The sequence below is a fragment of the Thioalkalivibrio sp. ALE12 genome (assembly GCF_000381105.1).
Classification (GTDB): domain Bacteria; phylum Pseudomonadota; class Gammaproteobacteria; order Ectothiorhodospirales; family Ectothiorhodospiraceae; genus Thioalkalivibrio.
In genome coordinates, this window is record NZ_KB905906.1 from 468,704 (window position 1) to 524,705 (window position 56,002).

Consider the following 56,002-nt stretch of genomic DNA (forward strand, 5'->3'; position numbering starts at 1 on the left):
GGCGCCGGTGGTGGGGGCCGGACGAGCGGGGGTGCATCGGCGACATCAGGCGTCGATCCTCGCGGGTTGAGCGGATGGGGCTCAGCGGCCGTCTTGTTCGCGCTTGAAGCGCGTGAAGTTCTGGTCCTTGTAATGCCCCTCGGCTACGAACTCGCCCAGCTGGAGGAACTCGCGGACGTCGCGCGTGGCCCCGGTGAACCGGGCGATGGGTTCGCCCTCGAGGTTGAAGAACTGGAACACGGGCGTGGCGCGCACCCGGTAGTCACGGGTGGCCCAGTCCATTTGGGTCTTGGTCTCGCCCTCGAAGGTGACGATCTCGATGGCGCCCTCGACGTCGACGCTGAATACGAGAAAGTGCTCGCTGAAGTATTCCTGAACCTCGGGCTGGTTCAGCACCTGGTTCTTCATGCGGTGGCAGAACGGGCAGTCGGCCATCTCGAAGAAGATCAGGATGCCCTTCTTGCCGGCCGCGCGCGCCTCCTCCAGCTCCTCGGGGAACTCGCCGAAGGTCGGGTCGAAGAAGTGGTGTTCCGGATCGCGCGGGTCTTCCACGGCGGCGGTCGTCAGGGCCGGGACGAGGAAGGCCAGCAGGGCCAGCATCAGGATCGGTGTGCGCAGCATGGTTCGTTTGCTCTCCGGAATATCTCGTCAGGCGTATGCACCAAAGACGTGCGGAAGACTGGCTTAATTCCCTTCCCCGTGCAAGGACAAAACGGGTCGCGGCCAGCGCGTCCCGGTGTCAATGGTTTTTGGAGTATCCGCGTCGCACCGGGGTTCCAATCGACAGCACCCGGGGGGCATGTTCCAATAATCGGGCCTGATCTGCGGAACCCCCTCGATGCGCAACCCCCTCTTTCCCCTGTTCGTCTTTCTCGGTCTGGTACTGCTCGAGATCTTCGGCTTTGCCTGGGTGGGCGACGCCGTGGGCGCCCTGATGACGGTGGCGCTGGTGATTATCACGGCCGCGGCCGGGCTGCTGCTGTTCCGGTTGCAGGGTTTCTACCACTGGCGCCGTCTGCAGCAGAGCCTGGCGCGCGGGGAGGTGCCGGCGCGGGGTCTGGTCGAAGGCTGGCTGCTGATGAGCGCCGCCGTGTTGCTGTTGCTGCCGGGTTTTTTCACCGATGCCGCCGGCTTCGTGCTGTTGATCCCGCCGCTGCGGCGCTGGGCGGCGGACGGCATCCTGCGTCGCGGCATGGTCCGCGCACGTGGGGCTGGCCCTGGCGGCGCACAGGGCAGCGACACCATCGAGGGCGAGTTCCGCCGTCACGAGGACGGTGGCGAGCCGCCTGACGACCGGCTCGATCACGACGACCGTCGCTGATCTCCCCGCGGTCTCCGGATTTGTAACGCGCGCCCTTGACTCGCCTTTGTGTGCCCCTATTATTAGCACTCGTCAGGGGCGGGTGCTAACAGGGTGCCCGTCCGACACCCCAACTTTCCTGTTGCAGACACTTTATAAGGAGTTCGAACCATGAACCTGCGGCCTTTGCACGATCGAGTCATCGTGAAGCGTATGGAAGAAGAGCGCACCACCCCCGGCGGCATCGTGATCCCGGATTCCGCGGCCGAAAAGCCGATCCGCGGCGAGGTCCTGGCGGTGGGCAACGGCAAGATCCTGGATAACGGCGAGTCCCGTCCGCTGGACGTGAAGGCCGGTGACAAGGTCCTGTTCGGCAAGTACTCCGGCACCGAGGTCAAGGTCGAGGGCGAAGACGTCCTGGTGATGCGCGAAGACGACATCATGGCCGTCATCGAGGGCTGAGGCCCCGTCCCGCGTCCGTCTAACACGAATTTTCAGGAGTAGAACGAATCATGAGCGCTAAAGAAGTACGCTTTGGTACCGACGCCCGTACCCGCATGGCCAAGGGCGTGAACACCCTGGCCAACGCCGTGAAGGTCACCCTCGGTCCCAAGGGCCGCAACGTGGTCCTGGACAAGGCCTTCGGCGCCCCGACCGTGACCAAGGACGGTGTGTCCGTGGCCAAGGAGATCGAACTGGAAGACAAGTTCGAGAACATGGGCGCGCAGCTGGTCAAGGAAGTCTCCTCGCAGACCTCCGACGCCGCCGGTGACGGCACCACCACCGCGACCGTGCTGGCCCAGTCCATCGTCCGCGAAGGCATGAAGGCGGTCACCGCCGGCATGAACCCGATGGACCTCAAGCGCGGTATCGACAAGGCCGTGAAGTCCGCGACCGAAGAGCTGAAGAAGCTGTCCAAGCCGTGCACCGAGCACAAGGCGATCGCGCAGGTCGGTTCGATCTCCGCGAACTCCGATACCGCCATCGGCGAGATCATTGCCGATGCGATGGACAAGGTCGGCAAGGAAGGCGTGATCACCGTCGAGGAAGGTTCCTCGCTGGAAAACGAGCTGGATGTCGTGGAAGGCATGCAGTTCGATCGCGGCTACCTGTCGCCCTACTTCATCAACAACCAGCAGAACATGAGCGCCGAGCTGGAGGATGCCTACATCCTGCTGTTCGACAAGAAGATCTCGAACATCCGTGATCTGCTGCCGATCCTGGAAGGCGTCGCCAAGGCCAACAAGCCGCTGCTGATTATCGCCGAGGACATCGAGGGCGAGGCCCTGGCCACGCTGGTGGTGAACTCCATGCGCGGCATCGTGAAGGTCGCCGCCGTGAAGGCCCCGGGCTTCGGCGATCGCCGCAAGGCCATGCTGCAGGACATCGCCGTGCTGACGGGCGGCCAGGTGATCTCGGAAGAGGTCGGCCTGTCGCTGGAGAAGACCACGGTGGAAGACCTGGGTCGCGCCAAGAAGGTGCAGGTGACCAAGGAAAACACCACCATCATCGACGGCATGGGCACCAACAAGGACATCAAGGGCCGTGTTGACCAGATCCGTGCGCAGATCGAGGAAGCGACCTCCGACTACGACAAGGAGAAGCTGCAGGAACGCGTGGCCAAGCTGGCCGGCGGTGTTGCGGTGATCAAGGTCGGTGCCGCCACCGAGGTCGAGATGAAAGAGAAGAAGGCCCGCGTCGAGGACGCCCTGCACGCCACGCGTGCGGCGGTGGAAGAAGGCGTGGTCCCCGGCGGTGGCGTGGCCCTGCTGCGTGCCTGCGCCGCGATCACCAAGCTCAAGGGCGACAACGAAGAGCAGACCGCGGGTATCAATATCTGCCGCCGTGCGATGGAAGAGCCGCTGCGCCAGATCGTCTACAACTCCGGTGACGAGCCGTCCGTGGTCCTGAACCAGGTCCTGGAAGGCAAGGGCAACTACGGCTACAACGCCGCCACTGGCGAGTTCGGCGACATGATCGACATGGGCATCCTGGATCCGACCAAGGTGACCCGTTCCGCACTGCAGAACGCCGCGTCCGTGGCAGCCCTGCTGATCACCACCGAGGCCATGATCGCCGACATCCCGAAGAAGGATGACGGTGGCGGCGCCGGTGGCGACGACATGGGCGGTATGGGTGGCATGGGCGGTATGGGAGGCATGGGCGGCATGATGTAAGCCGCGCCTTCTCCGTACATCGCCGATGTACCCGGGACCCCGCTTCGGCGGGGTCTTTTTGTCTGGCGAGACGATCGGCCCCAGTGTGGTCTCGTGGGTCGGCGCCGCGTCAGGGAACCCTTAATGCGACTGTGTGTCCCTTGAGATACGCGGGATCCCCGCAGGGGCTGTTGCAATGACGTGACAGTCCCGCCGAAAGTGGCTGGATCCCGGCCAGTTTGCGGAATGTGACGGCGTTGTGATGCCGATACAAAAATTGCGTCTCGTTGCGTGCAAAACCCGAACTTGTGTGCCAGTATCAGGGTACTGTAGAGGGCTTGGCGCAAGGAGCTCGCTGCTTTGGATTGCGGATGCGCGTGCGACTACTGATTTCCGTACGACCGCAAACGGGGTCCGACGTCGATTGTTTTTACAAGGAGGCTATGCAATGAATCATAAGCTCGTTAAGAATCTTCTGGCCGCGTCCGTGGCTTCGCTGGTGCTGGGCACCGCCGGGCAGGTCGTTGCGCAGGAACCGCCGGCCGCGAACGTCACCGACCGCAGCGGCAAGGTCGTGGTCGATCGCTCTGGCGAGTGCGTGCGCACGCGTTCCTGGGCCCCGGAAAACGTGAAGTTCGAACAGTGCGCGGGCTACATCCAGGAAACCGCCGAAGCCCCCGAGCCCGAGCCCGCTGCTGCCCCGCAGCCGGAGCCGGAGCCGGAATTCACCACTACCACGCTGAGCGCCCAGGCGCTGTTCGACTTCGACAGCGCCGAGCTGCGCTCCGAAGGCCGTTCCGCCCTGCGTGACCTGGCCCGCAGCCTGACCGCCGACGACGCCGAGTACAGCTCGGTGCTGGTCGAAGGTCACACCTGCACCATCGGCCCGGCCGACTACAACCAGGGTCTGTCCGAGCGTCGTGCCCAGGCCGTCGCCGACTTCCTGGCCAGCGAAGGCGTGCGTGAAAGCGACATCCGCACCGTCGGCTACGGCGAAGACCGCCCGACCGCCGACAACTCCACCCAGGCCGGCCGCGAGGCCAACCGCCGCGTGGAAGTGACCTCCGACGTGCGCCAGCGCGCAAACTAAGGTCGCTCGCAATACCCCGGCCGCCGGTTCGCCGGCGAGCCGGTGCAAGGCCCCGCTTCGGCGGGGCTTTTTTGTGCGTGTTCCCCCGCCAGGTCGCCGATGAATCCCTCTCCGCTCCCGGGTTGACCGGGTTGGCGCGAAACGCCCTTCAGTCTGCGTTAATCTTGTGCCCCTAGACTGGGTCCAGATATCTGGAGAGGCCGATCATCATGACGATCCATCGAATCCCGAGACGCAATCCGTTCGCGGCCCTGCTGGGGGCCGTTACCCTGATGGCGGGCTTGGTGCTGACGCCCCCCGCGGCGGCCGGTGGCGTGGAGCGTGCGACCGATCTGCGGGCCCTGGCCGGTAACGGTGATGGACGACCGACCGTGATCATGTTCGCCTCCAGTAGCTGCCCCTACTGTGACCGGGCGGAACAACAGCACCTGGGCCCGATGGCCGAGGATCCGGCCTTCGCTGGGGTACATATCCGCAAGGTGATGCTGGACCGGGACGAGGTCCGCGACTTTGATGGCGAGACACTGCCCGGGAATCGCCTCGGCCGGAACTACGGGGTGCGCGTCGTGCCGACCATCATGGCCTTCGATGCCGAGGGTCGCCCGGCCGGCACGCCGCTGGTGGGCATCCCCAACGAGCAGCTCTACCGTAGCCAGATCCGCACCCGCATCGAGGCGGCGCGCAACGGGGCCCGCGACGCCTCGAGCTAACAGAGAACTCTGGACGCCCACCGTGTCGGTTCGGCGTGGTGACGTGGGCGCGTTGGAGTGGATGCCTCACCGATCGCCACGTCGCTTCGCTCCTCGCGATGACCGGTCGGGCAGCGCCGGCCTCGAGAAGATTCTCGGGGAGTAGTCGTGATTCGAGTGTCGGTCAGCCGTTGCGAGAAAGCGCGGTGTTTCGGTGAGCTTGGTGTGCTAATGCCTGCATCCGAACCGCTTTTTCTTCGTACCTTCGTGCGCTTCGTGGTGAAAAAACGGGTTTACAGGCCGCAGCGTCTCCCTAGCGTTCGATGCGGTAGATCAGGTCGACGGACTGTTCCGTGGTGCCGGAGGCGGTTTCCACGCTCAGGTTGCGGGTCAGTTCATAGCGCAGCAGGACCTTCGAGGTGTTGTCGAACAACCCGATGGAGTAGCGCAGCAGGAGCCTTGGCGAGAGGTACAGACCCAGCGTCAGCGCGCTCTCGTCCAGCCCGCCCTCGGTATCCAGTTCCACCTCGTCCAGGCCCAGTTCGCGGCCGATGCGCTCGGTGATGACCGCACCCTGTTCCAGGCCGTAGGCCGCCGCGGCGGCGGCGATCATGTTGCCGTCCGATTGTGATGCGCCCGACAGGGGGCGACCGGTCAGCAGGAACGCCATCGCCTCGGTCTCGTCCATCGGCGGGTCGGAGATCACCCGCGAGCGCAGGTTGTCCGGCGTGCCGCGGATCTCCAGGCCGACTGTCACGTTGTATTCCCGCACGGTGCGCACCGCGCGCAGGTCCAGTTCCGGGGTTTCCGCCGGCCCCTGGAAGACGAGGCTGCCGCGTTCCACCCGCAGATCCTGGCCATAGTCGCTGTACTGCCCCTCGGGGATGGTGATCTCGCCGAAGAGCTGGGTGGGCTGCCCGGTGATCTCCTCGACATCCACCTCGCCGGCGAAGCGCGCGGTCAGGCCGAAGCCGTCGAAGCGCACGTCGTCGCCCAGCCGGATCCGGATCCGGATGTCGGTCTTCAGCCCCTGGGCCTCCTGGATCTCCTCGCCGAGGATGACCTCGTCGCCGGAGACCCGGATCGCGCCCGGCGGCAGGTCCGGCGGGCGGATGCGCGCCCAGGGCAGGAATACCTCGCCGCGCACGCGAATGCCGTCGGCGGGGGTGAAGACCAGCTGCAGGTCCGGTGTGATGCGGGCCTCCGCGTCCACCCGATTGACCACCAGGAAGTCCGTGCCGGCCAGATTCAGTTCGGCGCGCGGGCCGTCGCCCCCGAGATCGACCCGGCCGTCGAGGTCGATGCCGCCATCGCCGGACTCCAGCCGCCCGGCGAGCGTCAGCTCCTCGGCCGACACCACGCGGGCCGTGATCTCGGGGATCACCACGTCGATACCCGCCTCCGGGATCAGCACGCCCCCGTCGCGGAAGGCCACCTCACCCTCCACCAGCGGTGCGTCGAGGCGGCCACCAAAGTCCAGGCGGGCGTCCAGCGACCCTCTCAGGTGCTGGATCTCGGGGCTCAGGGCGGCCAGCCACGCCAGGTCCTCGAGGCGCGCGACAAAGTCACCGTCCAGGCGCAGGTCCTCGCCGTCCGGGCGCAGGCGGATGTCGCTGCGGGCGGTTCCGCCCTCCAGGAAGTCGAGGCGCAGGGCGGCGTCCACGTCGCGATCGCGTACCCGGGCGGTCAGGCGCACATCGCGATAGGGGACCTCTTCCAGATCCCCGTCCTCGTCCCGCACGATCAGGTGGCCGTCGGTCGGCGTCACAGCCAGGTCGGCCGCCAGGGTGCCATCGGGGTCGAGGCGGCCGCTGGCCTCGGCGTTCAGCTCGCCGGCGATGGCCAGTTCCGGCGGCAGGGAGGGGTCCAGCCAGGCCAGGTCCAGGGCCCGGATGTCGGCACCGAACTCCGCCCCTGCGGTGGCGCTCCAGCGGACCTCGGTACACAGGCGCGCGTCGTCCCGAGCCAGGCACAGGCGCCCCAGCCGTGCCTGTTCGGGCCCGCCCTCCAGCGCGACCGGCTCGGCCAGGCTCCAGGCCCCGGCGGCGGGCTGGTCCAGGTCCAGTCGTGCGAGCTGTCCGCGCCAGTGCAGGGTCTCGGGGTCCAGGCCGCCGCGCAGCGCCAGTTCCAGCGAACCCAGGTCTGTCGCATCTGCGGCGAGGATGACGCGGTGTTCATCCACGCGGCCGGAGGCGTCCAGCCGCAAAGACTCCACCCGCGTCCCGTCGCCCGGTTCGAGCCCGGCCAGGCGCAGCTCGATCTCGGCGGGTGCGGCTACTTCGAGGCCCGCATCGGCCTGCAATTCCAGCCGTTCCAGGGTGATGTCCGCCAGTCGCAGGCCGGCGCCGCTGCCGCGCGCCGCGACGCGCGGACGCTCGGGGTCCCCCGTGATACGCGCATCCAGTTCCAGCCGGCCGCCAAGGTCGGGCCAGGCCCGGTCCAGCTCCGGTGCATCCAGTTGCAGTTCGAAGTCGAGGGCGTCGGTCCACTCGCCGCGGGCGCTCAGCGTGTTCCGACCCAGCGCCAGGTCCAGGCGGTCCACGCGCAGGTGTTCGCCCTCCAGCGCGAGTTCCGCCTGACCGGAAACGGGCTGTTCGCGCAGGCGGCCCTCCAGGCGCTGTAGTCGGGCCTGGAGGCGCGGGCGGCCGTCGGCGTCCAGGTGTCCCTCGCTGGTCAGGGCCAGCGTGAGCTGGCCGGGGAGCTCGGCGGCCACCAGTGACGGGTCCAGCCTCTCGCCGTCCAGCGCGAGATCCCACGCCAGGCCTTCGGTCCAGTCGAGGTCGCCGCTCAGGGCCAGCCGCGCACCCGTGTCGGCAGCGAGATGCAGCCGTTCGATCTGGCCACCGGTCTCGCTCAGCGCGACCCGGGCGTCACCCGTGATGTCGATCCCGCGCAGGCGGGCCTGCAGCGGGGCCAGCTCGAGCTGCGCGGCGAGGCCACCGCTGGCGGGTGCGTAGTCGCCGTCCAGTGCCACGCGCAGTTGTTCGATGCGGCCGTCCAGCTCCGGGTGCAGGCGTGCCAGTTCCGGGGCCGCGAGGTCCAGCCCGAGGTCGAAGGCGATGCGGTGATCGGGATCGGTCAGGTCGCCGGCCAGGCCCGTGGCCGCACCCGCCAGATCCAGCCGCGCGAGGTCGCGGATGGCCAGGCGGGTGTCCTCGATGCCGGCCTCGCCGTCGGCCACCCACGCGTTCAGGCGCCCGCTGATCGGGTGATCCTCGAAATGTCCTTCCAGTTCGGTGACGCTCGCGCGTGCCTCGAGGGCGGCCAGGGGCGGGGCGTTGGTCCCCAGCGGCAGGTGACCCTGCAGCTGCGCCTTGAGATGCTCGATCCCGGCATCCACTTCCAGGCCCAGCGGCGCCGGCGTCAGTTGACGGGCCTCCAGGGCCAGATCCCAGTCCAGGGCGTCGTCGAAGCGGACCGGGCCGGACAGGGCGATCCGACCGGCTTCGGAAGCGATCTCGAGACCTTCAAGCTGCAGCGATTCGAGGTCTCCCCGTGCACGGGTGCTCACGGCGATGCGCGGCCAGGGTGCGAGGGTGGCGGCCGTGTCGATCTCCAGGGCCCAGGCCTCCGGTGTGCCGTGCACCTCAAGGCGCCCGGCCTCCATGTCGACGTGCTGTTCCGGATCGATGTGGTAGGCGAAGGGCTGCCACTGCGCGGTCAGTTCCAGCTCTGGCGTGGCGAACAGTTCGCGGGCGCTGGCATGCAGGCTCAGCTCGATGCCGGCGCGCAGGTCATGGTCCACCTGTACGCGTTCCCGCAGGGCCCCGGTGACCCGCAGCTCGCCGTGTGCCTCGTCGGTTCCCAGGCCCTCGGCGGCCGTCTCGGGCAGGGGGGCCTGCCACTGGCCGCGCAGCTCGAGCGGATAGTCCCCGTCGGTCTCGATCTCCCCGGTCAGTCGGGCGCGGATCTCCGGCATATCCAGTGCCAGCGCCTGCAGCTCGACCCGCGAACCGCGCGCCCGGGCGCCGGCCGTCAGGCGGGTGATGGTAGCCAGTGGCTCGCCGGTCTGAAGGATCTCCAGATCCTCGACGAGTAGCTGGCCCAGGCGCACTGCCAGCGGTAGCTGGATGGATTCGGGCAGTGCGAAGGGTTCATCGTCGGAGGCCGCCTCCGGGTCGGGCGACGGTAGATCGACGCGCATGCCCGTGGCGGCCAGCAGCCGGATGTTCAGTTCCCCGCGCAGCAGGCTGCGGGCACTGACGCCGATGCGGCCCGCGGGCAGATCGATCTCCGGCCCGTCGGGGAGCGCCAGGTACAGGCCGTGCAGCCGCAGTTCGGTAAACAGCGTTCCCTCGACCCGGTCGATGCGCAACTCGACCGGGGCCAGGCGCTCGCCCTGGACGGCCAGCCAGCGGGTACCGGACTCGGTGGCGAGCAGGGCGCCGAGGGTCCCCAGCAGGACGATCACCAGGGTCAGGAGCGTGGACAGCCCCCACAGGCTGGCGCGCAAAACGGACTTCACAGGTCCGGCCCCATGGAGAAGTGGATGCGGAAGTCGTCTTCCGAATCCGGGCCGTGGGCCAGGTCCACGCGGATGGGACCGACCGGGGAGCGCCAGCGCACGCCGATCCCGACCCCGTAGACCGGGTCGAATTCGTCCCACTCGTTGACCACGTTGCCGGCGTCCACGAAGGCCGCGGCGCTCCAGTTGCCGACGACCGGGTAGTCGTACTCCAGGCTTCCAACCACCTTGTGGCGCCCGCCGATCACATCGCCGTCCTCGTTGCGCGGGCCGACCCGCTGATAGCCGTAGCCGCGGATACTGGCGTCACCGCCGGCGTAGAAGCGCAGGGAGCTGGGGAGCTCCTGCACCGCGTCGACCTCGGTGAAACCGGCGTCCGCGCGCGCCAGTACCCGTCCGGGGCCGAGGCCGCGCACGATCTTGCCGCTGGCCAGTACCTGCGCAAACGAGGTACTGGACAGGATCTCCTCGCGCGCGCCCTGCACGGTGGCCTCGAAGCGGTAGCCGCGCCGCGGGGTCATCGGATCGTCCGCATCCATGCGGCTGATGCGGTAGGACGGGATCAGCAGCTGGCTGCGGCCGCTGTCGTCCTCGCCGGCGGTGTAGTCCTCGTATTCGTAGCGCAGCCCCTCGGTGGTCTGCCAGCCACTGCGGCGCTGCAGGATACGGTTGGCCCCGATCTGGAAGCGGTCGGATTCCTGGGTGTCCGTCTTTTCCGTGCGGTAGGTGGTGAACAGGTTCAGGCGTTCACGCAGCGGGTCGCGCAGCGGGATCTCGTAGTTGTAGCCGATGCCGGATCGCACCGGGGACGCCTCGATCTCGGCCTGGTAGCGGTGGCCCCGGGTGTTGGCGTAGCGATGTTCGTAGCGCAGGCGGATGCGCGGTCCGATATCGGTGGAGTAGCCGATGCCGGCCTCGTAGCTGTGGCGTTTGCGTGGTTCCAGCTCCGCGAGGATCGGGACTTCCAGCCCGTCCGCCGCATCGCGCTGCGGGCGCACGCGGACGCCGCCGAAGTAGCCGCTGTCGTTCAGGTTGCGTTGCAGTGCGATGATCTGCGCCGAGCTGTACGGGTCGCCGGCCTCGAAGGGCACCATGCGCTGGACGAAGTCGTCGGCGAGGATGTCCTGGTCGATACGGACCTGGCCCATGCGGTAGCGATCCCCGGTCTCCATGTGCAGGCGGATGGTGGCGGCGCGCGCGTCGCGGTCTACCTCGAGGCGCCGGGTGTGGAGATCGGCGTCGAAGTAGCCGCGATCGGCGGCGATCCGCGTCATGCGGTTACGCAGGGCCTCGTAGCGGTCGTGGCGCAGGGTGTCACCCACGCGGATCTCGGTCTGGCTGCGCACGGCCTCGAAGCCCAGGTCGTCGGCCCCCTCGCCAGTGATCTGGATATCGATCCGCTCGACCGTGGTGGGTGGCCCGGGGTCCAGGGTGATACGGACGTCCCAGCAGTCCTCGCCGCGCTCGAAGTCCAGCTCCAGCTCGGCGTCGTAGAAGCCGATGGCGCGCAGGGCGTTGCGGGCGCGTTCCTCGGTGTCGCGCAGGACCCGGCGTTCGCGAAACCCCGGCAGGTCGCAGGGGTGCCGCGCCAGGTTGATGCTGTTGCGGATGTTCTCGCGCTGGGCGTCGGTTCCGCCCTCGATCTGCAGACCCGGGGTGGCGCCGTTCTCGGCGCCGGCCGGGCTTGTCAGACCCGCAAGCGCCAGCATTACCAGTGCGACCCCGCCGACGCGCGACAGGGCTAACCGGCGAATGAACAGGGCGCGGAGACGGGTCATGGAACGATGATAGCGGTTGCGAAGCGGGGCGCGTGTGGGGTCGGAACGCGCCAACTCACGCGAGTTCCCGCCCGACCGGCGGTTGCGTTACGGAGGCGGCGGATCAGGTCGCCGGGCAGTCGACCCCGCTGCCCCGCGAGAACACCACCAGGTGGGTGAAATCGAGGCGCAGGCGCACGTGTTCGCCGATCACGAAGTTGTCGTGGGACGGGGCCATGCACAGCACGCTGAGTCCGTCCGGCAGACGCAGGGTGTAGAGGAAGTCCGCCCCGCGGAAGGCCTTGTCGAGGATCTCGGTGCGGATGGTGCCGGCCTCGTTGTCGATGGCGATATCGTCCGGACGGACCAGGACGTCCACGGCCGTGCCGGGCGGCAGTTGCTCCGACAGGGTGCCCTCGATCTGGCCGAAGGCGGTATCCACCACATGCTCGGCGCAGACCATGCCGGGGATCAGCGTGCCCTCTCCGACGAAGTCGGCGACGAAGCGATCCGCCGGGCGGTGGTAGAGGTTGTAGGCGGTATCCCACTGGGCCACGCGGCCCTGGTGGATGACCGCGATGCGGTCGGCGAAGGCGAAGGCCTCGTGCTGGTCATGGGTGACCAGGATGGCGGTGGTGTTCTCCGCGCGCAGGATACGCCGCACTTCGCGCGCGAGCTCGCTGCGCAGCTCCACGTCCATGCTGGAGAAGGGCTCGTCCAGCAACAGCAGTTTGGGCCGCGGGGCCAGGGCCCGGGCCAGCGCGATGCGCTGCTGCTGGCCGCCGGACAGGGCATGCGGGAAGGACTCGCCATAGCCCGACAGGCCCACCAGCTTGAGCAGCGAGCGGATGCGCTCGTCGCGATCCTCGCGGCCCCAGTGGCGAATGCCGAAGGCGATGTTGTCGGCCACGCTCAAGTGCGGGAACAGGGCGAAGTCCTGGAACACCATGCCGACCCCGCGCTTCTCCGGCGGCACCGTGCCCCGGGCGTCGCTGACGCTGCGCCCGTCCAGCTGGATGCTGCCGGCCATCAGCGGCTCGAACCCGGCGATGGCGCGCAGCAGCGTGGTCTTGCCGCAGCCGGAGGGGCCCAGCAGGCAGCCGATCTGGCCCTTGGACAGGGCCAGCGATACCTGGTGGACCACGGCGGTGCCGTCGTAGCCGATGTCGACCTGATCGAGGGCGATCAGCGGCGTGTGAGGCACCTGCAGGCTGGTGTCGATGGGCTGGGTCATGGCGGGCTGGGTCATGGGGAATTCGTCGTGCCTGCGGGCATGGCGAGGGGTTTCTGCGGCGGCTGTTCGTCCGCCGCGCGGGTCGGGCCCTGCTGGCCGGGGCGCGAGCGGCCGATGGTCACGGACAGCAGGATAACGGGAACCAGGCCCACCAGCACGATCGCCAGTGCGGCGGAGGAGGATTCGGCCAGGCGTTCGTCGCCGGCCAGCTCGAAGGCGCGCACCGCGAGGGTGTTGAAGTCGAACGGGCGCAGGATCAGCGTGGCGGGCAGCTCCTTGAGTACGTCGACGAACACCAGCAGCAGCGCGGTCAGCAGGGTGCCGCGCATGATCGGCAGGTGCACCCGCGTCAGGGTCTGCAGGGGGCGCATCCCGAGCGAGCGGGCGGCGTCATCCATGCTCGGCTGGATCTTGCCCAGCCCCGCCTCGACCGTCTGCAGCGAGACCGCCAGAAAGCGCACGGTATAGGCGAACAGCAGGGCGAAGACGGTACCCGACAGCAGCAACCCGGTGGACAGCCCGAAGGTGTCGCGCATGAAGCCGTCCAGGGCATTGTCGAACGCGGCGAACGGGATCATCACCCCGATCGCGATCACGATGCCGGGCACCGCATAGCCCATCCCGGCGACGCGCACGGCGGCGTTCGTGAAACGCCCGCCTTCCATGCGCCGGGCATAGGCAAGGAGCAGGGCCAGGGCGACGGCGATCACGGCAGCCGCGATCGCCAGCCAGAAGCTGTTGAAGACCAGGCGCCCGAAGGCCGGGTTCATCCAGTGGTCGGTGGTCTGCATGGTCCACAGGCCGAGCTGGAGGGCCGGCAGCAGGAAGCCCAGCAGCACTGGCAGCAGGCAGCCGACGAAGGCCGCGGCCCCCTTCCAGCCGCGCAGTTGATAGCGCGGAAGGGTGGAGTAGCGGCGGCTGGTGTGATGGAAGCGTGCCCGGGCCCGGGACCAGCGTTCCAGTACGATCAGGACGAAGACGAAGGTCAGCAGCACGGCCGACAGCTGGGCGGCGGCGGCCGGGTCGCCCAGGCCGTACCAGGTGCGGAAGATCCCGGTGGTGAAGGTGCTGACGCCGAAGTAGGCGACCGTGCCGTAGTCGGCCAGGACCTCCATCAGGGCAAGGGTCAGTCCGGCGATGATGGCCGGGCGCGCGAGCGGCAGGGCGACTCGGCGAAAACCGCCGAACGGGCCGGCGCCCAAGGTGCGGGAGACCTCCAGAACGCACACCGACTGTTCCAGGAAGGCGGCCCGGCTGAGCAGGTAGACATAGGGGTACAGCACCAGTGTGAGCATGGCCATGGCGCCGCCGAGCGAGCGGATCTCGGGGAACCAGTATTCGCCGTAGCCCAGGCCGGTCAGGTCGCGGATCAGCACCTGTACCGGGCCGCTGAAATCCAGCATGCCGGTATAGGTATAGGCAATGATGTAGGCCGGCATGGCCAGCGGCAGCATCAGCGCCCACTGGAAGATGCCGCGCCCGGGGAAGTCGCAGACGCTGACCAGCCAGGCCACCGGCACCCCGATCAGCAGGACCCCGATACCGACCCCGATCAGCAGCGCCAGGGAATTGAACACGTAATCCGCGAGGACAGTCTCGCGCAGATGGGTCCAGACCTCCCCGGCGGGGATGAATACGTGCCCGAAGATGACCAGGATCGGCAGGGCGAGGGTCAGCGCCACGACGAGGGCGATCGCCGTCCACGGACTCGACGGCAGGTGCCGGCGGGTCGCGTGGGGTGCCGCTGGGGCGGCCGTACTGGTCGTCTGTGCGCTCATGGAGTGCGAATAGTAAAGGTTCTTGTTTCGAATACCACTATGGCCGCTTCAGGACTGGCGGATTAACGCCGGCGCGATGGCGGGCTCTTTGCATCCGAGTCTCCGATGTCTTCCGGAGTGCAAACAAAACGCCCCCGGAGGGCCGGGGGCGAGTGGGGGTGCGTAGTGTGATGGTTCAGGCTCAGCGCCAGCGGGCCCGATCCATCACGCGCATGGCCTCGGCGTTGTGGTTGCCCAGCCGGTAGAGCTCGATGTCGTCGGCCTTGAAGTCGCCGAATCCCTGAAGGATCTCGCTCGCCGGGACGTCGTCGCGGATCGGGTACTCCTGGTTGACCTCGGCGTACCACTCCTGGGCCTCGGTGGCGGAGAGGAACTCCAGCAGGCGGATCGCGTTGTCCCGGTTCGGGGCGTGCGCGGTGACACCGGCGCCGCTGATGTTGACGTGCGTACCGCGGTCGTCCTGGTTGGGCCAGAAGACGCCGATCTGTTCGGCGACTTCGCGGTCACGCCCTTCGCCGTCCAGCATCAGGCCCAGGTAGTAGGTGTTGGCGATCGCGATGTCGCAGACCCCGTCGGCCACCGCGCGGATCTGGTCGCGATCCCCGCCCTGCGGCTGGCGCGCCATGTTGGCGACGATTCCGTTGGCCCACTCCTGGGCGGCGTCGGTGCCCTCGGTCGCGATCATCGCGGCCACCAGCGACTGGTTGTAGACGTTGCTGGAGGAACGGATGCAGATGCGGCCTTCCCATTGGCTATCGGTCAGGGCCTCGTAGGTCGACAGCTCGGACGGGTCGACGCGATCCTTGTGATAAAGGATCGGGCGGGCCCGCGAGGACAGGCCGAACCACAGCCCGTCGGGGTCGCGATAACGTTCGGGGATGTTCTCGTGCAGCACCTCGGACTCGATTCCCTGCAGCACGCCGGCCTCGCGGGCCTGATGCAGGCGCGCCGCATCTACGGTGATGAAGAGATCGGCCGGGGAGTTGCGGCCCTCGTGGCGCAGGCGCTGCAGCAGGCTGTCCGCACCGCCGGTCACCAGGTTGACCTGAATGCCGGTCTGATCGGCGAAGTCGTCGAGCAGCGGCTTGATCAGGTTTTCCTGGCGCGCCGAATAGAGGTTGACCTCGTCCTGATCGGCGGGGCTGCAGCCGACCAGCGGCATGCTGACGGCGATGGCCGCGGCGGTGCCGATCAGCCAGGCAAGTGGACGAAGCATCATGGTGCGGTTCCTCATTGAAGAATGGTCAGGTGTTGGTACTCGATAGACGAGAACGATTGTTATTTGTGTTCTCATCCCATGTCAATACCCATTGGGTCGGCGGCGCGCTGGGCCGGGCACCCAATCGGGTGCAACGCTGATAGGCTTGGCACATGGACAAGCCTCTGCCCGAATCCCCCGCGTCCCTGCCCGCGTCGTTGCAGCAGGAGGTTCGCGACCTGCTGGCCGAGCTGGACGAGAAATGCGCCTGGCCGGATACCTTCCTCGCGGCGACGCCCGTGGCGCTGGCCTTCAGCCATTACCTGGCGCAGACGGTGCGCCAGCATCCGGAATACCTGCTCGAGGCCCTGGACCCGGCGGGCCGGGTGGCGGCCTGTGACGATGCCGCTTTCGAACGCACCCTCCAGGCGCGACTGGAAGGTGCCACCGACGAGGCCGCGCTGCGGCATGTGCTGCGCGAGACCCGGCATCGCGAGATGATCCGCGTGGCCTGGCGCGATCTGTCGGGCCAGGCAGACCTCGACGAGGTGATGCACGACCTGAGCCGGCTGGCCCGATCCCTGATCGAGGGCGGGCTGCAGTGGCTGGACCGGCACTTGCAGGAGCGTTACGGCCAGCCCCGCGGGCCGGAGGGCGAGGCCCAGTCCATGGTAGTCCTGGGGCTGGGCAAGCTGGGCGGCGGCGAGCTCAATTTCTCCTCCGACATCGATCTGATCTTCGCCTTCGAGGAGGCGGGGGAGACCGATGGTGAACGGGTGATCGAGAACCAGGCGTTTTTCCAGCGCCTGGGGCGGCAGTTGATCGCGGTGCTGTCGGATGTGACCGCGGATGGCTTCTGCTATCGCGTGGACATGCGCCTGCGTCCCTTCGGCGATTCCGGCCCGCTGGTGATGCACTTCGACGCCATGGAGGACTACTACCAGGCACACGGGCGCGAGTGGGAGCGCTATGCCCTGATCAAGGCCAGCCCGCTGGCGGGCGACCCCGAGGCCGGCGCGCGGCTGATGCGGCGGCTGCGCCCCTTCATCTATCGGCGCTACCTGGACTACGGCACCCTCGCCAACCTGCGCGAGCTGAAGCAGATGATCAACGACGAGTCGGCGCGGCGCGGCCGGTTCGAGGACGTGAAGCACGGCGAGGGCGGGATCCGTGAGATCGAGTTCATCGCGCAGTCGTTCCAGCTGATCCGGGGCGGACGCGACCAGGCGCTGCAGCGTCGCGACCTGCTGGGCGTGATGGGGGTGCTGCGCGAGCGCGAGCTCCTGCCGGCCTACGCGGTCGAGCAGCTGGAGCGTTCCTATCGCTTCCTGCGCCGCGTGGAGAATCGCCTGCAGATGCTGAATGATCAGCAGACGCACCGCCTGCCCTCCAACGGGGATGATCGCCACCGCCTGGCGCTGTCGCTGGGTTTCGACGACGAGGCCGCGTTCGAGATGGCGCTGCTGCGCGAGCAGCGGCGGGTGCATGCCCACTTCGAGCAGGTCTTCAGCGCCCCGCAGCGCGCGGACGGGGCGGCCATGGAGGCCTCGCCGGAGGCGGATCGCGAGCAGCAGCTGAATCGTCTCTGGCAGGGGGCGCTCCCGGAGGATGATGCCCGCGCGGTACTGGAGGCGATGGACTTCCAGCATGCGGACGAGGCCCTGCGCGGCATCGCCGATCTACGCGAGAGCCCGGGCGTGCGTGCGATGAGCGTGACCGGGCGCCAGCGGCTGGACCGCCTGATGCCGCTGCTGATCGGGGCCATCGCGGAGATGGAGGCCCCGGATGCGGTGCTGCCCCGGGCCCTGCAGATGGTGCGCACCATCGCCCGGCGTTCGGTCTACCTGTCGCTGCTGGTGGAAAACCCGCTGGCGCTGTCCCAGCTGGTGAAGCTGGTGGCCGCCAGCCCGTGGATCAACGAACAGCTGACCCGGCATCCAGTGCTGCTGGACGAGCTGCTGGATCCGCGTGCGCTCTACGCACCGCCGGATCGCGACGGGCTGCGCGAGGAGCTGGAGGCCGAACTGGCGCAGTTTCCCGAGCAGGACCACGAACAGATGCTGGACCGCCTGCGGCAGTTCAAGCAGGTGCAGACGCTGCGCGTGGCGGCCGCCGACATCATGGGCTTCCTGCCGCTGATGAAGGTCTCCGATCACCTGACCTGGCTTGCCGAGGTCCTGCTGGAGCGGGTGCTGCAACTGGCGTGGGAGAAGATGGTCGAGCGCCACGGCGAGCCGCAGTGCGGGGCGTCGGACGCGCGGCGGGTGGCGCGCTTCGCGGTGATTGGCTACGGCAAGCTGGGCGGCTTCGAGCTGGGCTATGGTTCGGATCTGGACGTGGTGTTCCTGCACGACAGTGAAGGCGATGAAGCCCAGACGGCGGGCCCGAAGGTGATCGACAACACCGAGTTCTTCGCGCGGGTGGCCCAGCGGGTGGTGCACCTGCTGGGGGCCTTTACCCCGGCGGGCCGCCTGTACGAGGTGGATACCCGCCTGCGGCCCAGTGGCACGGCGGGGTTGCTGGTCAGCGGCCTGCAGGCGTTCCGGCGCTACCAGGACGAGTCCGCCTGGACCTGGGAACACCAGGCGCTGGTGCGGGCCCGCTTCGTGACCGGGGATGCCGAGCTGGGCGAGCGCTTTCACGCCCTGCGCCGCGAGGTCCTGACCCGCGAGCGCGACGCCGGGGCGCTGCGTGCCGAGGTCGTCGAGATGCGCGATCGCATGCTGGCGGAACACGCCTCGAAGAAGGGCCAGGGCTTCCATCTCAAGCGCGACCGTGGCGGTATCACTGATATTGAATTCATGGTTCAATACTGGGTTTTGGTATCCGCGCACGAGCACCCCGCCGTCTGCGACTGGCCGGACAAGATCCGCACGCTGGAGGCGCTCGGGCGCGAGGGTGTGATCGACGCGAGCCTGAGCGAGGCGCTGGCGGATGCCTACCGGGATCTGCGCAATCGCATCCACCGCCTCACGCTGGCGGGGTCGGATGCCCGAGTCGAGGCGCCCGACGACGCGCTGTGCGCGGTGCGCGATCGCGTGATCGAAGCCTGGAATGACCTGTTCGGCGAGCCGCAAGCGGCCGCGAACCAGAACGCATAGAGGAACAAGATAATGTCGATGGCCGACCGCGACGGGGTGATCTGGCTGGACGGGCAGATGGTGCCCTGGCGCGAGGCGCAGACCCACGTACTGACCCACACCCTGCACTACGGCATGGGGGTGTTCGAGGGCGTGCGCGCCTACAAGACTGCGCGGGGCCCGGCGATCTTCCGCCTGCAGGATCACACCCGACGGCTGTTTAACTCGGCCAAGATCGTCGGGATGACCATCCCCTACACCGCCGAGGCGCTGAACGAGGCGCAGATCGCGTCCGTGCGGGACAACGGGCTGGAAAGCGCCTACCTGCGGCCGATGTGTTTTCTCGGCTCCGAGGGCATGGGGCTGCGCGCCGACAACCTGCTGGTGCACGCGATGGTCGCGGCCTGGCACTGGGGCAGCTACCTGGGCGACGAGGGGATCGAGAAGGGAATCCGCATCCGCACCTCTTCCTACAGCCGCCACCACGTGAACGTGACCATGTGCAAGGCCAAGGCCAACGGCAACTACATGAACTCCATGATGGCCCTGCAGGAGGCCACCCGCTGCGGCTACGACGAGGCCATGCTGCTGGATACCGAGGGCTTCGTGGCCGAGGGCAGTGGCGAGAACATCTTCATCGTGCACGACGGCGTGCTGTTTACCCCGGACCTGACCTCTGCGCTGGACGGCATCACCCGCCGCACGGTGATCGAGCTGGCGCGCGAGGAGGGGCTGGAGGTCATCGAGAAGCGCATCACCCGCGACGAGGTGTACATTGCCGACGAGGCCTTCTTCACCGGCACCGCCGCCGAGGTGACCCCGATCCGCGAGGTCGACGATCGCCCGATCGGCACCGGCACCCGCGGCCCGATTACCGAGCGCCTGCAGTCACGCTACTTCGACGTGGTGCAGGGGCGCGACAGCCGCCACGAGGGCTGGCTGACCTTCGTCTGAGGCGCCCGAATTTTCCGTCAACCGGAAGCGAGAAGAATCATGGTGAATCCCGATACCGCCCACCATCAGGACCAGTACCAGACACCGAACGCGCAGACCGAGATCACGGTCACGCGCAAGGACCTGCCGCTGCACTGCCCCACGCCCAAGATGGCCCTGTGGGCCTCGCACCCGCGTGTCTTCCTCCCGATCGACGAGACTCCTGACGGCCGCTTCCAGTGCCCCTACTGCGGCACCCAGTTCATCCTGAAGGACGATTGAGCCACCGGTTGCCGGTTGCGTACCGTTTGGTGCGTAGTAGATTTCAGGCGCTCATTCTCCGGTGCCGGCCTGTGGGGTCCTGTTCTGATTGGGGCCGGCGCAATGCGCCGCAGTTGGTGCGTGCGTATCACGAGTCTGCCCCTGTCCAGCGTTGGTGACTGTTCCACTCCCTCCGGGTTTGTCTCGCTCCCGAGGGTATGGATGTAGCTGCCGTGATTTTTTCGGTCTGGCGCTCGCACACCAAAAGGTAAGATTTTCTGGTGCTCGTTTCCGTGAGGCATTCGGATGGCGGCACTACCGGCATGAGGCTGCGTGGCGATGCAGGAAATCCGCACACTGCAAATCATTGGCAGTAAGAAGCTGGGCGGCGCGGAAGGGTTTTTCATCCGTTTGCATGATGCCTTCAATCGCGCCCCAGGTCTGTCTTCTGTTGCGGTCACGCCCCCGGCCAGTGCGTTGAATGCGAGCTTGACGCCTCCGGCCGAGACCAGCGCCATGCGCAGCGTCTACGACCCCTTTTCCCGCCTGGCCCTGGCGCGTCTGATTCGGCGTTCCCGGCCGGATGTCGTGCAGACCTGGATGGGGCGTGCGACCCGGTCCGTGCGCCTGAAACCTTCTCGGCTCCCCGTGCATGTGGCCCGGCTTGGCGGATTTTACGAGCCGAACCGATACCGTCATGCCCACGCGCTCGTCGGGAATACCCGGGCGATCTGTGATTTTCTGGTCGAGTCAGGTATCCCGGCGTCACGGGTCTCTTGCATTGGCAATTTCGTGACCATGCCTCCCCCGATCAGTGAGTCCCAGTCGCTGGCGTTGCGGCGCGAGCTGGGTATTCCGGCTGATGCGCTGATTGTGTTTTCTCTTGGTCGCCTGCACGAAAACAAGGGCTTCGATACGCTCATTCGTGCCATCGAACGTCTCCCGTCCGCCGCGGCTGGGCGGCCGGTTCACCTGTTGCTGGCGGGCGATGGGCCATTGAGGACCGAACTGCAGACCCAGGCCAGAGATTCCGGGGCGGCCAGCCGGATCCATTGGCTGGGCTGGCAACAAAATCCGAGCCCCTATTTTTATCTGGCGGATCTTTTGGTGTGCCCCTCGCGGCATGAGCCGCTGGGGAATGTTCTGCTGGAGGCCTGGGCACATCGTTGTCCGGTCGTCTCAACCCGGACCCATGGTGCGCTGGAGCTCATCGAGGACGGGGTTTCTGGCCTGCTGTGCGATATCGACGATCCCGAGCAGATGACCGCGCAAATGCAGACCCTCTTGCAGGCTGCGCCTGCGCAGCGTGAGGGGCTGATCGCGCAGGGCCTGCGTACGCTGGATACGCGCTTTAGCGAACGGGCCGTTGTGCAGGCCTATCGGGGCCTGTATCAGAAGCTATTGGAGAAATTTCGCTGAATGTGTGGCATCGCCGGGGTGTATACGCCAGGTCGTCCGGTCTCGTTGCCTGCTGTCATGCCGATGTTGCAGGCATTGGCGCACCGAGGCCCCGACGGGCAGGGCCACTTTGTCGACAAGGATGTCGCGCTGTTGCATGCGCGCTTGTCGATCATCGATCTGGAACAGGGCAGGCAGCCGCTGTTCAGCCAGAGCCGCGAGCGCATCCTGGTGGCCAATGGCGAGGTCTACAACCACCCGGAGCTACGCCGGTCTCTGTGTTCCGAAGGGGTAAGGTTTTCCACCCAGTCCGATTGTGAGGTGATTCTGCCGCTGGCCGAGCGAGACCCGGAGGGCTTCGCCACTCACCTGAAAGGCATGTTTGCGCTGGCGTTGTTTGATCAGACGGCCCGCTGTCTGACGCTGGTGAGGGATCGTTTCGGTATCAAGCCTTTGTACTACATGGAGGTGCCGGGCGGCATCGCGTTTGCTTCGGAAACGAAAGCCCTCTTGCCGCTGCTGGGGCGCGCTCCGGAAGTCGAGGATCCCGCGGTTGGGCGGTTTCTTCAGGTCAACTTCGCAAGTGGGGACCAGACCGCATTCCGCAGGATCAAGCGCGTCCCCCCGGGTGGGCGCCTGACTGTCGATTCCCACGGGAAGGTTGCGCTCTCGGCCTGGTGGCGCCTGGCGGACGAGGTTGCTCTCCAGTCTGCATTCACCGGACAACTCACCGATGCCGTCGAGTGCTTTGACCAGTTGATGCATCGTGCTGTGACCGAGCACTTGCGTGCAGACGTTCCCGTCGGTCTGTTTCTGTCAGGGGGTGTCGATTCCAGTATCCTGGCGATGCAGCTAGCGCGGCAGCCCGCTCAGGCCGGTCGGCCGAAGGCCTGGAGCATGGGGTTCGAGACCCAGTCGGTACAGGATGAGGCGGTCGCCGCGATGGAAATCGCGCAGACCTGCGGCATCGAGCTGAAGCTGGTCCGTGCGAACCCGATCGCCCTGTTCGACCATCTGGTGTACGCGACCTGGGCGGCGGACGAGCTGATGGGCGATTTCGCCTCCCTGCCGACCTTGCTTCTGGCGGCCGAAGCGGCTTCGTCGTCACACAAGGTTGTGCTGACCGGAGAAGGCGGGGATGAAGTCTTCGCAGGCTATGGGCGCTACCGGATGCCGCGCTTGCAGCGCTGGCTGTATTCGCTTCGCGCCCCGGGAAGCGGCGGCTTTCGCACACGCGGGCGATTTGACAAGGCGTTGCCAGCGGCCTTGCTGAGGCAGGGCTGGGGGCGGCGGATGAACAAATCCTGGCGAGCACCTTTTAAGCAAGCGTGGCGGGAGACACAGGGCCTGGGTGACCTGCAAAAGCGGCAGCTCACCGATATGCAGACGTGGCTGGCCGACGATCTGCTTACCAAGGCCGACCGGATGTTGATGGCGCAGGGTGTAGAGGGCCGCGTACCTTTCCTGGACCACGAGCTGGTCTTGTTCGGTTTGTCCCTGCCGGCCTCTATGAAGATTCAGGGGCGTATCGGCAAGCAGGTGCCCCGTGCCTGGCTACAGGCACACGCGGGCGTGAACTCGATGGGGCGCAAGCGGGGGTTCTCGGTGCCCGTCGTGGATTGGGTGCAGTCCCTGGATCGTAAGCAGCTACTGCAGGCCCTGACCCGGTCAGTCGCTCTGCAGCCGCTACTGGATCCCGAGGCCCTGGCATCCAGCCTGAAAGTCCCGGGGCCGCTCGACAGACGACTGGTTGAGCCTCTGGCTGCGCTCGTGCAGTTCGCGATCTGGTCCAGGCTATTTATCGAGCGCGCGGGCGAAGCGCCGCCCAGGCAGGTTGATCCAGTCGCCTGGCTGCTGGAATGAGGGCGGGCGATTGACCTCGCCTAAAAGCGCGCCGTAAACCCGGGCCGCACCTTGGTTAGTGGTCAGTCTTCAGTCGATTCCCTGGATTCTTGGGCCAGGAGCTCTTCTGACCGGGTCCAGTAGGTGTCGATCCAGCTGGCTGGTCGAATCTTCTTGTAGAGCCTTTTTCTCCAGCGCTTTTCTGGCCACTTGCCCTGGAGCGCGTCCGGTGGGTTCGGCGAACCGGGGAATGCAACCACCCTTGCGCCTTCGGGGATCGCGGGCGTGCGCCAAAGGCGCATGGGCCAGGCCGGTACGCAATGCACCTTGAACAGGACACACCAGGCATCCGGCCAGAACTGCAGCGAGTCGATCTCGCGGCTGATGAAGGTCTGCTCGTTACGGTAACGCTCGAGATAGTGTGGAAAGTCGTCAAGAAGCCTCTCGAGCAAATAGCCGTGGGTGTTCATCCGGAACCGAAAAACCGAGGTGTTTCCGATGCCCTTGCCGCGCTGGGTCCAGTTTTGCATGACCACGAACGGGTGATCAGCTTCGTAGTCGAACAACGGGTCGAGCCTCCCGGTCACAACGACATCCAGATCGAGGAATAACCACTCCCCTTCCAGACCTGAGAGCGACGCGGGCTCGAGGTAAAGCGCCATTTTTCGCCACGTCGTATTGCGCCATGGTTCCGGAATTTCGATCTCGGGGCACGGGTGCGTCTCGATCTCTTCGCGTATGCCCTCCGAATCGTCTGTAAGGCAAACGAAACGCAGAGGGCCGCTCACCTGTCGACGCACACTCGCATACAGCCGGTTTACGTATTCAGGGCCGTACATAGTCCCCCATTTCATGCAGAGCACCTGTCTGGGGCGCGATGCGGAGGGATCGGGGCTTCGGCTTTTCTGTTCCATGGATTGGAAATCCTTGTGGGACGAGTGATTATGCTGTTGCCGCTCGTGAGGTCCAGCCACGAATTGTCGCCTAAAGACCGCTAGGTGTCAGGCCCTTCAAGAGGATGGATGGGGGATCTTCCGGTATGGTGTGTCGCTGCCTGCAGATTGGACTAAGGATGCGCGGGGTATGGACGGAGTAGTTGGGCAGCGCGACTGGCGCCTCGTGTCTGTGGTTGGACTTGTGGCGCTGGCATTTTTCCTTTTGCCGTTTGGTACCGGGGTATTTGTTCCTCTGGCCATCCTTGCTCTTGCGGGCATGGGGCTGCTTGTTACGCACCTTGGGGCGCTATGGCGGGATCGATGGGTCCGATGGGCGCTGGTGCTTTTGCTGGCTCTTTGGGTACCTCAGTTACTCGCTTTGACTGTTGCGGTTGATTTTGATCGCGCTATGCGCACCGCAATGACTTACCCCCTCTTTGCAATTTCCATCATCCCGCTCCTTTGGGTGGCTCGCCGCTGCGACTTGACGAACACGCTTCTGTACGCAGTGCTGGCACTTGCGGTTTTCTGGTCCCTGGATGGGATTCTTCAATTCCTTTCAGGCAGTAACATCTTCGGCTACCCATACGACGGTCGTCGCATTGACGGTCTGTTCCATCCGAATATGCGCTTGGGGATTGTGCTGGCACATCTCCTGCCATTTGTTCTGGAGGCGTCTCGACGGCTGTCCTCGTCCAACCGGCTCGCAGCGTTTCTGCCTCTGGTGGTCGTGATCGCCATCCTGCTTTCGGGGTCGCGCGCAAGCATGTTGGCGGCGGTTATTACGCTGTCTGCGTACGGAGTTTTTCTGGTCTGGTTTTATCGCCTGCGAGTGCGCACGATTTTCGCGTTGCTAGCGGCTCTGGCCCTAGGTGTGGCAGCCGCCCTTTGGGCTTCTCCCGAAACCCGTGATCGTCTGGGCGTGATCTCCGGCATGGCGGATCTGAGCGTTGAGGGACTGGATGCGGCGACCGCTCAGCGGGGCACCATCTGGCTGGCTTCCTGGCGGGTGGTCAAAGATGAGCCGCTACTTGGGGTGGGGGTGCGTGGCGTGGAGCCAGTTGCGAAAGAGAGGGGGTATGCCGATATGCCCTTCTCGCACGTCCATCTGTATTTTCTAGATGTATGGGTTTCCACGGGTTTGGTTGGGCTTGTTGCCTATTTGACGGCCTTGCTCGGCGTTCTCCTCGCGTTGTGGCGTAACGCTAGAGCCACCGAGGTGAATGTTCCGCTGCTGGTGACTGCGGGGGTAGCCATTTTTTCCGCTCTCAATCCAGTGAATGTCCATTGGACAGTCTATAGCTCGTATACCGCGGCGGTTCTCTGGCTTGTGTTAGCACTTGCCCTGGCGCCGCTAATACACGGAAACCATCGGGAAGTTGTTCGGGGGCGGCCCTCTTGATGTGCTGTTTCATCCGGGTGTGGGCGCCCGGCCGGTGTTATTCTGGAGCCAGCAAGCTGGCGTACACGCCGAGAGTTTCCTGTTGCATCTGCTGCAGGGTGAAGCGGGTTAGTGGGGCCGGGGTTGGTGGCGGAGCATTCGTCAGCCAGCCGGACAGTATGCGAACAGCTTCTTTGGGATGGCGGGGTGGGACGCTGCCCTGCGGGAACAGGGCTGACATCTGCTCACCAACACCTCCGTGAGCATAGGCAGCGACGGGCCGGCCGAGGGACAACGCTTCAAGGGAGACCCGGCCGAAGGCTTCAGGGTCTCGGGAGAGGGATAGTACGGCGAATGAAACGGACATGATTTCGCGCAAATCTGAGCGTTGCCCCAGCCATGTAATATGGCTATCAAGCTGCCTTTCCGATATTTCTCTACGGATCTCTAGTTCGTAGCGCCGCCGGCGTGCTTCGGTCCCGCCAACGAGGATGCCATGTACGGGATGGCCCTCTCGTATGAGCCCGTCCATCACGTCTATGAAATCCAGTTGCCCTTTCCATCGAGTGATGCGCCCGGGAAGGGTGATTAATGCCTGGTTTCTGGCGTTCGCTGGAAGCGACTGAAGAAATGTATTCTTCCAATCGTCTGTAGGTGTATAACCATGGGGGAATTCCGTTGGGTCGACCCCACGATGGATTACGTGAACGCATTCCGGCGGGCAGGCCGGATAATTGTTGCGGATGTATTCCGAGATGCTGTTGGAGACTGCTATTACGCCGTCCCCTCGCGTCATGACCGAGCTGTAGCGTCCTGGGCTGTAAAATCCATGGAAGGTTGTAACAAACGCGGGGCGTTCATCAGGCCGCATCCCCTGTAATGCTCGCCAGACAATCCAGGCGGGAACGCGGGAACGAGCATGAATCAGATCAATGCGTTGCGCGCGTATGAAGTTGCGTAATGGCCGCACGAGGCGGAGGGATCGTAGCGATTTTCTGCCAACGGGCCATGTAATGTGTTCGCTTCCCTGTGATTCCAGCGATGTTACAAGTCGTCCACCCCCAGACATCACTATGGACCGATGACCAGCGGCGTGGATTGCCCGGGCGATCTCCAGGGTGCCGCGCTCGACACCTCCTGATTCAAGGGCCGGAACTACTTGCAGGATTGAACGCATCATTTGCTGTGCTGGCGTGCCCTGGGGTCAGTCATTGGTGGGGCTGGATTCTTCTCGGTGCAGGATCGCGTTGGAGCGCGTCTGTGCAGTGACCGTGTAGCCGTGGGCCCGGAGAAGGTCGATGACGTCCTGCTCCCAGGTATGCTCGTGGCACTTTTCCACGACCATGCAGCGCGGGTACAGCGAGCGGGGCGCGTCCCTGAAGAAGGGCTCGAGCGCCTGGTATTCGTATCCTTCGATGTCGATCTTCAACCCGTCGATCTGGGTGATGCCTTCGGCTCCGAGGACATCGAGGAGTGGGCTGGATTCGACCTCGGTCGCGCCCGTTTCGTGGGGATCCATCTTTATCAATGAGGCCGATCCGAGCGTTTGCGTCTGATGCAGGGCTGCACGCCCCTTGGGCCCAATGGCAAGTTTGAGGGCGCGAACTGTCTTCGCGAATGGATTGCAGTTGATGTTGAATGCCAGGCGCTCGAAGGTGGGCGGGTTGGGCTCGATTGCAAGGACCTGCCGTGCCCCGGAAGCAGCAACCTGCAGGCTGTAGTAACCCGTGTTGGCACCTATATCGACGAATGTGCCCCCCGAACATGCGCGCGCAAGATGCTCGAGTTCGGTCTGATCGTATTTTTTGGAAGACAGGAGGATCTTGGCATCGGTAACGTTGTCCCCGATGTTCAGGCGATAGCGAATCCCCCTCGCCTCGACATCTACCACGTGGTCGAACCAGCGCATCCACAACCTGCGCAACCCGCGCGAAAGTTCGCCGCGAGCGAGTCCGATGCGAACGATCCAGAGGAATGGAAGCGCCCGCTTTTCGGGCCGATGGTTGCCGAATGCGAAGGGCTTCGGGTCGGGTCTGGATGTCATGGATCGCCTTGTCCGGGGCGCCACGCATCACGGCGTGGGCGGCTTGTAAAGACTCTGAATTCTAGCAGCTCGGACGTTCAGAAGTTTTGGCTGCTGTACCCGTTGCTTTACAATCGCTAGTTCTAATACCGAATTTTTTGAGGAAAGGCATGAGCCCGGTCGCAGAGGTGGCAGAGCAGGTCGAGGCATCGCTGCGGCGGGCATCGTCGGAGGGATACCCGTACCGGCGTTGGTATCCGCAGGCGGTGTTGCCGGAGGCGGCTGCGCGAGCGGTGGAGGCACTGCCGTTCAAGGCGCCGGCGATCGGCGATACCGAGGGCAAGCGCGAGACGCACAACAGCTCCCGCCGCTTCTTCGACGCCGAGAATCGGAAGGCCTTCGAGGTCTGCGAGAGCGTTGCGGCGGCCTTCGAGAGTCCGCAGGTGCTGGATGCGATCTTTGATGTGTGCGGCGTGGACGTGAGCGGCAACTACTTGCGTATCGAGCACTGCCTGGATACCGAGGGTTTCTGGCTGGCACCGCATACGGACCTGGGTGTGAAGAAATTCACCATGCTGCTGTACCTGTCCACCGATCCGGGCTACGAGAACTGGGGCACGGATGTTTACGTGGACGCCGAGACGCACTACGAGACCGCCCCCGGTACGTATAACAGCGCCTTGGTATTTGTGCCGGCCGACAACACTTGGCACGGCTATCATCGGCGCCCGCTTGAAGGTGTACGCCGGTCCCTGATCATCAACTACGTCACCGAAGAGTGGCGCAATCGCCACGAACTGGCCTCGCCGGATACCCCTGTGCAGCGGGGTGTGCCCGCTTGAGCGAAAGCCGGACGCGGGCCGCTTGGCTGTGAACGAGATCTCGTGCTGGACCCTGACCACCGGCGAGGCCGGGATGACCAGTCAGGTCCGTGGGCTGGCCGAGGCTGTTGGGCTGCCCTATGAACACAAGACGGTGGGGCTGCGCGCGCCCTGGCGCTGGATGCGCGGCTCCTTTGCCCCCGGCGTGTTGCGAGGATTGACTGCCGATAGCGATTCCCTGGCGCCACCCTGGCCGCGCCTGCTGATCTCCTGCGGGCGGCGGAGCGCTGCGGTCGCGGTCGCTCTCAAGCGCGCCAGTGGTGGCGCCATCATGACCGTGCATGTGCAGGACCCGCAGATCTCTCCGCGCCACTTCGATTGGGTGGTGCCGCCGCGTCACGACGGGTTGGCCGGCCCCAACGTGATTGCGACGCGTGGCGCCCTGCACCGGGTGACAGCCGAGCGGCTGGAGGCTGCGCGCAGGGGGCTGGGTGACGCCTGGGCGGCGTTTCCCCGTCCCTGGATCGCGGTGCTGATCGGGGGTGCTACGCAGCGCGGTGATCTGGGGCAGGAGCGACTGGATGCCCTGATCCGTGACCTGCGTTCGGCCGCAGAAGCCTCCGGGGGAAGTGTGCTGGTCACGCCCTCGCGGCGGACGGGCGCGGCCAGCACGCGACGACTGGTCGAGGGGTTGGCGGATGTTCCCGGGTTTGTCTGGGACGGGCAGGGCGAGAACCCCTTTATGGCAATGCTGGCAACAGCCGACCATATCGTGGTCAGTGCCGATTCCGTGTCCATGGTCTCGGAGGCGGCGGCGACCGGTGTCCCCGTATACACGGTGGCCCTGGGGCCGCTCGGCCGTCGCCTGCAGGCCTTTCACTCTGCCCTGGAGGCGGAAGGCGTGACCCGACCGTTTACCGGGGCGCTCGATCAGTGGTCCTACGCGCCGGTGAATGACACGCCGAAAGTGGCTGCGCATATCCGCCGCGAATTGGATCTGGAAGACTGATCGCGCGCGAGCCTCAGCCCGCGTAAGGATCGGGCATGCCCGCGCGCTTCTTGAAGCGCTTGTGGGTCCAGAAGTACTGGCCCGGGGCGTCCATCACGGCTTCTTCGATGATGTGGTTGATGCGCAGGGTGTCGGCGTAGGCGTCCTCGGTGGGGAAGTCTTCCACCGGGGGGTGGATGGTCACGACATAGTGGCCGTCTTCCCGGCGGTAGCCGAAAAAGGGCAGGACCGGGGCGCCGCTGACCCGGGCGATGCGATGGGTGGCCGTTTGCGTGTTGGCGGGTTCGCCGAAGAACGGGACCAGTTCGGTCTGGCGCCCGCTGGTGGCCTGGTCGGGCGCGTACCACACGGGCATGTTGTTGCGCAGGGTGCGTAGCAGTCCCTTGACGTCGTCGCGTGCGATTACGCCTGCCGTGTGGCGGTCGCGATTCACCTTGAAAAGGTGGTTGATCAGCGGGCGTTCGCTGGGCCGGTACATCGCGGCAAAGCGGCGGTGCAGGCCCAGCAGGCGCCCGCAAAGCTCGAGTGTGGTGAAATGGGCGCTCACCAGCAGGGCACCCTTGCCCTGTTCCAGCGCCTTGTCCAGATGCTCCAGTCCGTGGATTGTGTAATGCCCCTTGAGTTGCGTGTCGCGTCCCCACCAGGCCATGGCCATCTCCAGGATCCCCATGCCGGCCGCCTCGAAGTGCTCGCGCAGCCACTGTTCGCGCTGTTCGCCGGACTGGTCGGGAAAGCACAGTTCGAGGTTGGTGCGGGCGATCGCACGGCGCTCGCGGCCGAAACGGTAGAACAGTCGCCCGATGCCGCGGCCGAGCGCCTGCTGCCAGCGGATGGGCAGCTGGATGACCAGCCGTGCCAGGCCGATGACCGCCCACATGGGCCAGGTGGCGGGACCGCGGGGTGGGCGCTCGGTCGCGCTCGATGGTTCGGGCCGTGCCGTCACGGATCGGAGTCTCCCTGCGAATGACCCGCGTAGTCTACACGGCGCTGCTTGCGTTGCTGACCCCCTTGTTGCTGATCCGCCATGGCTTGCGCAGCCGTCGGGCTTCGGTGCGTGTCCGGCTGGGCGAGGTCATGGGCTGGGCGCGCGCGCCGGAGCCGGCCGAGATCTGGATTCATGCGGTATCGGTGGGCGAGGTGCTGGCGGCGGAACCCCTGATTCGCCGGCTGCTGGACGCCGGTTCGCGGCGCATCCTGGTTACGACCACGACGCCGACCGGTGCCGCCATGCTGGCGGAGCGGCTCGGCGGTCAGGTCATACATCGGTTCCTGCCACTGGACCTGCCCTGGCTGCAGCGCCGATTCCTGCGTGCCGTGCGACCGCGCGCCATCGTGGTCATGGAGACCGAGATCTGGCCGAACATGCTGGCGGAGGCGCGGCGTGCCGGGGTGCCGGTCGTGCTGGCGAACGCCCGGATGTCCGGACGTTCGGCCCGACGCTATGCCCGGATCCCGCGGCTGATCGCGCCGGCCATGAGCGGATTTGACTGGATTGCCTGTCGCAATGCGCTGGACCGGGAGCGCTTCGTCGCCCTTGGGGCCGTGCCCGATCGCGTGACGGTCAATGGCGATATCAAGTTCGACATCCACATCGAGGAGGACGATCGCCAGGAGGTCCGGTCCCTGCGTCCAGTGGTTGAGGGGCGCCCGGTGGTGATTCTCGCCAGTACCCATGCCGACGAAGAGGCCCAATTGCTGCCGGGGCTGCACGCACTGCGCGCCGAGTATCCACGCCTTCTGGTGATCGTGGCACCACGCCATCCGCAGCGGTTTCCCGAAGTGGCAGACCTGCTGGAACGTTCCGGGCAAAGCTTCATTCGCCGCAGCGAAGGTGTGCCGGATGCCGCCACGCATTTCTGGCTGCTGGACACGCTGGGGGAGTTGAAACGTTTCTTTGGCCTGGCCGATGTCGCCTTTATTGGGGGGTCACTGGTCGGTGTTGGTGGCCACAACCCGCTGGAGGCCGCATTGTGGAATTGTCCGGTCGTCATGGGGCCGCATGTCGACAACTTTGAACTTCTGGTGGAACGCATGGAGGCCGCGGATCTGCTATGGCGTTCAAGGAATGCCGAGGAGGCGGTCGCGCGGATGGCTGCGTGGCTGGGGGAGGATGAGTCCCGACGCGAGATTACTCGGCAGCGCGCAACCGCTTTTATTGCAGAGAATCAGGGTGCAACGGCGCGTTTACTGGAGTATCTGAACCGACATTCCTTCCCGGGACGATGACGGCGGGGTGCCGGGTTTTCATATGATCCCGGCGCGCCCGGATGCGTGTGCTTGATCGTGGGTGCGCGCGGTATCAGCTGCAACTCCTGCCGGAGCGTCGCAGCCACTGGCCGCATTGGCGGCATTGGTACCGATAGCCGCGCTTGTTAATGAGAAAGTGTCGGCGGGCGCTCAGGGGCTGGGGACCGCATCCGCATACATAGTCGTACTGGCGCATCGTGCGAGTGGTCAGCGCCGTCGCATGCGTGACACTCGGATTGGGGAAACCCAGCGCCCGCATCAGCCCTTTCCATTCGGGGCCATGGGGCCGAACCCTTCGTATGCCGTGGGCGCGGTAGACCAGCGAGTGGGCCACCTCGTGCGCCACCGTCTCGGGAAAATGCTGATCCCATTCCAGGCTGAAGGCTTCCGGATTGAAGCGCAGGGTTTCCGCATTCTTGCTCAGGCGCCATTGCCCGGCTGCCCGGCCTTTCAGATCAAATCGAATGGCCGGGAGGTCTTTGCCCGGTGTGCCTTCGATCAAATGATACAGCCGTGCCACCTCGTCACATATCTGCTTTCTCTTTTCAGGAGAAAGAGTGCGAGCGGACGCTTGTATTTCCTGCGTATTCTTATAATCTTTCTGGCATCGTTCCATGGGTTCGTATTATTCTGCCGTGGCCAAGTTTTAGAGAATGGGTCAGGGTTATGAAACCCTGTGGCCCAGACCTGTCATTGAATCGATTTTCAGAATCCGGGAGTGTTGCATGAGCATGGATAACAAGAAGGCCTCCGATCTTTCGGCCGAAGAACTGTACGCCCTCGCGCGCCAGCGGGAAAAGGAAGAGGCCGAGCGCAAGGAGGCCGAACGCCGTGAGAAGCGCGAGAAGCTGATGGAAAAGCGCAAGGAGATGCTGGCGCGCCACCGCAAGGAGCTCAACGAGCTGGAGCGCCAGATCCGCGAACTGGGCGGCCGTGTGGGCCGAGCCGCCAGCACCAGCGGTGGGCGTCGCGGGCGGCGCGCCGGAGGCGAGTCGATCAGCCAGAAGCTGTGCGAGATTGTCGCGAACAAGCCGGAGATGGGTATCAAGGAGATCAAGGCCGAGGCCGAGAAGATCGGTCTGGATACCAAGAACATCAGCCAGACCCTGGCCTACCTGAAGCGCCAGGGCCGGCTGACCTCGCCGCGTCGCGGGATCTACAAGGCGGCCTGACCGCCCCGCAGATCCGCCCGCTCGATGCTCACGGGCGGATCTGCAAGCCCTCCTCCGTACAGGCCAGTTCGCCATCGCCCGCAAACCAGCGGGCGATGGTCTTTCCGGCGATCTCGTGGCGCCAGCCGCTGCCCAGGCGGCCGGTTGTGCCGTCTCCTTTCAGCAGCTCGATGACATCTTTGCGCTGGGCGATGGCGGCGGCGGTGATCTGGTTGCGCCGCGCGCATTCGCGCAGCAGGGCCATGCCGATGTCGGCCAGGACCTCCTCGGCCTCGGTGAGCTTCGCCTTCTCCGGGAGCTGTGGCCATTCCTCACGCGGCAGGGCCTGGCCCTCGCGGATCGCCTCCAGCAGTTCTTCCTGACGCGGCGGCTTCATGCCGTCGGGGAAGCCGCGCAGCTGGTGCAGGGCGTCCACGTCCTCTGGGGTGCGTCGGGCGATGTCGATCAGGATGTCGTCGGCCAGGATCCAGCGTCGCGGGCGGTCGCTTACCTGTGCCGCGCGTTCGCGCCAGGCCGCTACGGTCTTCAGCACGCCGCGCTCACGCGGCTTGAGCCGCTTGACGCCGGAGACGCGCTGCCAGGCACCTTCGGGGTCCGGCTCGTAGAGGGCTGGGTTGCTCAGCGCCTCCATCTCCGGGCGCAGCCAGTGCATGCGGTCGTGGCTCTCCAGTTCATGCAGCAGGCGCATGAATACCGTGGCCAGAAAGCGCACGTCGTCCGCGGCGTAGTGGATCTGCTGTTCGCTTAGCGGGCGGCGTGACCAGTCGGTGCGGGTCTGGCTCTTGTCGAGGTCGCGGTCCAGGATCGCCTTGACCAGGTTGGCATAGCCGATCTGCTCGCCGTAGCCGAGCATGCTGGCGGCGATCTGGGTATCGAATACCGGGGCGGGGACGCGCCCGAGCTCGCGATACAGGACCTCGAGATCCTGCGATGCCGAATGGAAGACCTTGGTCACGCCGGCATCGAACAGCAGGGGCTCGAGCAGGCCCATATCCAGCCGTAGCGGGTCGACGCAGGCGATCTGGTCGAGGGTGGCCAGCTGGATCAGGCACAGGCGCGGGTAGTAGGTCTTCTCGCGCATGAACTCGGTGTCCAGCGCGATCCAGTCGGTCCCGGCGATGGTGTCCAGAAAGCCCTGCAGGGCCTCCGGGGTCTCGATCAGGCCATGATCATGCATCGTGCGATTTCTGGCTGGCCTCGAATGCCGCCTTCTGCTCGGGGGTCGCTTCTTGCTGGTAGCGCGCCTTCCATTCGCTGTAGGGCATGCCGTAGACGATCTCGCGCGCCCCTTCGTAGTCGATCGACTCGCCGCGTTCCTCGGCGGCGGCCACGTACCATTTGGACAGGCAGTTGCGGCAGAAGCCGGCCAGGTTCATCAAGTCGATGTTCTGCACGTCCTTGCGCTCGTCCAGATGCTGCAGCAGGCGGCGGAATACGGCGGCCTCGATCTCGGTTTGCTTGTTCGTGTCCATGGCAGGGCTCCTTGTTTCGGGTTGGCGGGGCACAGTATGCGTGACCGTTCCCGCGGCTTCGAGCCGGGCGCGGGTGTGTGCACGAATCGGCGTCTCCCTCAGGTCAGGTGCAGGAGCCAGCGCCGGCGCACGTCGCGCAGCAGGAAAAAGATCAGCGGCCAGAGCAGGGCGCTGGTGATCACCGGGGCCCAGTACGTAATCCGGTCCGGTGGAAAACCGGTAATCCCCTGGGGCCACAGGGCCAGCAGCTTGTACAGGGCGATCAGGATCGCGACCACCATCATCTGCTGCCAGACCGGGTACACCCGCAGGCGCGGATGGATCTGCAGCACGATGTAGATGATCACCGCCAGGGCGATGGCGTTCTGCCCCAGCAGTTGCCCCATCAGGGTATCCAGCAGTAAGCCGGCGACAAAGGCGGTCAGGATGCCCACGCGGGTCGGAAACGCCATGGCCCAGTAGATCAGGACCAGTGCCAGCCACTCCGGCCGCGCGGGGCGCAGGGTCTCGGGGATTGGCACGATGGCCAGGGCCAGGGCCGCCAGCAGGGTCAGCGCCACCGGCCAGGGGATGCCGATGGCGCGGGTCATGGCGTTGCCGGCGCGTTGTCGTCCGGCTCGGGTTCCGGCGTGAATGCGCCCGGCCTTGCCTCCGCATCCTCATCCAGTTCAAGGGGGGCGATGCCCGGCATGATTCCCTCGGTCCACAGCAGCAGGACCTCCCGGGAACGGTCCAGCGCCGCCAGTGGCTCGGCCTGGATGCTCAGAAAGGGCTGGCCCTGCGGGCGCTCGACGGAGGTGACCCGGGCGACTGGATAGTCGGCCGGGAAACGGCCGCCCAGCCCGGAGGTCAGCAGCAGGTCGCCGGGTTCGACGTCTTCCTGCAGCGGGACGTGGCGCATTTCGAGGCGTTGCGGGTTGCCGGTCCCGACCACCAGCCCCCGCAGGCCCGTGCGCGCGCTGAGCACCGGCAGGGCGTGGCTGGGATCGGAGATTAGCAGGGCCACGGAGCTGGTCAGGCGGGTGGACAGGACCTGACCGATCACGCCATCGGCATTGATGACCGGCTGGCCCGCGTAGACGTCGTCCGCGCGCCCCTTGTTGAGCACGATCTGCTGGCGGAAGGGGTCCAGGTCCACGGCCAGCAGCTTGGCGATCTCGACGCGTTCCTCGGCCTGTTGCGCGGTATTGAGCAGGGCCCGCAGGCGGTCGTTCTCCTGCTGCAGGGCCTCGAAACGCAGCTGGCGGGCGCGCAGTTCGGCGTTCTCGCTGCGCAGGATGCGGTTCTCGGTGATCAGGTCCTCGCGGCGGGTGAACGACTCGAACACCCGGCTGACCGCCTGGACCGGTGCGTCCACCGCGACCTGCAGCGGATAGGTCACGGTGGCCAGGGTGCTGCGGACAAACTGCAGTTCATTGACGCGGTGGTCCAGCGCCATCAGCGCCAGGCCCAGCAGGATGACCGCGAGCAGGCGCAGAGTGGGCGAGACACCCAGTCTGAACAGCGGCTTGCTGATGGCGTGACCTCCGGTTGCGGATCGCGTCGACGAGGCAGGGTTGCGGGGTGTTGTACCCGCGATCCTGCCGACCAGTTGCGGTCCGGAGTGTAACCCGAGTCACCGGCCGCGGGAGAGCCAGGGCTCCCGTGGCCGGAGTGGGGGTTATTCCATTGCCAGGAAGTCGACCCGCTTTTCGTCGAGCATCTCGAGCACGCGGCCGCCGCCGCGGGCGACGCAGGTCAGCGGGTCGTCGGCGATGACCACCGGAATGCCGGTTTCCTCCATCAGCAGGCGGTCCAGCTGCTGCAGCAGGGCGGAGCCGCCGGTCAGCACGATGCCGCGCTCGGCAACGTCCGCGCCCAGTTCCGGCGGGGTCTGCTCCAGCGCGGTGCGCACGGCGGAGACGATGCCGTACAGCGGGTCCTGCAGGGCCTCGAGGATCTCGTTGGAGTTCAGCGTGAAGGAACGCGGCACGCCCTCGGCCAGGTTGCGGCCCTTGACCTCGATCTCCAGCAGTTCCTTGCCCGGGTAGGCGGAGCCCACCGCGTGCTTGATGCGTTCGGCCGTGGCCTCGCCGATCAGCACGCCGTAGTTGCGGCGCACATAGGCCATGATGGCCTCGTCGAAGGTGTCACCGCCGATGCGCACGGATTCGGAGTAGACGATGCCGTTCATCGACAGCACCGCGACTTCGGAGGTGCCGCCGCCGATGTCCAGCACCATCGAACCGACCGCTTCGTCCAGCGGGATGCCGGCGCCAATGGCCGCGGCCACCGGTTCCTGCAACAGGTAAACCTTGCGCGCCCCGGCGCCGAAGGCCGATTCGCGGATCGCGCGGCGTTCCACCTGGGTGGCCCCGCAGGGCACGCAGACCAGCACGCGCGGGCTGGGCCGGAAGATCCGGCGTTCGTGCACCTTCTTGATGAAGTACTGCAGCATCTTCTCAGTGGTGGTGAAGTCGGCGATCACGCCGTCCTTCATCGGGCGCACCGTTACCACGTGCTCCGGCGTGCGGCCGAGCATCTTCTTCGCCTCGATCCCCACGGCCTCGATGGAGCGCGGGCCGCCCGGGCCGCGGTCCTGACGAATGGCGACCACGGAGGGTTCGTTCAGGACGATGCCCTGGCCGCGCATATAGATAAGGGTGTTGGCGGTGCCGAGATCGATGGAGATGTCGTTGGAGAACAACCCCAGGAGGCGTTTGAACATGAAGAAGAAACCTGCTTGAGTGGGCGGGCGGGAAAGCCGTCGACTCTAGCAAGCGCCCGGGGTTTGGGCAACAACGGCTTTGTGGTAAGTTTGCGCTCCGTTTTGCCCTCAGGGGAACACTGATTAATGAACACGCTCGCGTTGGCACCCCAGGTTTTCCGAGACCAGGCGCGGCGCGCAGCGGGTAGTGGTTCTACCCGCAAGCGGCGCAACGCCGGATCGGGGAACCTGGGGTGCCAACCCCGAGGGGCTCGGCCGCTTTTGCGCGGGAACGGCGTTGCGGTTCCCTTGTGCAGAATGACTGCACGGCAGTCGCCGCGCCTTGTTCGCACACAAAAGCGACTCGAGCGCGAGCGTGTTCATTGATCAGTGTTCCCCTAAAATCTGAACGCAACAGGACCCTTCCCGCCATGTCCGTCGATACCTCCGAAGTCCGGCGCATCGCCCATCTCTCCCGTCTGGCCATGAACGACGATCAGGCCCGGGATTTCGCGGGAGGGCTGAGCAATATCTTTGCCTTTGTCGAACAACTGGATGGGGCGGCCATCGAGGGTGTCGAGCCGATGGCCCACCCGCTGGACGCCGAGCAGCGCCTGCGCCCGGACGCGGTCACCGAGCCGGACCGGCGCGAGGCCTACCAGGCGATCGCCCCGGCCGTCGAGGGCGGGCTGTACCTTGTCCCGCGCGTGATCGAGTGATCCCCCGCGCGTGATCCACGTTGTCGCCGTTCTGTTGAATCCGTCACGCTTCTAGCCAGCAAGAGTCCCCGAAACCATGGCCCAGGAAACCCTGTCCGGCTGGGTGCGCAAGCTCCAGGCCCGCGAGATCAGTTCGCGCGAACTGACCCAGCTGTATCTGGACCGGATCGAGCGCCTCGATCCGCAACTGAACAGCTTTATCACCGTGACCGCCGAGCAGGCGCTGGCGCAGGCCGACGCCGCCGACGCGCGTCTGGCCCAGGGCGAGCAAGCGCCGTTGCTGGGTGTTCCGATCGCGCAGAAGGACATCTTCTGCACCGAGGGCGTGCGCACCTCCTGCGGCTCGCGCATGCTGGATCCGTTCGTCTCGCCCTATAACGCCACCGTGGTTGAGCGCATGAACGCCGCCGGGGCGGTGATGCTGGGCAAGACCAACATGGACGAGTTCGCGATGGGCTCCTCCAACGAGACCAGTTTCTACGGGCCCGTGCGCAATCCCTGGGATACCGAGAGGGTCCCGGGTGGCTCCTCCGGTGGCTCCGCCGCCGCGGTGGGCGCGCGCCTGGTGCCGGGGGCCACCGGCACCGACACCGGCGGCTCGATCCGCCAGCCGGCCGCGTTCTGCGGCATTACCGGGCTCAAGCCGACCTACGGCCGCGTCTCGCGCTACGGGATGATCGCCTTCGCCTCCAGTCTCGACCAGGGCGGGCCGATGGCCGCGACCGCCGAGGACTGCGGCCGGATGCTGAACGCGATGGCGGGCTTCGACGAGCGCGACTCCACCAGCGTCGAACGCCCGGCCGAGGACTTCACCGCCGGTCTGAACCAGGACCTCAAGGGCCTGCGCATCGGGCTGCCGACCGAGTTCTTCGGCGAGGCGGGCCTCGACGAGCGCGTGCGCGGCGTAATCGACGCGGCCATCGAGGTGCTCAAGGGCCGCGGTGCCGAGGTGCGCGAGGTCGGTCTGCCCAACAGCCACCTGTCGGTGCCGGCCTACTACGTGGTCGCCCCGGCGGAGTGTTCCTCCAACCTCGCGCGTTTCGACGGCGTGCGCTATGGCTATCGCTGCGAGAACCCCGAGGACCTGATGGACCTCTACACCCGCTCGCGCGGGGAGGGCTTCGGCGACGAGGTGAAGCGCCGCATCATGGTCGGCACATACGTGCTGTCCGCCGGCTACTACGACGCCTACTACCTGAAGGCGCAGAAGGTCCGCCGTATCATCGCCGATGACTTCCGCCGCGCGTTTGCGGACGTGGACGTGCTGCTGGCCCCGACCACCCCGGAGCTGCCGTTCTCACTTGGTGCCAAGGCCGATCCGGTCAGCATGTACCTGTCGGACATCTACACCATCGCCGCGAACCTCGCCGGGCTGCCGGCGATGTCCCTGCCGGCCGGCGAGATCGACGGTCTGCCGGTGGGGCTGCAGCTGATCGGCAACTACTTCGACGAGGCGCGCCTGCTCGGCGTCGCCCACCAGTATCAGCAAGAGACCGACTGGCACACGCGTGTGCCGGCGGCCTTCGCCTGAGGATCGCCGCATGGAATGGGAAACCGTCATCGGGCTGGAGATTCATGCCCAGCTCAATACCGTCTCCAAGATTTTCTCCGGGGCGCCCACCGCCTACGGCGCCGAGCCCAACCGCCAGGCCTGCCCGGTGGATCTGGGCATGCCGGGCGTGCTGCCGGTGCTGAACCAGGGCGCGGTCGAACGGGCCGTGATGCTGGGGCTCGCGATCAACGCCGAGATCACCCCGCGCTCGGTGTTCGCGCGCAAGAACTACTTTTATCCGGATCTCCCCAAGGGCTACCAGATCTCGCAGTTCGAGCTGCCGATCGTGGGCCTGGGGCACCTGGATATCGAGCTGGAAGACGGCACGACCAAGCGCATCGGGGTGACCCGCGCGCACCTCGAGGAGGACGCCGGCAAGAGCCTGCACGAGGGCTTCGAGGCGATGACCGGTATCGACCTCAACCGCGCCGGTACCCCGCTGATCGAGATCGTCTCCGAGCCGGAGCTGCGCTCCGCGAAGGAAGCCGTCGCCTACATGAAGAAGCTGCACTCGCTGGTGCGCTATCTCGATATCTGCGACGGCAACATGCAGGAAGGCAGCTTCCGCTGTGATGCGAACGTCTCGATCCGACCGAAGGGACAGACCGAGTTCGGTACCCGCGCGGAACTGAAGAATCTGAACTCCTTCCGCTTCGTCGAGCGCGCGATCAACTTCGAGGTCGAACGCCAGATCGACGTGATCGAGAGTGGCGGCACGGTGGTCCAGGAGACCCGCCTGTACGACCCGGACCGCGACGAGACGCGTTCCATGCGCAGCAAGGAAGAGGCCAACGACTACCGCTACTTCCCCGATCCGGATCTGCTGCCACTGGTCGTGGACAGCGCCTTCATCGAGACCGTGCGCGAAAAGCTCCCGGAGCTGCCGGACGCCAAGCGCGCGCGCTTCGTCGAGCAGTACGGCCTGTCGGACTACGACGCCGGCGTGCTGACCGCGACCCGCGAGATGGGCGACTTCTACGAGGCCGTGGCCGCCGGCTGCGATGCACCCAAGCTGGCCGCCAACTGGGTGATGGGCGAATTCTCCGCCGCGCTCAACCGCTCCGAGGTGGAACTGGGGGAGGCCCCGGTCAACGCCGACGGTCTGGCCGGACTGATCGCGCGCATCCAGGACGAGACCATCTCCGGCAAGATCGCCAAGGAGGTCTTCGAGGCGATGTGGAACGGCGAGGGCGACGCCGACGCGGTGATCGAGGCCAAGGGCCTCAAGCAGATCACCGACACCGGCGCGATCGACGCCATCATCGACGAGGTCATGGCCAACAACCCGCAGCAGCTCGAGCAGTACCGCGGCGGCAAGGACAAGCTGTTCGGCTTCTTCGTCGGCCAGGTGATGAAGGCCACCCAGGGCAAGGCCAACCCGGCCCAGGTCAACGAGCGCCTGAAGGCGAAGCTGGACGGTTGATGCGCGGACCGCGATCCCATGCGTGAGGCCGACACCCTGCATCGCTTCATGCTGGAGGAGGCCGGGGTGCGTGGTGAATGGGTGCACCTCGACGCCGCCTGGCAGGCCCTGCTGCAGCGCCACGAGTACCCGCCCTTGGTGCGCGATCTGCTGGGCCAGGCCTATGCGGCCGTGGCCCTGACCGCGGCCACGCTCAAGTTCAATGGCTCGTTGATCCTGCAGGTGACCGGTCCCGGCCCCGTGCACATGATCGTGGCCCAGGCCGATGGCCAGGGCCGGCTGCGCGGGCTCGCCCGCTTTCGCGAGACGCCGCCCGAGGGCGCCACCCTGGCCGAGTGTGCCGGCGAGGACGCGCGGCTGATGCTGACGCTGGACCCCGGCGACGGTGGCGAGCGCTACCAGGGCGTGGTCGAGCTGGAGGGCGAGACCCTCGCGGATGCCATGAATGTCTACTTCGAGCGTTCGGAGCAGCTGCCGACCCGGCTCTGGCTGGCCAGCGGGTCGGAGTCCGCGGCCGGCATGCTGTTGCAGGCGCTCCCGGGCGAGGGCGGCGATGCGGTCACGCGGGACTCGGAGGCATGGAACCGCGCGACGATCCTGGCCGAGACCACCACCGCCGAGGAGTTGCTGGAGCTGGATGCCGGCACGCTGCTGGGCCGGCTGTTCGCCGAAGAGCGCGTGCGCCTGTTCGACGGCACGGGCGTCAGCTTTCACTGCCCGTGTTCCCGCGAGCGTATCGGCGAGACCCTGCGCAGCCTCGGCCGTGACGAGATCCGCGGCATCATCGAGGAGCAGGGCGCGGTGGATGTGACCTGCGAATTCTGCAACGCCCACTACCACTTCGACCCGGTCGATGCCGAGGCCCTCTGCGCCGCCGAGGGTACCCAGCCTCCGACCCCGGACACCCGTCAGTAGTCAGCCCTTTGCGGCCCTCCCGCCGCACCCTCTCGTTAGCCCGCCGTGACCCCCGGTCGCCGGCCGGGCGCGGGCCGAGCCCCCGAGCGCCCGTGGTCTTGCTATAGAAGCAGGACTGATCTAGCAGCGTTCGCAGACGGGGGCGCAATGTATTCCCGGCATACCGAAATCCCGACCCTGGATGTCCGCCCCGGCTGGCTGGTGGAGGCGCGTTACTTCAACCAGGTGCGGCGTGCCCTGGCCCGTCTGGGGCCGGAGGTGCGCCTGTCGCCGCCCGGGCTGAAGCATCTGGATCTGATCCTCCAGCGCGATGCGTGGATTGTGGTCGACCGGGTGCTGAACGATATGCCGGTGGTCGCCTGGACCGCCTTTCACTCCCGGGGGCGGCGCAGCCTGCATCGTCCAGTGGCCTGCGAACTGCTGCTGTTCCACGCCATGGCCAGCATGGTGATGAACCGCACCCTGTCGGCGATGGAGCCGGAGCTCGCGGCCGCACTGGCCGAGGCCGGGCCGCCGGCGGCCTCCGGCAAGGTCCTGCCGTTTAATCCGCGCTCCTGCGCCTGAATCGGGGTTGCCCCGGGTTCAGGACGGGGCGTGGCGGTGGCCACACGCGGGGCAGCCGGGGTCGCGCCGCAGGCGAATCTCCCGGAACTGCATGGCCAGTCCGTCGAGGATCAGCAGCCGGCCGCTCAGGGTCGGCAGGCCCATCAGCAGCTTCAGCGCCTCGGTGGCCTGCAGGCTGCCGACCACGCCGGGCAGACTGGCCAGCACCCCGTTGGCGGCGCAGGTGTCCTCGTCGCCGCCCCCTTCGCCGTAGAGACAGTGGTAGCAGGCCGCCCCGGGATCGCGGTAGTCGAAGGTGGTCAGCTGCCCCTCGAAACGGATCACGGCGCCGGAGACCAGTGGCGTGCCGGCCGCCAGCGCGGCCCGGCTGATGGCCCCGCGGGCGGCGAAGTTGTCCGTGCCGTCCAGGACCGCGTCGGCGTCGGCGAACAGCCGGCGCATGGCCGCGTCGTCGAGACGTTCGGCGCGCGCCTCCACCCGGCAGGCGGGGTTCATCGCGGCGATGCGGTCGGTCGCCGAGGCGACCTTGTCGCGGCCGATGTCGGCATCGGTATGCAGGATCTGGCGCTGCAGGTTGGTCACCTCGACGTGGTCCGGGTCCACCAGGGTCAGGCGGCCCACGCCGGCTGCGGCCAGGTAGGCGGCGACCGGAGAGCCCAGTCCGCCCAGTCCCATGATCACCGCATGCGCCTGCCGCAGGGCCTCCTGACCCTCCACTCCCACGCCGGGGAGCATGATCTGGCGGCTGTACCGCAGGAGCTGGTCGTCATCCATGGAGCAGGTCTCCGGAGAAAGGCCGAAATTGTAACCGGCGTCACGCTCGCCGGCGGCCTCAGTTGGGTACCGTTCAGGAACGCGGAATAGGCTGAATCCTGGCAATCCTGCCACAACCACGGGTCGGTCGACGCTCCTGAGGAACGCGCGGACGACCCGAATGGAAGGAGGGATCACTCATGAAGCGACTCACGATTCTGGTACCTGCGGCATTGCTGGCGCTTGCCCTGGCCGCCCCCACCCACGCGGCCCAGCCGGTCACCGGCGCGCTGCCGTCGGTGGCCGGCGCCAGCTTCGATGCCGCCGCGCTGCAGCCTGTGCGGCATGGACATTCTCGGGGGCACAAGCACTACCGCGGCCACCCGGGTGCCCACGGCCACAAGCAGGCCAAGCGCGCGAAACAGCGCGGCCGCGGCCATCACAAGCGCTCGCGCAGCTACGAGCATCATCACTACCACTACTATGACAACCGCTCGAGCCGCTACCGCCACCGTTCTTCGCCCAGCGGCTCGGTCAACCTGCACCTGCGCCTGCCGCTCTGATCCGGATGCGTCCCCGACGCACTGCGAGCCCCGGCTTATGGCCGGGGCTTTTTTGTGATGGTTGCAAGCGCCAACCGATTCAGCGGTAGCCCCGGGTCAGTGCATCCCCAGCGTGGTCCGTTCGTGGCCGGCGGGGTCCCTCAAGGTCCGGATCGCCCGGTAGCCCGCCTGTTGCAGGCGGTCCCGCACGGACGGGCCCTGATCGAAGCCGTGTTCCAGCAGCAGCCATCCGCCGCGATTCAGGTGGGGCCGGGCGGTATCGATCACCCGGTACAGGTCGGCCAGGCCATGGGCGTCCGCCGCCAGGGCCGAACGCGGTTCGAAGCGCAGGTCGCCACGGGTCAGGTGCGGATCATCCGGGTCGATGTACGGCGGGTTGCAGGTGATGATGTCCAGCCCTGCCGTTGGCGTCAGCGCGTCCAGCCAGTCGCCCTGCCACAGCCCGACCGGCAGCCCCAGGTCGCGCGCGTTGGTCTGCGCCTGTTGCAGCGCCGCGTGGCTGCGGTCGCTGGCGAAGGCCCGGATGCGCGGGCGTTCGCTTTTCAGTGCCAGGATGATGGTACCGGGGCCGGTGCCGAGGTCCAGCACCCGGGGGGTGTCGGTTGCGAGTGTGTCGATGGCCAGGAGCGCCTGTTCCACCAGCAGCTCGGTTTCGGGGCGCGGGATCAGGCAGGCGGGGGAGACGCCCAGGTCCAGTGTCCAGAAGCTGCGTCGGCCGAGGATGTGGGCCATCGGTTCGCCGGCGCAGCGGCGCTGGCAGAGCGTGTCGGCGCGGGCGGCCTGTTCGGCCGTGGCGGGGTCGGTGCCGTGGGCGATCAGCTGCGCGGTGTCCAGGCCGGTGGCGGCGCCCAGCAGCATGCGGGCCTCCAGTCCGGGCGCCTCGATCCCGGCGTCCTGCAGGTGGGCGCGCAGGTCCCGCAGCAGGCTGTCCAGCGTGGCCGGGGGTTCCATTACGCCTCGGAGAGAGTGGCGAGTTGCTCGGCCTGGTATTCGTGGATCAGCGGGTCGATGACCGGGTCGAGGTCGCCGGCCATCACCTGTTCCAGCTTGTACAGGGTCAGGTTGATGCGGTGATCGGTCACGCGGCCCTGCGGGAAGTTGTAGGTGCGGATGCGCTCGGAGCGGTCGCCGCTGCCGACCAGCCCCTTGCGTTCGGCACTCTGCGCGGCGGCCTGGGCCTCGCGTTCGGCCTCGAACATGCGTGCGGCCAGATAGGTCATGGCCTTTGCGCGGTTCTTGTGCTGCGAGCGTTCTTCCTGGCATTCGACCACGATGCCGGTGGGCAAGTGGGTCAGGCGCACCGCGGAGTCGGTCTTGTTCACGTGCTGGCCACCGGCGCCGGAGGCGCGGAAGGTGTCCACGCGCAGGTCGGCCGGGTTGATCTCCGGCATCTCGACCTCCTCCAGTTCCGGCAGGATGGCGACCGTGGCCGCGGAGGTGTGGATGCGGCCCTGGGATTCGGTCTCGGGGACGCGCTGCACGCGATGGGCCCCGGATTCGAACTTGAGTCGCGAGTAGGCGCCCTGACCGGCCAGGCGCCCGATCACCTCGCGGTAGCCGCCATGCTCGCCTTCGCTGGCGCTGAGGATCTCCAGCTTCCAGTTCTTCTGCTCGGCGTAGCGGGTGTACATGCGCAGCAGGTCGCCGGCGAACAGCGCGGCCTCGTCACCGCCGGTGCCGGCGCGGATCTCGAGGAACACGTTGGCGTTGTCGTGCGGGTCCTTCGGGATCAGGTGGCGGTAGAGCTCGGCCTCCAGGGCCTCGGTCTGTTCGGTCAGGGCCTCGATCTCGGCCTCGGCCATCGCACGCAGTTCGGGGTCGTCCTCCGCGAGCATCGCGCGCGCCTCGTCCAGTGCGGCGTGGTTTTCGTGCCAGGCCTTCCAGGCCTCGGCGACCGGCTCCAACTGGCTGTATTCCTGGGACAGACGACGCAGCTGGTCCGGGTCCTCGGCGGCATCCGGGGTGGCCAGCAGTTGCGCGATCTCGGCGTGGCGCTCGGCCAGGCCCTCGAGCTTGGTGCGGAACGAGGCCTTCACGAATGGGTGCCGGAGTCGGGATCGTTGCCGGGGTCGTCTTCCGGGGCCGGTAGCTGGAACAGGCGGTGCGCGGCCTCCAGCAGGCGGGCGTCGCCCTCGTGGGCCGCGGTGTTCAGCGATTTGCAGGGGGCGTGCATCAGCTTGTTGGTCAGGTTGTGCGCCAGGAGCTGCATCGCCTCCTCCGGCGACTTGCCGGCGCGCAGCATCGCCTCGGCTTTCGCCAGGGCTTCCGCCTTCACGCTGTCGGCGCGCTGGCGCAGCTGGCGGATGCTGTCCACCGAGTCGCGGGCCCGCAGCCAGCGCATGAATTCGCCGGCGCGCTGGGTGATGATCTCTTCGGCCTGTTCGGCCGCGGCCTGGCGCGAGGCCATGTTCTCGTCGATGACCTCCTGCAGGTCGTCGACGGTGTAGAGGTAGACGTCCTCGAGCTGGCCGACTTCGGGCTCGATGTCGCGCGGCACGGCGATGTCGACCATGAACATCGGCTTGTGGCGCCGCTTGCGCAGGGCGCGTTCCACCGCCCCCTTGCCCAGGATGGGCAACGGCGCGGCGGTGGAGGAGATCACGATATCGGCATCGGCCAGGCGGTCCGGGAGCTGGTCGAGGCTGATGGCCTCGGCGTCGAAACGCCCGGCCACCGCGCGGGCGCGCTCGACCGTGCGGTTGGCCACGATCACGTTGCCAATGCCGCCACCGGAGAGGTGCTGCAGGGCCAGTTCGATGGTCTCGCCGGCACCGATGACCAGCGCGGTCAGGGGCTTCAGGTCACCGAAGATCTGGCGTGCCAGCGAGACCGCGGCGAAGGCGACCGAGACGGCGCTCTGGCCGATGGCGGTCTGGGTGCGTACGTCCTTGGCGGTGGCGAAGGCGTGCTGAAACAGCCGTTCCAGCGAACGCCCCAGCGTGCCGGCGTCGTGGGCATGCTGGTAGGCGGTCTTCATCTGTCCCAGGATCTGCGGCTCGCCCAGGACCATGGAGTCCAGCCCGCTGGCTACGCGCAGGGTGTGGCGCACGGCGGAGCCGTCGTGGTGCAGATAGAGGTAGGGCTTCAGTTCGTCGCGGTCGATGCCGTGGTAGCCGCCGATCCAGTCGAGCACGCGCTGTTCGCTGTGGGGGTCGCCCTCGCGGAAGTAGACCTCGGTGCGGTTGCAGGTCGACAGGATCGCGGTTTCCGGCAGCAGCACGCCGGAGCGCAGCGAGTGCAGGGCCTCGCCGAGCTCGTGCTCGTTGACGGAAAGCCGCTCGCGAATGGCGACCGGTGCCGTCTTGTGATTGATCCCGAGAGTGAACAGCATGCTGGCGCGTATTGTGCCGGAAAACGCGGGCGCGTGGCCCAATTTCCCGATAGTGTACTGTGCTGTAGGCTAGGGAAACGCTGATTAATGTGCACGCACGCGCTCGAGTCGCTTTTGCGTGCGAACAAGGCGCGGTGACTGCCGTGCAGTCATTCTGCACAAGGGAGCCGCAACGCAGTGCGCACGCAAAAGCGGCCGAGCCCCTGCTTTCAATGGCTTGTGGGGTTGGTGCCCCCTGTTCCCCGATCCTGCGTTGCGCCGCTTGCGGGTAGAACCACTACCCGCTGCACGCCGCGCCTGGTCTCGGAAAACCTGGGGCGCCAACGCGAGCGTGCACATTAATCAGCGATTCCCTGGCGTTGGATTGCGGCGGGGATGGAACCCCGCAGGTGCCTGCCCCGTCCCACCCGGTATGCCTGTGCTGATGCCGACTGGATACAAGATGATTCGAAGCCTGCTCGCGCTGACCGCCGTGCTTTCCCTGGCGGGCTGCGCGCACACCCAACTGGATGCCTCGGAACCGCCGGAGTCGGATCACCCCGAGGTGCTCCCGCTGATGCAGACCGAGGATCCGGAGGCCGCGCTGATGTTCAGCGTGCTGGCCGCCGAGATCGCGGTGCGTTCCGGCGAGCATGCCGAGGCCGCGCGCTACTACGGGGCGGCGGCCCTGCTGAGTGACGATCCCGCCATTGCCGAACGCGCCACGCGCATCGCGCTGTTCGCGCGCGATCACGAGCAGGCCCAGCGGTCGGCCGACCGCTGGCTGCGGCTCGCGCCGGAGAGCATGGAGGCCAGCCAGGTCTCGACGGTGTTGCGGATCAATGCGGGGGATGCCGAACAGGCGGCCGAACAGCTGGATTCGCTGATGAATCGGGTGGTGGTGCAGGGTGGCGACCCCAACGCCACGCTGGGCGGCGTGATCGGCCAGGCCCAGGATCAGGCCGCCGCCCTGGAGACCATGCGGCTGCTCGCCGAGCGGCGCAGCGACGATGTCGGTGTCCACCGTGTACTGGCCGAGGCCGCGCTCCGCTTCGGCGAGCCGGGCGAGGAGGTGCTGGCGGTGACCGGGCCGGCCCGCGAGCGCTTCCCGGATTCGGTGCCGCTGCAGCTGCTGCATGCGCGGGCCCAGAGCGAGGCCGGGCAGGAGGACGCCGCAATCGAGACCCTGCGCGCGACGGTGGAGGCGCACCCGGAGAGCCGCGAGGCCCGGCTGGGCTATGCGCGCGTCCTGACCGAAATGGAGGATGACGCCTTCGCCCGCGAGGAGATGGATCGCCTGGTGGAGCTGGCGCCGGAGGATACCCAGCTCCTGCTGGCGCTGGCCCTGATGAACCTGGAGGCAGAGCAGCTGGGGCCGGCCCGGGATTACCTGGAGCGCCTGGACGCACTGGGGGAGCGCGAGAACGATGTCGCGTACTACCTTGGTCGGCTGCACGAGATGGCCGACGAGCCGGACGCCGCCCTGGCCGCCTATGGCCGCGTAGAGGGGGGTGATCACGCCGACGATGCGCGCCTGCGCAGTGCGCGCCTGACGCTCCGGCACGAGGGCCAGGAGGCGGCGCGTGACTTGTTTGCGCCGATGCAGCAGGGCGTGGACGACGATCTGGCCCGCCGCGCCTACCTGGCGGAGGCGAACGCACTGCGCGAGATCGGCGACTATGCCGAGGCACGCGCCCGGCTGAATCGCGGGCTGGTGCAGTTCCCCGGGGATACCCGGCTGCTGTACCTGCGGGGTCTGGTCCACGAGCGCGAGGACGACATCGCGGCCGCCGAGGCCGATTTCCGCACGATCCTCGAGTCCGATCCCGAGAACGTCGCGGCCCTGAACGCGCTGGGGTACACCCTGGCGGATCGCACCGAGCGGTATGACGAGGCCTATGACCTGATCCTGCGTGCCTACGAGCAGGAGCCGGACGATGCCGCCATCATCGACAGCTACGGCTGGGTGCTGTACCGCCTGGGCCGGCTGGAGGAGGCCGAGACGCAGCTTCGCCGGGCGTACTCGCTGTCGGACGACGGCGAGATCGCCAGCAATCTGGCCGTCGTCCTCTGGGAACGTGGTGCGCGCGACGAGGCGCGGGAGATCCTCGAGGCTGCGCTGGAGCGCGAGCCCGATCATGAACGCCTGCAGCGCGTACGCAACGACCTGATCGAATGAGCCGGGCTGCGGGGATGCGGAAGCCCGGGGATCTTGCGGGCGGGGCGAGGCTGGCCGGTCTGCTGGTCGGCCTGGGTCTTCTGCTGGGTGGCTGTGCCGCGCCCCTGCCAGAGGCGGATACCTCGCCGGCCGCCGAGGCCGCCTTCGAGGCCCGCACCGCACAGCTGGAGGCGCTGGACAGCTGGCGACTGGTCGCGCGCCTGGGGCTGGCCTCCGGCGAGGAATACTGGTCCGCCCAGCTCAACTGGCGGGTGCAGGAAGGTCAGCACGTGCTGGACCTGTCCGGCCCGATGGGGCGCGGTGGTGGCCGGCTGACGCTGTCGGAGAACGGCCGCGCGCTGCTGGTGACCCGGTCCGGCGAGCGTTTCCAGGCGCAGGACCCGGATGCGCTCGTCGCGCGGGTCCTGGGCGAGTCGATCCCGGTCAGCGGCATGGTCTACTGGGTGCGTGGCCTGCTCCACCCCGAGGCCTCGTACCAGCTGGATGTCGACGCGGACGGCCGGCCACTGGAGATCCACCAGTCCGGCTGGACCATCGAGTACAACGAGTTCGAGGAAATCGACGGCCTGGCGATGCCGGTCACCATGGTGCTGGAGCGCGAAGGGGTGGAATTGCGGGCCCGCATCGGTCGCTGGCAGCTTGGTGGTGATCCGTCATGACCGCTGCCGTCGCGGGCGGGGCCTTCGACACCACTTTTCCCGCGCCCGCCAAGATCAATCGATTCCTGCATATCACCGGCCGGCGGGCGGACGGATATCACGAGCTGCAGACGGTGTTCCAGTTCCTCGGGCTGGAGGATCGCCTGCGCTTCGAGCCCCTGCCGGCGGGGCGCTTCGAGATGGCGGGCGCGGCCATCGACGGGGCCGACAACCTGTGCCTGCGCGCGGCCCGGCGCCTGGCCCGGGTGGCGAAGACCCCATTTGGCGTGCGTATCCATCTCGACAAGCGGATCCCGGTGGGCGGTGGCCTGGGGGGCGGCAGTTCCGATGCCGCCACCACGCTGGTGGCCTTGAATGCCCTGTTCGAGCTGGGGTGTGATGTCGAGCAGCTGGTGGGGATCGGCCTGGAGCTGGGTGCCGACGTACCGGTGTTCGTGGTCGGCCAGGCAGCCTGGGCCGAGGGTGTGGGCGAGCGGCTCACGGCCGTGGCCCCGGATACCGGCTGGATCCTGCTGATCGACCCCGGGGTTTCGGTCGCCACCGGGGCGATGTTCGGGTGTGCGGAATTGACACGCGACTGCCCCACCGAGACAATTTCGTCCGCCGTCGACGCCAGCCGGTTCGTCAACGTGTTCGAACCGGTGGTGCGGGCTCGTTATCCGGAGGTGGATCGAGCGCTGCACTGGCTGGCGGAGCAGACGCCGCGGGCGCGCCTGAGCGGGAGTGGCGGTTGCGTGTTCGGGGTGTTCCCCGACGAAGCGGCCGCTGGGGCGGCGCAGTCCGCGCAGCCGGCTCCGTGGCGCAGCTGGGTGACACCGCTGGTAAACGTGTCGCCCCTGCGGGCCTGGCTGCCGCCAGGCGGTGTCGAGACAGAGTAAGTCCAGAGTTATTGGGCCGTAGCCAAGCGGTAAGGCAGCGGGTTTTGATCCCGCCATGCGCAGGTTCGACGCGAGCGGCGCAGCCGCGACCGACCGTCGCCGAAGGTGACGGCCCGTAAGGGTGGCGCGCAGCGCCATCATCCTGCCGGCCCGGATCGGCGCCGCCGATCCGCGGGATGTGCCGGGCACGACGCCGGCCGGGCAGTACAATAGAGTCCAGTGAGTTATTGGGCCGTAGCCAAGCGGTAAGGCAGCGGGTTTTGATCCCGCCATGCGCAGGTTCGAATCCTGCCGGCCCAGCCATACAACGAAACCGCGGCGCATGGCGCCGCGGCGCCGGCCAAAGGGCCGACAGGGTGAGAACCGGGTTCGACTCGAGCGGCACAGCCGCGAGAGCACGCCACCGCAGGTGGCGCCCGAAGGGTGGCGCGCAGCGCCATCATCCTGCCGGCCCAGCCAACACCGGCCCCGCGCCCGAGTATGGCGCGAGGCAGAACCATCAGGACCCCGGCCCCGCGCCGGGGGCTATACTGGAGCCCGGGCGAGATCGCAGCCCGCTCCACTCCATCCAGACCGGGACGAACCGTGGTCGACAAGAATCGCATGATGATCTTCGCGGGCAATGCGAACCCGCGTCTCGCCCAGGCCGTTGCCGAGCACCTGGGGTTGCCGATGGGCAAGGCTATCGTCGGGCGTTTCAGCGATGGCGAGGTGCAGGTCGAACTACTGGAGAACGTTCGCGGCCGCGACGTGTTCCTGATCCAGCCGACCGGGCAGCCGACCAACGAAAACATCATGGAACTGGTGATCATGGTGGATGCGCTGCGCCGCGCCTCGGCCGGTCGCATCACCACGGTGATCCCGTACTTCGGTTATGCCCGCCAGGATCGCCGCGTGCGCTCGGCGCGGGTGCCGATCTCGGCCAAGGTGGTCGCGAACATGATCGAGGCGGTCGGGGCGGACCGTGTGCTGACGATCGACGTGCATGCCGACCAGGTGCAGGGCTTCTTCAACGTCCCGGTGGACAATATCTACGCCTCGCCGGTGCTGCTGGGCGATGTCTGGCGGCATGTCTCGGGTGATTTGACCGTGGTGTCGCCGGACGTCGGCGGGGTGGTGCGCGCTCGCGCGATCGCCAAGCGTCTGGATGACGCCGACCTAGCGATCATCGACAAGCGCCGCCCGCGCGCGAACGAGTCCGAGGTGATGCACATCATCGGGGATGTGCGCGGCAAGTCCTGCATCATCATCGACGACCTGGTGGATACCGCCGGGACGCTGTGCCAGGCGGCGAAGGCCCTGAAGGCACACGGGGCGGAATCGGTGATGGCCTATGCCACGCACCCCGTGCTTTCCGGCGCGGCAATTGATAACATTAACGGTTCGGCGCTTGACGAGCTGGTGGTGACCGACACCCTGGCCCTGCAGCCCAACGCACAGGGTTGCGAAAAGATCCGCCAGTTGTCGGTGGCGGAGATGCTGGCGGAGACGATCCGCCGCATCAACCGCGAAGAATCCGTCAGTTCGCTGTTCATGGACTAGACGTCTTGAACTAGCCGGAAGATTTCGGGAGGCTCTGCCTCCCTTCAGCGCCCCGCCTGGTCGCGGGCGGGGTGTGTTCAGGGCGCTTCGGGTGAAGCGCCTTTCATTTTGGAGACTGTAGCAATGAGCATGAGCTTTACCATTGAAGCCGAGAAGCGTGACGAACAGGGTTCGAGTGCGAGCCGCCGCCTGCGTCGCGCCGGCAAGCTGCCCGCCATCCTGTACGGAGCGGACAAGGACGCCGTGGCGATCACGCTGGATCACAACGCGATGGTCCACAACCTCAAGGAAGACGCGTTCTACTCGCACATCCTGAGCGTCAAGCTGGACGGCAAGACCGAGAAGGCGATCCTGCGCGATGTGCAGCGCCATCCGTTCAAGCCGACCATCTACCACGTAGACCTGATGCGCGTGAGCGCCAATCAGCCGATCCGCGTCAGCGTGCCGCTGCACTTCCACAACGAGGAAGAGGCCAAGGGCGTCAAGCTGGGCGGCGGCATGGTCAGCCGCATGATCAACGAGCTCGAGGTCGAGTGTCTGCCGGGCAACCTGCCCGAGGCCATCGATATCGACGTGCTCGAGATGGATGTCGGTGACACCCTGCACATCTCCGAGCTCAAACTGCCGGAAGGCGTGCAGAGCGTGGCCCTGATGCATGGCGAGGACTACGACTATGCCGTGGTCAGCGTAGTGCTGCCGCGTGCGGCCAAGACCGATGAGGAAGAGGGCGAAGAAGCCGAAGCCGAGGCTGCGGAAGCCGAAGGTGGCGAGGAAGCCGCCGGTGGCGAAGAGGCCTCCGGCGACGAGGCGGAGTCCGAGGACAAGGAGTAAGCCCTGCGGCTTGCCGCCTGAACGATGGCGATCCAACCCGAACCGATCCGTCTGGTGGTCGGGCTGGGCAACCCGGGCCCGCGTTATGCCGAAACCCGGCATAACGCGGGTTTCTGGTTTGTGGACACCCTGGCCCGCCGGCATGGCGTGGATTTCCGCGCCGAGAGTCGCTTCGATGGCGAGGCGGCCCGGCTCAACCTGCCCGAGGGCGACTGCTGGCTGCTCAAGCCCATGAGCTTCATGAACAAGAGCGGTCTGCCGGTGCGCAAGTGCGCCGATTTCTACCGTATCCCCCCCGAGGCCATCCTGATCGTCCATGACGAACTGGATCTCGATCCGGGCGTGGTGCGGCTGAAGCTGGGCGGCGGGCATGGTGGTCACAACGGCCTGCGGGACCTGCACCGGCACCTGGGCGGCCCGAACTATGCCCGTCTCCGGGTCGGCATCGGCCACCCGGGGCACCGCGACGACGTGGTGCCCTTTGTGCTGGATCGTCCCGGCAAGGCCGATACGCAGGCCATCGAGGAGGGCATCGACACGGCCCTGGACCAGGTCCCGGCGCTGGTGGCCGGGCGCTGGGACGAGGCGGTGCGCAATCTGCATGGCGGCGGGTCGAAGGCGGCCGCCGGCCCCAAGAACCCCGAGGAAGCCCGATGAGTTTGAAATGCGGGATCGTGGGCCTGCCGAATGTCGGCAAGTCCACCCTGTTCAATGCCCTCACGCGCGCGGAGATCGCCGCGGAGAACTATCCCTTCTGCACCATCGACCCGAATGTGGGCGTGGTGGAGGTTCCGGATCCGCGCCTGACACGGCTGAGCGAGATCGTGAAGCCGCAGCGCACGCTGCCGACCACGGTCGAGTTCGTGGACATCGCCGGGCTGGTGGCCGGGGCCGCGCAGGGCGAGGGTCTGGGTAACCAGTTCCTGGCACATATCCGCGAGACCGACGCGATCGCCCAGGTCGTGCGTTGTTTCGAGGATGACGACATCGTGCATGTCGCCGGCAAGGTGGATCCGATCTCCGATATCGAGACCATCAGCACCGAGTTGATGCTGGCGGACCTGGAGACGACCAACAAGGCGCTCAATCGCCTGGCGCGCGCGGCCAAGTCGCAGGACAAGACCGCGATCGCGCAGCTGAAGGCCGCCGAGAAGGTGGCGGCCGGTCTGGATCAGGGCATCCCCGCGCGGGCCCAGGATCTCGACGAGGATGAGCGGCGGCTGCTGTACGACCTGCATCTGCTGACGATCAAGCCGATGATGTACATCGCCAACGTGGACGAAGCCTCGTTGGTCGATGGCAACGAGATGGTCGCGTCGGTGCGGGCGAAAGCCGCCGAAGAGGGTGCCGAAGTGGTCAGTGTCTGTGCCGCGATCGAAGCCGAGATCGCGGTGCTGGATCCCGAGGAGCGGGCGGAATTTATCGCCGATCTCGGGCTCGACGAGCCGGGGCTGGATCGCGTGATCCGTACGGCCTATCGCCTGCTGGAGCTTCAGACCTTCTTTACCGCCGGCGAGAAGGAGGTGCGGGCCTGGACTGTGCGCCAGGGCTCCACCGCGCCGCAGGGTGCCGGGGTGATTCACACCGATTTCGAACGCGGCTTTATCCGCGCCGAGGTGGTGGGGTACGAGGACTTCGTCGAGCACAATGGCGAACAGGGCGCAAAGGATGCGGGGAAATGGCGCCTCGAGGGCAAGGAATACTTGTTGAAAGAAGGTGACGTGGTACATTTCCGCTTTAATGTCTGAGCGTCACGCTAGGTAATTGGCCGCGAGCGCTTTCGGGTGATCGAAGCGCGATTCGTGGCAACAAATTTCGGGAGTACAGCAATGGATGTAATGGATCGGATTCGCCAGCAGGTGGAAGACAACCCGGTGGTGATCTTCATGAAGGGCACCCCGCAGTTCCCCATGTGCGGCTTCTCCAGCCGTGCGGTCGAGGCGCTGAAGCGCTGCGACCAGGAATTCGGCTACGTGAACGTGATCGCGGACCAGGAGGTCATGCAGAATCTGCCGCGCTTCGCCGACTGGCCGACCTTCCCGCAGGTCTACATCGACGGCGAGCTGATCGGCGGCTGCGATATCACCCTCGAGATGTTCGAGAGTGGCGAGCTGAAGAAGATGGTCGACGAGGCCCACGCCAAGCGCGCCGCGAGTTAAAGCATGGAGGTGGGCGGCAGCCCTAGGGGCTGCCGCCCAACCAAAACCGTCATCCGCGAGGCCCAGCAAGGGATCGTGGTGATCTCCTGATGTGCCCCCGGATTCCCGCCGTCGTGGCCGTGTCCGGGAGATTGCGTCACCCCTGCGGAGTTCGCAATGACTGGAGAGGGTTGGTCATCGCGCGCCCCGCAGGGGCGTGGCGATCTCCCGAAGCATCGACGCGCCCCGAGCGGTGCCGACGGTGGGAGATTGCTTCACCCCTGCGGGGTTCGCGATGACGGGGCTGAGGGTTGGGTCATCGCGAGGCGCGCAGCGCCGTGGCGATCTGCGAGGGGTCGCAGGGCGTGTGTTGCGTCAGCTCCCGGGCGGGAGTTCTTCCGGGTCGGGCAGGCGCAGCGCCGGCTGCGGCACGCCGATCCCGTCCTGCCAGCGGTTGGCGATCTGGCAGAAGATGTCCGCGGTCTTTTCCGCGTCGAATGCGGCGCTGTGGGCGGACTCGGTATCCCAGCCGATCCCCGCGGCGTCGGCCGCTCGTGCCAGCACCGTCTGGCCAAAGGCCAATGCCGAGAGTGACACCGTGTCCAGGCTGCTGAACGGATGGAACGGGTTGCGCTTGATCCCGCAGCGTTCGGCCGCGGTATGCACGAAGCCAAGGTCGAAGTGCGCATTGTGTCCGACCAGGATCGCGCGCTTGCAGTGGTTGACCTTCACCTCCCGGCGGACCTCGCTGAACAGCTTCCCCATCGCCTGATCCTCCGGCCAGGCGGCCCGCAGCGGGTGGTACGGGTCGATGCCGTTCACTTCCAGGGACTTCGGGTCCATCTCCGAGCCTTCATAGGGACGCACATGCAGACTCACCGTGCGATCGCGCACCAGGTGGTCCTGCTCGTCCCGGCGCAGAAACACCGCGGCCACTTGCAGGAGCGCATGGCGGCGGCAGTCGAAGCCCCCCGTCTCCACGTCCACCACCACCGGCAAAAAGCCGCGGAAACGGTTCGCCATTGGGCGGTGCTGCGGGTCCAGCTGGA

The 56,002-nt window shown here is 66.7% G+C and carries 51 protein-coding genes and 1 tRNA gene (2 of these 52 cut by a window edge); 30 read left to right on the plus strand and 22 right to left on the minus strand.

Annotation, left to right across the window (positions count from 1 at the left end):
• Together F614_RS0105555 and F614_RS0105560 are read right to left on the minus strand one after the other, a co-directional pair.
• Positions 1–46, minus strand: partial view of a TolC family protein gene (locus tag F614_RS0105555; RefSeq protein ID WP_019558432.1) — the beginning only. Its footprint begins 1,331 nt before the window's first position; 46 of the gene's 1,377 nt are visible here — the first part of the coding sequence; it begins with the start codon at positions 44–46; its stop codon lies beyond the left edge, outside the window.
• Between the two features lie 35 nt (positions 47–81).
• Positions 82–621, minus strand: a complete 540-nt coding sequence (locus F614_RS0105560; protein ID WP_018865888.1) for a thioredoxin family protein — start codon at positions 619–621, stop codon at positions 82–84.
• A 217-nt stretch (positions 622–838) separates the two neighbouring features.
• Here F614_RS0105560 and F614_RS0105565 point away from each other — a divergent pair, with 217 nt between their 5' ends.
• The 5 genes from F614_RS0105565 (at position 839) to F614_RS0105585 (ending at position 5,256) form a co-directional block, all read left to right on the plus strand.
• Positions 839–1,321 (plus strand): FxsA family protein, encoded by a 483-nt coding sequence (locus F614_RS0105565; RefSeq protein ID WP_018865887.1) that lies wholly within the window; start codon positions 839–841, stop codon positions 1,319–1,321.
• Positions 1,322–1,471: 150 nt separating this feature from the next.
• The gene (gene groES, locus F614_RS0105570) at positions 1,472–1,762 is read left to right on the plus strand and encodes a co-chaperone GroES (protein ID WP_017942807.1); all 291 of its coding nucleotides are present in this window, start codon (positions 1,472–1,474) and stop codon (positions 1,760–1,762) included.
• A gap of 50 nt (positions 1,763–1,812) precedes the next feature.
• Positions 1,813–3,477 carry a chaperonin GroEL gene (gene groL, locus F614_RS0105575; RefSeq protein WP_018865886.1) on the plus strand — a complete coding sequence of 555 codons (1,665 nt, stop codon included), beginning with the start codon at positions 1,813–1,815 and terminating at the stop codon, positions 3,475–3,477.
• A 427-nt stretch (positions 3,478–3,904) separates the two neighbouring features.
• Positions 3,905–4,546, plus strand: coding sequence for an OmpA family protein (locus F614_RS0105580; RefSeq protein ID WP_019558433.1), 642 nt, complete (start codon positions 3,905–3,907; stop codon positions 4,544–4,546).
• 209 nt (positions 4,547–4,755) lie between these two features.
• Complete coding sequence (locus tag F614_RS0105585; RefSeq protein ID WP_019558434.1) at positions 4,756–5,256, plus strand: thioredoxin fold domain-containing protein; 501 nt, start codon at positions 4,756–4,758, stop codon at positions 5,254–5,256.
• Positions 5,257–5,548: 292 nt separating this feature from the next.
• Here F614_RS0105585 and F614_RS0105590 read toward each other — a convergent pair whose 3' ends face one another.
• The 5 genes from F614_RS0105590 to F614_RS0105610 form a co-directional block, all read right to left on the minus strand.
• On the minus strand, positions 5,549–9,688 hold the full coding sequence (locus tag F614_RS0105590; RefSeq protein WP_019558435.1) for a translocation/assembly module TamB domain-containing protein: 4,140 nt from the start codon (positions 9,686–9,688) through the stop codon (positions 5,549–5,551).
• Between the two features lie 8 nt (positions 9,689–9,696).
• On the minus strand, positions 9,697–11,478 hold the full coding sequence (locus F614_RS0105595) for an autotransporter assembly complex family protein (RefSeq protein ID WP_051080437.1): 1,782 nt from the start codon (positions 11,476–11,478) through the stop codon (positions 9,697–9,699).
• Between the two features lie 103 nt (positions 11,479–11,581).
• Positions 11,582–12,691 (minus strand): ABC transporter ATP-binding protein, encoded by a 1,110-nt coding sequence (locus F614_RS0105600; protein WP_038037222.1) that lies wholly within the window; start codon positions 12,689–12,691, stop codon positions 11,582–11,584.
• An 11-nt stretch (positions 12,692–12,702) separates the two neighbouring features.
• A complete protein-coding gene (locus tag F614_RS0105605) occupies positions 12,703–14,469 on the minus strand; it encodes an iron ABC transporter permease (RefSeq protein ID WP_038037216.1) in 1,767 nt (588 codons plus the stop codon).
• Between the two features lie 181 nt (positions 14,470–14,650).
• The gene (locus F614_RS0105610; RefSeq protein ID WP_019558438.1) at positions 14,651–15,688 is read right to left on the minus strand and encodes a Fe(3+) ABC transporter substrate-binding protein; all 1,038 of its coding nucleotides are present in this window, start codon (positions 15,686–15,688) and stop codon (positions 14,651–14,653) included.
• Between the two features lie 152 nt (positions 15,689–15,840).
• Between F614_RS0105610 and glnE the strand changes: the two genes are divergently transcribed.
• The 5 genes from glnE to asnB all read left to right on the plus strand — a co-directional run bounded on the left by glnE (position 15,841) and on the right by asnB (position 23,202).
• Positions 15,841–18,768 carry a bifunctional [glutamate--ammonia ligase]-adenylyl-L-tyrosine phosphorylase/[glutamate--ammonia-ligase] adenylyltransferase gene (glnE, locus tag F614_RS0105615; RefSeq protein ID WP_019558439.1) on the plus strand — a complete coding sequence of 976 codons (2,928 nt, stop codon included), beginning with the start codon at positions 15,841–15,843 and terminating at the stop codon, positions 18,766–18,768.
• A gap of 12 nt (positions 18,769–18,780) precedes the next feature.
• Positions 18,781–19,701 (plus strand): branched-chain amino acid transaminase, encoded by a 921-nt coding sequence (locus F614_RS0105620; protein ID WP_018865877.1) that lies wholly within the window; start codon positions 18,781–18,783, stop codon positions 19,699–19,701.
• A gap of 39 nt (positions 19,702–19,740) precedes the next feature.
• Positions 19,741–19,962, plus strand: coding sequence for a zinc-finger domain-containing protein (locus F614_RS0105625; protein ID WP_018876015.1), 222 nt, complete (start codon positions 19,741–19,743; stop codon positions 19,960–19,962).
• Positions 19,963–20,280: 318 nt separating this feature from the next.
• Positions 20,281–21,360: a glycosyltransferase gene (locus tag F614_RS0105630; RefSeq protein ID WP_018880848.1), complete on the plus strand. Its 1,080-nt coding sequence runs from the start codon at positions 20,281–20,283 to the stop codon at positions 21,358–21,360.
• Positions 21,361–23,202, plus strand: a complete 1,842-nt coding sequence (gene asnB / locus F614_RS0105635; protein WP_019558440.1) for an asparagine synthase (glutamine-hydrolyzing) — start codon at positions 21,361–21,363, stop codon at positions 23,200–23,202.
• 62 nt (positions 23,203–23,264) lie between these two features.
• On the opposite strand, the gene F614_RS0105640 is transcribed toward asnB, so the two are convergent.
• The gene (locus tag F614_RS0105640) at positions 23,265–24,095 is read right to left on the minus strand and encodes a hypothetical protein (protein ID WP_231373768.1); all 831 of its coding nucleotides are present in this window, start codon (positions 24,093–24,095) and stop codon (positions 23,265–23,267) included.
• 169 nt (positions 24,096–24,264) lie between these two features.
• Between F614_RS0105640 and F614_RS0105645 the strand changes: the two genes are divergently transcribed.
• Positions 24,265–25,518: an O-antigen ligase gene (locus F614_RS0105645; protein WP_018880845.1), complete on the plus strand. Its 1,254-nt coding sequence runs from the start codon at positions 24,265–24,267 to the stop codon at positions 25,516–25,518.
• Positions 25,519–25,555: 37 nt separating this feature from the next.
• Here the strand turns inward: F614_RS0105645 and F614_RS14355 are convergent, their stop codons facing one another.
• Together F614_RS14355 and F614_RS0105655 are read right to left on the minus strand one after the other, a co-directional pair.
• A complete protein-coding gene (locus F614_RS14355; RefSeq protein WP_081619358.1) occupies positions 25,556–26,674 on the minus strand; it encodes a glycosyltransferase family 4 protein in 1,119 nt (372 codons plus the stop codon).
• Positions 26,675–26,701: 27 nt separating this feature from the next.
• The gene (locus F614_RS0105655; protein ID WP_018880843.1) at positions 26,702–27,541 is read right to left on the minus strand and encodes an FkbM family methyltransferase; all 840 of its coding nucleotides are present in this window, start codon (positions 27,539–27,541) and stop codon (positions 26,702–26,704) included.
• Between the two features lie 149 nt (positions 27,542–27,690).
• On the opposite strand from F614_RS0105655, the gene F614_RS0105660 reads away from it, so the two are divergent.
• Both F614_RS0105660 and F614_RS0105665 read left to right on the plus strand, forming a co-directional pair.
• Entirely contained in the window at positions 27,691–28,362 is a 672-nt protein-coding gene (locus F614_RS0105660) for a 2OG-Fe(II) oxygenase (RefSeq protein WP_019558441.1), read from the plus strand.
• 28 nt (positions 28,363–28,390) lie between these two features.
• Positions 28,391–29,350: a mitochondrial fission ELM1 family protein gene (locus tag F614_RS0105665; protein WP_019558442.1), complete on the plus strand. Its 960-nt coding sequence runs from the start codon at positions 28,391–28,393 to the stop codon at positions 29,348–29,350.
• A 13-nt stretch (positions 29,351–29,363) separates the two neighbouring features.
• Here F614_RS0105665 and lpxL read toward each other — a convergent pair whose 3' ends face one another.
• A complete protein-coding gene (gene lpxL, locus F614_RS0105670) occupies positions 29,364–30,293 on the minus strand; it encodes an LpxL/LpxP family Kdo(2)-lipid IV(A) lauroyl/palmitoleoyl acyltransferase (protein WP_255349507.1) in 930 nt (309 codons plus the stop codon).
• A 20-nt stretch (positions 30,294–30,313) separates the two neighbouring features.
• Here lpxL and F614_RS0105675 point away from each other — a divergent pair, with 20 nt between their 5' ends.
• Positions 30,314–31,576: a 3-deoxy-D-manno-octulosonic acid transferase gene (locus F614_RS0105675; protein ID WP_018881677.1), complete on the plus strand. Its 1,263-nt coding sequence runs from the start codon at positions 30,314–30,316 to the stop codon at positions 31,574–31,576.
• A gap of 73 nt (positions 31,577–31,649) precedes the next feature.
• Here the strand turns inward: F614_RS0105675 and F614_RS14360 are convergent, their stop codons facing one another.
• Positions 31,650–32,213 carry a SprT-like domain-containing protein gene (locus F614_RS14360; protein WP_231366510.1) on the minus strand — a complete coding sequence of 188 codons (564 nt, stop codon included), beginning with the start codon at positions 32,211–32,213 and terminating at the stop codon, positions 31,650–31,652.
• A 109-nt stretch (positions 32,214–32,322) separates the two neighbouring features.
• Here F614_RS14360 and F614_RS0105680 point away from each other — a divergent pair, with 109 nt between their 5' ends.
• Positions 32,323–32,769: a hypothetical protein gene (locus F614_RS0105680; RefSeq protein WP_018865866.1), complete on the plus strand. Its 447-nt coding sequence runs from the start codon at positions 32,323–32,325 to the stop codon at positions 32,767–32,769.
• 28 nt (positions 32,770–32,797) lie between these two features.
• On the opposite strand, the gene rnd is transcribed toward F614_RS0105680, so the two are convergent.
• From rnd to F614_RS0105705, 5 genes are all read right to left on the minus strand, one after another.
• The gene (gene rnd / locus F614_RS0105685) at positions 32,798–33,946 is read right to left on the minus strand and encodes a ribonuclease D (protein WP_019558444.1); all 1,149 of its coding nucleotides are present in this window, start codon (positions 33,944–33,946) and stop codon (positions 32,798–32,800) included.
• Complete coding sequence (locus F614_RS0105690; protein WP_018865864.1) at positions 33,939–34,241, minus strand: DUF1244 domain-containing protein; 303 nt, start codon at positions 34,239–34,241, stop codon at positions 33,939–33,941. Before F614_RS0105690 ends, rnd begins: the two co-directional genes overlap by 8 nt.
• 98 nt (positions 34,242–34,339) lie before the next feature.
• Positions 34,340–34,831 carry a rod shape-determining protein MreD gene (mreD, locus tag F614_RS0105695; protein ID WP_018865863.1) on the minus strand — a complete coding sequence of 164 codons (492 nt, stop codon included), beginning with the start codon at positions 34,829–34,831 and terminating at the stop codon, positions 34,340–34,342.
• Positions 34,828–35,679 (minus strand): rod shape-determining protein MreC, encoded by an 852-nt coding sequence (gene mreC, locus F614_RS0105700; protein ID WP_019558445.1) that lies wholly within the window; start codon positions 35,677–35,679, stop codon positions 34,828–34,830. Before mreC ends, mreD begins: the two co-directional genes overlap by 4 nt.
• A gap of 222 nt (positions 35,680–35,901) precedes the next feature.
• The gene (locus F614_RS0105705) at positions 35,902–36,948 is read right to left on the minus strand and encodes a rod shape-determining protein (RefSeq protein ID WP_018865861.1); all 1,047 of its coding nucleotides are present in this window, start codon (positions 36,946–36,948) and stop codon (positions 35,902–35,904) included.
• Positions 36,949–37,358: 410 nt separating this feature from the next.
• Here F614_RS0105705 and gatC point away from each other — a divergent pair, with 410 nt between their 5' ends.
• The 5 genes from gatC to F614_RS0105730 all read left to right on the plus strand — a co-directional run bounded on the left by gatC (position 37,359) and on the right by F614_RS0105730 (position 42,100).
• Positions 37,359–37,646: an Asp-tRNA(Asn)/Glu-tRNA(Gln) amidotransferase subunit GatC gene (gene gatC, locus F614_RS0105710; RefSeq protein WP_019558446.1), complete on the plus strand. Its 288-nt coding sequence runs from the start codon at positions 37,359–37,361 to the stop codon at positions 37,644–37,646.
• Positions 37,647–37,722: 76 nt separating this feature from the next.
• Positions 37,723–39,177: an Asp-tRNA(Asn)/Glu-tRNA(Gln) amidotransferase subunit GatA gene (gatA, locus tag F614_RS0105715; protein ID WP_019558447.1), complete on the plus strand. Its 1,455-nt coding sequence runs from the start codon at positions 37,723–37,725 to the stop codon at positions 39,175–39,177.
• 10 nt (positions 39,178–39,187) lie between these two features.
• Complete coding sequence (gene gatB, locus F614_RS0105720; RefSeq protein WP_018876030.1) at positions 39,188–40,621, plus strand: Asp-tRNA(Asn)/Glu-tRNA(Gln) amidotransferase subunit GatB; 1,434 nt, start codon at positions 39,188–39,190, stop codon at positions 40,619–40,621.
• A gap of 18 nt (positions 40,622–40,639) precedes the next feature.
• Positions 40,640–41,536, plus strand: a complete 897-nt coding sequence (hslO, locus tag F614_RS0105725) for an Hsp33 family molecular chaperone HslO (RefSeq protein ID WP_018877270.1) — start codon at positions 40,640–40,642, stop codon at positions 41,534–41,536.
• A gap of 147 nt (positions 41,537–41,683) precedes the next feature.
• Positions 41,684–42,100 (plus strand): hypothetical protein, encoded by a 417-nt coding sequence (locus F614_RS0105730; RefSeq protein WP_018865856.1) that lies wholly within the window; start codon positions 41,684–41,686, stop codon positions 42,098–42,100.
• An 18-nt stretch (positions 42,101–42,118) separates the two neighbouring features.
• On the opposite strand, the gene F614_RS0105735 is transcribed toward F614_RS0105730, so the two are convergent.
• Positions 42,119–42,874: a molybdopterin-synthase adenylyltransferase MoeB gene (locus F614_RS0105735; RefSeq protein WP_019558448.1), complete on the minus strand. Its 756-nt coding sequence runs from the start codon at positions 42,872–42,874 to the stop codon at positions 42,119–42,121.
• A gap of 179 nt (positions 42,875–43,053) precedes the next feature.
• On the opposite strand from F614_RS0105735, the gene F614_RS0105740 reads away from it, so the two are divergent.
• The gene (locus tag F614_RS0105740; protein ID WP_019558449.1) at positions 43,054–43,416 is read left to right on the plus strand and encodes a hypothetical protein; all 363 of its coding nucleotides are present in this window, start codon (positions 43,054–43,056) and stop codon (positions 43,414–43,416) included.
• Between the two features lie 96 nt (positions 43,417–43,512).
• Here F614_RS0105740 and prmC read toward each other — a convergent pair whose 3' ends face one another.
• The 3 genes from prmC to hemA are packed head-to-tail and all read right to left on the minus strand — an operon-like array spanning position 43,513 to position 46,747.
• Positions 43,513–44,367 (minus strand): peptide chain release factor N(5)-glutamine methyltransferase, encoded by an 855-nt coding sequence (gene prmC, locus F614_RS0105745; protein ID WP_019558450.1) that lies wholly within the window; start codon positions 44,365–44,367, stop codon positions 43,513–43,515.
• Positions 44,367–45,452 (minus strand): peptide chain release factor 1, encoded by a 1,086-nt coding sequence (gene prfA, locus F614_RS0105750; protein WP_019558451.1) that lies wholly within the window; start codon positions 45,450–45,452, stop codon positions 44,367–44,369. The genes prmC and prfA overlap by 1 nt, the downstream gene beginning before the upstream one ends.
• Positions 45,449–46,747: a glutamyl-tRNA reductase gene (gene hemA, locus F614_RS0105755; RefSeq protein ID WP_018865851.1), complete on the minus strand. Its 1,299-nt coding sequence runs from the start codon at positions 46,745–46,747 to the stop codon at positions 45,449–45,451. Before hemA ends, prfA begins: the two co-directional genes overlap by 4 nt.
• Positions 46,748–47,189: 442 nt before the next feature.
• Here hemA and F614_RS0105760 point away from each other — a divergent pair, with 442 nt between their 5' ends.
• From F614_RS0105760 to grxD, 9 genes are all read left to right on the plus strand, one after another.
• Entirely contained in the window at positions 47,190–48,905 is a 1,716-nt protein-coding gene (locus F614_RS0105760; RefSeq protein ID WP_369771865.1) for a tetratricopeptide repeat protein, read from the plus strand.
• A 14-nt stretch (positions 48,906–48,919) separates the two neighbouring features.
• Positions 48,920–49,564, plus strand: a complete 645-nt coding sequence (gene lolB / locus F614_RS0105765) for a lipoprotein insertase outer membrane protein LolB (RefSeq protein ID WP_018876037.1) — start codon at positions 48,920–48,922, stop codon at positions 49,562–49,564.
• A complete protein-coding gene (ispE, locus tag F614_RS0105770) occupies positions 49,561–50,442 on the plus strand; it encodes a 4-(cytidine 5'-diphospho)-2-C-methyl-D-erythritol kinase (protein WP_018876038.1) in 882 nt (293 codons plus the stop codon). Before lolB ends, ispE begins: the two co-directional genes overlap by 4 nt.
• A 228-nt stretch (positions 50,443–50,670) precedes the next feature.
• Positions 50,671–50,745: transfer RNA gene (locus F614_RS0105780), tRNA-Gln, on the plus strand.
• A gap of 300 nt (positions 50,746–51,045) precedes the next feature.
• A complete protein-coding gene (locus F614_RS0105785) occupies positions 51,046–51,984 on the plus strand; it encodes a ribose-phosphate diphosphokinase (RefSeq protein WP_196800283.1) in 939 nt (312 codons plus the stop codon).
• A gap of 123 nt (positions 51,985–52,107) precedes the next feature.
• On the plus strand, positions 52,108–52,815 hold the full coding sequence (locus tag F614_RS0105790) for a 50S ribosomal protein L25/general stress protein Ctc (RefSeq protein ID WP_026142892.1): 708 nt from the start codon (positions 52,108–52,110) through the stop codon (positions 52,813–52,815).
• Positions 52,816–52,839: 24 nt separating this feature from the next.
• Positions 52,840–53,472, plus strand: coding sequence for an aminoacyl-tRNA hydrolase (pth, locus tag F614_RS0105795; RefSeq protein WP_017940671.1), 633 nt, complete (start codon positions 52,840–52,842; stop codon positions 53,470–53,472).
• Positions 53,469–54,563: a redox-regulated ATPase YchF gene (gene ychF / locus F614_RS0105800; protein WP_017940670.1), complete on the plus strand. Its 1,095-nt coding sequence runs from the start codon at positions 53,469–53,471 to the stop codon at positions 54,561–54,563. Before pth ends, ychF begins: the two co-directional genes overlap by 4 nt.
• Positions 54,564–54,644: 81 nt before the next feature.
• Entirely contained in the window at positions 54,645–54,974 is a 330-nt protein-coding gene (grxD, locus tag F614_RS0105805; protein WP_017940669.1) for a Grx4 family monothiol glutaredoxin, read from the plus strand.
• Between the two features lie 354 nt (positions 54,975–55,328).
• On the opposite strand, the gene rnt is transcribed toward grxD, so the two are convergent.
• On the minus strand, positions 55,329–56,002 hold the 3' portion of the coding sequence (gene rnt, locus F614_RS0105810) for a ribonuclease T (RefSeq protein WP_017940668.1). The gene runs 13 nt beyond the window's last position; the window shows 674 of its 687 coding nt (coding positions 14–687); the start codon falls outside the window, past its right edge; it ends in the stop codon at positions 55,329–55,331.

Bases quoted from the DNA above. Each gene is read 5' to 3' on its own strand.
- F614_RS0105560 (WP_018865888.1), bottom strand. From the start codon at position 621: ATGCTGCGCACACCGATCCTGATGCTGGCCCTGCTGGCCTTCCTCGTC.
- F614_RS0105565 (WP_018865887.1), top strand. From the start codon at position 839: ATGCGCAACCCCCTCTTTCCCCTGTTCGTCTTTCTCGGTCTGGTACTG.
- groES (WP_017942807.1), top strand. From the start codon at position 1,472: ATGAACCTGCGGCCTTTGCACGATCGAGTCATCGTGAAGCGTATGGAA.
- groL (WP_018865886.1), top strand. From the start codon at position 1,813: ATGAGCGCTAAAGAAGTACGCTTTGGTACCGACGCCCGTACCCGCATG.
- F614_RS0105580 (WP_019558433.1), top strand. From the start codon at position 3,905: ATGAATCATAAGCTCGTTAAGAATCTTCTGGCCGCGTCCGTGGCTTCG.
- F614_RS0105585 (WP_019558434.1), top strand. From the start codon at position 4,756: ATGACGATCCATCGAATCCCGAGACGCAATCCGTTCGCGGCCCTGCTG.
- F614_RS0105595 (WP_051080437.1), bottom strand. From the start codon at position 11,478: ATGACCCGTCTCCGCGCCCTGTTCATTCGCCGGTTAGCCCTGTCGCGC.
- F614_RS0105600 (WP_038037222.1), bottom strand. From the start codon at position 12,691: ATGACCCAGCCCATCGACACCAGCCTGCAGGTGCCTCACACGCCGCTG.
- F614_RS0105605 (WP_038037216.1), bottom strand. From the start codon at position 14,469: ATGAGCGCACAGACGACCAGTACGGCCGCCCCAGCGGCACCCCACGCG.
- F614_RS0105610 (WP_019558438.1), bottom strand. From the start codon at position 15,688: ATGATGCTTCGTCCACTTGCCTGGCTGATCGGCACCGCCGCGGCCATC.
- glnE (WP_019558439.1), top strand. From the start codon at position 15,841: ATGGACAAGCCTCTGCCCGAATCCCCCGCGTCCCTGCCCGCGTCGTTG.
- F614_RS0105620 (WP_018865877.1), top strand. From the start codon at position 18,781: ATGTCGATGGCCGACCGCGACGGGGTGATCTGGCTGGACGGGCAGATG.
- F614_RS0105625 (WP_018876015.1), top strand. From the start codon at position 19,741: ATGGTGAATCCCGATACCGCCCACCATCAGGACCAGTACCAGACACCG.
- F614_RS0105630 (WP_018880848.1), top strand. From the start codon at position 20,281: ATGCAGGAAATCCGCACACTGCAAATCATTGGCAGTAAGAAGCTGGGC.
- asnB (WP_019558440.1), top strand. From the start codon at position 21,361: ATGTGTGGCATCGCCGGGGTGTATACGCCAGGTCGTCCGGTCTCGTTG.
- F614_RS0105640 (WP_231373768.1), bottom strand. From the start codon at position 24,095: ATGGAACAGAAAAGCCGAAGCCCCGATCCCTCCGCATCGCGCCCCAGA.
- F614_RS0105645 (WP_018880845.1), top strand. From the start codon at position 24,265: ATGGACGGAGTAGTTGGGCAGCGCGACTGGCGCCTCGTGTCTGTGGTT.
- F614_RS14355 (WP_081619358.1), bottom strand. From the start codon at position 26,674: ATGCGTTCAATCCTGCAAGTAGTTCCGGCCCTTGAATCAGGAGGTGTC.
- F614_RS0105655 (WP_018880843.1), bottom strand. From the start codon at position 27,541: ATGACATCCAGACCCGACCCGAAGCCCTTCGCATTCGGCAACCATCGG.
- F614_RS0105660 (WP_019558441.1), top strand. From the start codon at position 27,691: ATGAGCCCGGTCGCAGAGGTGGCAGAGCAGGTCGAGGCATCGCTGCGG.
- F614_RS0105675 (WP_018881677.1), top strand. From the start codon at position 30,314: ATGACCCGCGTAGTCTACACGGCGCTGCTTGCGTTGCTGACCCCCTTG.
- F614_RS14360 (WP_231366510.1), bottom strand. From the start codon at position 32,213: ATGGAACGATGCCAGAAAGATTATAAGAATACGCAGGAAATACAAGCG.
- F614_RS0105680 (WP_018865866.1), top strand. From the start codon at position 32,323: ATGAGCATGGATAACAAGAAGGCCTCCGATCTTTCGGCCGAAGAACTG.
- rnd (WP_019558444.1), bottom strand. From the start codon at position 33,946: ATGCATGATCATGGCCTGATCGAGACCCCGGAGGCCCTGCAGGGCTTT.
- F614_RS0105690 (WP_018865864.1), bottom strand. From the start codon at position 34,241: ATGGACACGAACAAGCAAACCGAGATCGAGGCCGCCGTATTCCGCCGC.
- mreD (WP_018865863.1), bottom strand. From the start codon at position 34,831: ATGACCCGCGCCATCGGCATCCCCTGGCCGGTGGCGCTGACCCTGCTG.
- mreC (WP_019558445.1), bottom strand. From the start codon at position 35,679: ATGGCGCTGGACCACCGCGTCAATGAACTGCAGTTTGTCCGCAGCACC.
- F614_RS0105705 (WP_018865861.1), bottom strand. From the start codon at position 36,948: ATGTTCAAACGCCTCCTGGGGTTGTTCTCCAACGACATCTCCATCGAT.
- gatC (WP_019558446.1), top strand. From the start codon at position 37,359: ATGTCCGTCGATACCTCCGAAGTCCGGCGCATCGCCCATCTCTCCCGT.
- gatA (WP_019558447.1), top strand. From the start codon at position 37,723: ATGGCCCAGGAAACCCTGTCCGGCTGGGTGCGCAAGCTCCAGGCCCGC.
- gatB (WP_018876030.1), top strand. From the start codon at position 39,188: ATGGAATGGGAAACCGTCATCGGGCTGGAGATTCATGCCCAGCTCAAT.
- hslO (WP_018877270.1), top strand. From the start codon at position 40,640: ATGCGTGAGGCCGACACCCTGCATCGCTTCATGCTGGAGGAGGCCGGG.
- F614_RS0105730 (WP_018865856.1), top strand. From the start codon at position 41,684: ATGTATTCCCGGCATACCGAAATCCCGACCCTGGATGTCCGCCCCGGC.
- F614_RS0105735 (WP_019558448.1), bottom strand. From the start codon at position 42,874: ATGGATGACGACCAGCTCCTGCGGTACAGCCGCCAGATCATGCTCCCC.
- F614_RS0105740 (WP_019558449.1), top strand. From the start codon at position 43,054: ATGAAGCGACTCACGATTCTGGTACCTGCGGCATTGCTGGCGCTTGCC.
- prmC (WP_019558450.1), bottom strand. From the start codon at position 44,367: ATGGAACCCCCGGCCACGCTGGACAGCCTGCTGCGGGACCTGCGCGCC.
- hemA (WP_018865851.1), bottom strand. From the start codon at position 46,747: ATGCTGTTCACTCTCGGGATCAATCACAAGACGGCACCGGTCGCCATT.
- F614_RS0105760 (WP_369771865.1), top strand. From the start codon at position 47,190: ATGATTCGAAGCCTGCTCGCGCTGACCGCCGTGCTTTCCCTGGCGGGC.
- lolB (WP_018876037.1), top strand. From the start codon at position 48,920: ATGCGGAAGCCCGGGGATCTTGCGGGCGGGGCGAGGCTGGCCGGTCTG.
- ispE (WP_018876038.1), top strand. From the start codon at position 49,561: ATGACCGCTGCCGTCGCGGGCGGGGCCTTCGACACCACTTTTCCCGCG.
- F614_RS0105785 (WP_196800283.1), top strand. From the start codon at position 51,046: ATGATGATCTTCGCGGGCAATGCGAACCCGCGTCTCGCCCAGGCCGTT.
- F614_RS0105790 (WP_026142892.1), top strand. From the start codon at position 52,108: ATGAGCATGAGCTTTACCATTGAAGCCGAGAAGCGTGACGAACAGGGT.
- pth (WP_017940671.1), top strand. From the start codon at position 52,840: ATGGCGATCCAACCCGAACCGATCCGTCTGGTGGTCGGGCTGGGCAAC.
- ychF (WP_017940670.1), top strand. From the start codon at position 53,469: ATGAGTTTGAAATGCGGGATCGTGGGCCTGCCGAATGTCGGCAAGTCC.
- grxD (WP_017940669.1), top strand. From the start codon at position 54,645: ATGGATGTAATGGATCGGATTCGCCAGCAGGTGGAAGACAACCCGGTG.